This is a genomic window from Sphingobacterium sp. HMA12 (assembly GCF_002933815.1).
GTDB lineage: Bacteria > Bacteroidota > Bacteroidia > Sphingobacteriales > Sphingobacteriaceae > Sphingobacterium.
On record NZ_BEYR01000007.1, the window covers coordinates 1 to 57671 of the forward strand.

Genomic DNA, 57671 nt, shown 5'->3' on the forward strand with positions numbered 1-57671 from the left:
AAAGGAGCTGCACTCTTTTTTCGTGCTTATCAGTATTTGCAGGGAATGTGGATATTTGCCAAGTCCTGGGATCCACAGACCTCCGATACTGATCTAGGAATTGTGTTGCGGCAGACTTCAGACCAGTCGGTACCTTCGAAACGCAGTACGGTATCAGCCTGTTATCGCCAGATCATCGGGGATTTAGTGACAGCGGCAGGAATACTGCCTGAACTCGCTGAATCACCTATGCGTCCTTCAAAAATAGCCTGCTACGGAGCATTGAGTAGAGCCTATCTCTCTATTGGAAAGTATGATAGTGCGTTCTACTACGTAGATAAAGCCTTAGCAATTAAGAATGACTTAATAGATTACAACGATTTTTCTTCCACAGATCTGTTAAAACCTTATCCTTTAACTCGTTTAAACAAGGAAACCGTTTTTTATGCTCAGCTGACAACATCCTACCCTAATCTACATCCCAGTTATGGTCTGGTGGATACCACGCTGTATGCCAGCTATGGGGATAATGATATTCGCAAAGCACTGTTCTTTAAAGCTAGAAATGGATTCCATAGTTTTAAGGGCAATTATACTTCCGCTTTCAACCTATTCGGCGGAATAGCCGTCGATGAGCTATTTTTAATACGGGCGGAAACTAATATCCGACTGGGAAATGTCGATCGTGGTTTGGATGATCTCAATACCTTACTGATGAAACGAATAAAAAAGGAAGAATTCACTTCATACGTCGGACTTAACCAGGAGGATGCGCTCAGGTTGATAAAGAAAGAAAGGCGGAAAGAGTTACTGATGCGCGGGCTGCGATGGATGGATATCAAACGCTATAATAAATATGATGGCGAAAACCTTAGGTTGCTGCGATATATAAATGGAACCAAGTATGAGTTGGAACCTAATTCTAATCGGTATGCTTTACTTTTGCCTAATGATATTATTCTTCTGACAGGAATGGAACAAAATCCCTTGTAAAATTTAATCGAATGCCCCGGAAGTGATCCCCGGGGCATTCTTGCAGTAGATTTATTTTTAGACTGCATTTCCAAGCCTATAGCTTATTGATTGGCGATATAGGTTGGCTGCTAGGGTCACTTGCCGCCGTATTTTTCGACGGAATGAATTGCGAACCAACTGCGTTCGCATTCAAGGTAATCCTGCTTGGATTTAAAGAACGAGAACCGGGGGTACCCGTAAGATCGGAAGCGTCGGCCTCCATGGCACAGGCTGCATTATTTCCAGACCCGCAGTCCTCATCATTTGTTTCTTCAGTCCAAAGTGATTGATTTTGCACATCTGAAGAAGAACTGGTGCTTCCGTGGAAATAAAGCGTCACAGGAGCTAAACTTTTTCCTGTATAAGCCTCAGCACCTTTAAATGCTGAGAATCCGATAATCATGGCTCCGCCTAATATCATGTAGCCATAATTGTTTAAAAATTTGGTTAGCATAATGCTACCCTCCTTTCTGTATTGCAAGCCAATAATTGATTAGTAAAGTTGTTGGCCTGCAAACTTTTGGTAAATAATTGTTGTCGGTACGGTTCTGTGTACCGATCGTATCTGTATGCCAGGCTGCCTACTATAGGCCTACTGACGGTGTCATATACTGGAGCATGGTCTATGCTGTCTGGCATATGCCACATATCTTTTGATTTTGTACCGCGGATATCCCGATAGCTGATGGCGCCGATTGCTATAAAGGCAATCAGAAATAATGCTATGCTCTTTTTACCTGTCATTACTCGCTCACTATATTTGGCAACTTTGGGAGGCAACAGTAATCCCGCTATAGAAAGCCCAAGAATCACGATATTTATCAATAGATGCGCAGTCCAGGAAATACGGCTCAGAAAGCTTGTGCACATACAGGGTTTTTGTGCATAAACATTGAATACGCCTAATCCAATATAGATCGTAAAAACGATGATCAATAGGGTGGAGGCTCTCCATCCCCAGGCACGCAGCCTTGCTAGTGGCATGGCCAGGAGTATCCCCACACCGATTTCCATAAGCGGAAGTGACCAAAAGAGTATTGGAGCCAGATCACTGATTACTGGCTGCTGCTCGAGGGCGATCCGAAACGCGCTCAGCTGCCAGATCTTGTCCATGCCTACATAGATCCAAAAGAGGATCATTATGCCCCTAAGGATTTTATACATTATGCTGCTTGTTTTATTCGCTTCCATAGCTTTAATTATTTGTACTGTGGTATTTATTATTTCTTTCCGCTGTTTTATTATTTCCGGTTGCGGTTTTATTATTTATGCTTAGTTTAGGCTAACTATTTGTATTTCCCTTCTAACTATTTATATTCCGGTCGTAATTATTTGATTTGACCAGTTTACTATTCATGTTGTGCTCATCTTAATTATTTGTATTGCCGTGTTTATTATTTTTGAATGGGCTTTTATTATTTCTGTGCTTCTTTAAAAACAGGGCGCCGTACCTGCCCCTTCATGAGGTACAGCGGCCTGCCTGAGCGTCAGCTGCTACTTTCTCGTACGCCTTAAATCAAAGGTAGCCCAGATAATAGCGCAGTGTAGGGGTGGTATTTGAGTCTTGTCAAGGTTGCAAACAGGCTTTAAATAAATTTCAGGAAAGGGAAGGGGTACTATGGGCGAAATGGTTGGAAATATGTTGGTAGGGGCGATCGGGTCTGGAAATAGTCTCGGCCACTATTTATGGCAGTGTTAGAAGGGACAATTGTAGGGGTACTCGGTGAATACCCCTACTTTTTATGATTTTTCTTTTTTTACCTTTTTAAATCGGGAAATAGCTCGCGTAGTTCAGCCTGCATATTGTTTAATGTCCGGAGAATACGCACAGCAGCAGCATATTCCACACTTTTATCCATTTTCGTCAGGGTATGTGGCGTCAGCAAGATACCTTCTTTGGTCTTGATGAGTTTTGAAAACTCCGCAGCGACCTCCTTTTTCTCAGACGAACGTGTAATATTGGCTTTTACGCACAAATGTAACCAGAGCTTGAGCTCCTTGCCATTGAAGTTGCTATGTATAAATTGCTCATCATCTTTTTCTAATGATGTCTGCTGAGACTGGGATAGCTCCGTCTGCATATATTCGCACATCAGCTTCAGGAGACTACTGCGGTTACTATCGTAGGCAAAGCCCCGTATGCAGGAAAAATGTTTTGGAAACCGCAATAAATCTTCCATAAAGATGGGATCGGTCTGATAAAACTCCTTCCAACGATTGAAAAATCCCATGTGGTTAAAATTGAAATTGATCATCAGGATCAGAAAACGGCAATGCCAGTTTTTTCTTTGCCGGTTATCTTTGGCCAATTGCCTTAGTGCATCCAGCAACTGTATCAAATAGTCTTGATGACGGTATTGGATATAAGGGATCTTGCCCTCCTCAAATAGGCTGTCTATGGCTGAATGAATTTCATGAAGGTAGACCAGCGGAATATTTTTTTTAGCCAACTGTTCAACAAGAGCAGGAAGACGACTGTAGACATACGTACTGATCTTGTCTTTATAGTGCCCGGGTAAGGTTGTAGCGGGATCGATATCATTTTTAAATAAAAACTCAACACGCTCCAGCAGTTCCTCCATTGCAATTAGTGCACTCCGGTCTTCAATATCCTTCTCCGTACAGAATGCTGTCAGTTTTTGGTGTAGCCGGAGCAATTGTATATGATATAAACGTACCGTATTACTGGTGCTCTCGACTTTGCTGGCCTCTCTGTGGGCTTGCAGTGCTAAAGGAAAATTGTCCGAACAGGCTACTGATATACTATATAGCCGTGAGGGTATCTCCATCTGATCGACACGATACAGTGTCTCAATCATCAGGGTGAGCTGATATAGACTTACAATCATTTGTACCTCCTTTTGATATCTTTGTGGTACCAAGGCCAACCATATACACCGGGATGGAGCTGGAGATTGAGCTTATCGCCTTCTTTTGCTTTTTCATAAAGTTTAGGATGTACGTCCATCGGTAGCTGATATTGTCGCCCTTCGTAAGAAAAAGAAAGTAGGAGCTCATGGATATCACAGCACAGAGGACATTTCTGAACGACAACAGCCGTAATCTGTACATTCTTGGCGTCCGCTGTATGCTGGCAATTATTGAGGATCAGAACCATGCGGATATACCAGGTACAGGCAATAAGCATAATGGGAAACTGGACGGTATATAGCTTTAAGATATTCACGTGCTTGAACAGAAGAACATTAGCTGCGGCACAACACAGTAGCGCGGCAGGAAGGGCATGTATAAAAGCTGGTCCAAAGGGCTGTGAGCTGAGCAGTAGCTCATAGGGCATACGGTCAAATAGTGCAATGCTACTGATCTGGATACAGATAAAGAAAACAAAGAATAACTGGAGTACCACGCTTTGATTACGGATCTCTAAAAAAGGTATAAATAGTACAAGGACACCTATGCTATATACTCTTAATGGGAATGTTGGTGCAATGAATAGACCATATAGGGTAACGAGGACTGCTACACAGATCAGGATGTAATTGCGGGTGAACCGTTGTATCGTTGGCTTTGGGGTTTCCATACGCATGGCTTTTAATATCAGTAAATTGCTGTATGCTAAAATTACCTATAAAGGGGCTTATTCTGCCTGAAGATCATCTTTATTTCAACAAGCACATGTTTTCTACATTAAAGGATGTCTTTTTGCAACGAAGGATATTATCTGCACAATAAAGTACTCAATTTTCCTGTTTTAGCGTATTTTATTGACTTGCAAAAACCAGGTATGGGGGTAGTATTTCTACTTTTGTGGACTGATTATTAAAATATTGACTAAATTTATAATATAAATTCCTATTTGAAAGAAATTTTTGCTGGATTAAAATCTAACCTATTTTTTAGCTATGAGATCGGTAAGGGTTTTTGTCCTATATATATAAACGGAGATTATGGAAAGGATCCAACAGGTCAAGTATTCAAAAGATACGGAGGTGCATGTGCATTATCCGGATTTTATATGGGTATGCATTGCCTCGGTTCTTTTCGGGGGGATTTGTTGGTATATTGGCCACATCGCTGCGCTGTCGGACTGGTTTGATGATAGTCCCTTGATCTTGAGTTATCTATTTTATGTGATGATCATTGCTGTTGCGCTCTTTTATACGCGCAGGGTGATCAAGCTATTGGACAAGCGGAAAAGCTGGCTGCATAATTTTGGTGATCGTTTGGGGGCACAGTTCTTCTTTTGCGTTTTGTTGCCTACGATATTTTTATTTGCAATCATAAGACCCGTTGCCCCGCCCAAAAGCGAGTGGATATGGCTACCGCTCCTGGTGATCTTGGGCGGGATGTTGTTTTTTAATATGGGCTATGCGATCTTTTTTTATTCGTCTGTGTATCGCAAAAGGGAGACTTATGTCAGGGAACTGGAAAATCGAGTGGAGCATCTGGAACAAAAATTTTCAGAGGATAAAGAGCCGCAATCGGCACATTTGTCCGACAATCAGCTGGATGAAGAAGAGCCTTCCAAAACAGATGAGCACGAAAAAGAAGGGGATATGACCGAAGAAATTGATCTCGTACTGTTGAAAGGAATGGATACGCTTGAAGAAGAATTTTTGCTAAACAACAGATATCTCACAAAAAAGATTATGTACAATGAGCTAGGTATATTTTTATTCGAGAAGACCAATAATACGCCGATCGTCAAATTATTTTTGAATAGCGATATGAATGCGGGAATAGGCTGTGAGCAACGTAGTCTGAACGAGATTGTGCGCGATACACACGGCTTTGTACAGAAAATAGACCGGCATCACGCGATCCCCTTGGATATGATTAAGGCCTGTTATCAATTGAAGGGCGGCCGGCTTCGGATTATTTTGCATGTACCGTTTGGAGATACAGACAGTTTTGTGGTTTCGTCGACCATCTCGCGTAGGATAAAAGACTGGGTAATGCTTCAGGTACCTATTGAAAAGGATAATAGTACAAATCAATAATATAATATTGGCTATGGAAAATCTAAAAGGTAACACTTGGAAATGCCGTGCCACGGGTAAAGTAGCATTTCCGTCGTTGATCGAAGCAAAATGGAGGATAATCAATTTTAAATTCATGACACGCATCAGGAATAAAGACGGCAAACGTGTCAAACATCGCATGGGCAAACCGGCTTGCAAAAGGGCTTACTATTGTAAATTTTGTAAGGGTTACCACATCACCAAATGGGATAAAGGTCATTTCAAAAACTACAAAAATGTAGTGGTGACTTGGGATATTTCAGCTGTAGCCAATGATTGGAACTATTTATTGGAATAGTGTGAAAGTTTTCTGCTCGTGTCACCTGCAAATGAAAAAAGCAATGTTTGCTAGTCAACTAAGGAAATACTCCTCGAATTTTAATAAATTAGATTTATGAGATATTTAGTAGTCCTATTGTTAGGCTTGTTCACCTGTTATTCGGCCGTTGCTCAAAATCAAGCAAAGGACAATCCAGCTGGTAACAGTGAAAAAACTTATGTACTGGTTACAAATAAGATCAATGGTGATTTTAATTACAAACTATTGGATGATTTTGAGCAGGCTTTCTCTGGCTTGATCAAGGAAAATAATAGTAGAGAGTTAATATTTAACCCGATAAATGGCAAATATCATTATTACAAATTTATTGCTACCTACAAGGCTAAAGGCTTTTCGCCAGATCCAGCCAATGTCAAGCCGGAGCAAACCTTTCATAATATCTTAATCATTAAAACAGATGACCAGCAAAAGATAATTGACGGGTATCATTTTGTACTGGAATGGGGCGAAAAACCAGTATCCTATCCATTATTTAGGATCAAAGCTACAGGCATAACATTGCAGGATGGCTTATCATTGAAGCCGTTGAATCTAAAAAGAGTGATGGACGATACGGATTTTGATAGCGATGGAAAAATAAAATTATCAGGAAGGTAAAGTTTTAAAAAAAGACAAGAATAATTTAAAAAGATCGTATGGAACTGGATAGCCTTTACATCAAGATTCAAATAGAAAAAGCGAGATTGAACGAGTTTTTTGCTGCACAGCCAATTTCCCCTAACTATGATGATAATTGGTCACAATGGTGGGAGAGTCGGCAGATGTACAGTAAAACAGCTTTGGAAATTATTCCAGGTTATTCACAAGCACGCAATCGTGAAGTATTCGATAACTTGCTTAAGGACAGGTTTTATGGTGCTAAGGAGCATTATGATGAGGAAAAACAACACTGGACATTCGCCGCGCTGAATTTCAGTGAAAACTATCATGAAATATTACCGATGCTGGCTCTTTTAAAACAACTGGAGGGCTATGCTTTGGATGGTTTTGCCTTGATTTTTGACTGGATGTGGGGTGGTGATACGGTCATGGCTTATGTCGACTTTAAGGAGGGATATGCCTTGCTCGAAACGGTTACCGAACCCTATGAGATTGAACTCAGACGATTTGAAGAAGCTACGCAAAACTTGCAGGCGCTTGCCGAAGAGCTGGGATCGATGTAGCAAACTCGTATTATACGCAGTTTGTTATTTAGTGCCGATGGTATTTTATGAAAAGAAAAAAGACAATTATGGTTATCCATAAGTTAATAACAGCTAAGTTGTTCCTTAAAGGAGGCAATTGACCGAATATCAGCTAACTGTCTTTAACTTACCGATTATTATCTTCTGCGATGATTTCGTGTATCTCATAACATATTTTTTGTATTGATTTTGTAAAATAGCTCTATTAATATACTTCATCTATTGCAGCCTGTGCCTGAAAGATAATCCTGCCGCCTTTGGGTACATAGAAATCTTCGAATATTTTTCGGCTGACCGACTTAGGTTCAAAATCCAATGCAAAGAATAGAATCAGAAATCGGTCAATGGTAACGGCCGAGAGGCAATTTGTAGCTTTAGCGGCTCTTGCACAGTCTTCTTCTTTGAGATCTAGATCTTCCTTGGAAGGAAGTTCATAGACGACGACAGTGGCTTCCTGAGATTGATCTTTTGGGTTGAGGTAGCTTTTGGAATACCGAATTCTGACCTTCTCCAGTCCGGCATCACCCAAAAATCCGTCGTTGGCCAGATTTTCTGTATTCATGGCCCCTTCTAGCTCTTTGGTTAAATATCTGAATTTAACCTTGTCAAAAAACAGTTGGGAAAGCATTACAGTATCCCGTTTTTCCTGAGTCTCCAGATTTTTTCGCGTAGTTTCCTGACAGGCCAACTGTGGTAAAAGGAACAATAGACTCATCCCTAGGAGTAAATAGCTTATACCTTTGCTCATAATGACGAATGTTGATGAATACAATTGAATAACAGTACCGTTTAATAAGTAGACAAAATACAAAATTATCCGAGAGCTGCACTACTTTTTACCAATGTAATGTCGCAGCCGGTCCATCTTAAAATTTTGAAATTTAACTATAGTAACCAGCCTATAGTAAAAAACATCATTTTTTCATCGCTCAAGACGCAAGTGAATTCCCTTCAAATAGTTAACATCCCATAAATCATAACCGGAGAATTTGTAATTTGTCAATTTTAACGTAAGTTTGGTTTCAGGTTCTGACTAACGAATGTATTGCCACACAGATTTATCGGATAAAGAATTGATAGCCCTTGTTTTAAAAAAAGATGAACAAGCGTTTGGCCTCCTTTATGAACGATATTTCCCGCTTTTATTTATCTATGCAAATAAAATTATATCTGATGAAGAGGTGGTCAAGGATATTCTTCAGGATGTATTTGTTTCACTTTGGTCAAAAACGCGACTAGAAATAAACACGAGCTTTTCTTCTTACATCTATGCGGCCGTACGTTTCCAGTTATTCGACTATATCGACAAGCAAAAGGTTAGACAGGGCTATGCGGATTCGCTACAGCATTTTTTAGATCGGGGAGAATACGCGACCGACAACTACCTCCTCGAAAAAGAACTGCAACAACAGATCGAAAAAGAAATCATGAATCTGCCGCCCAAGATGCGCGAGATATTTATCCTGAGCCGTCAGGAAGAAAAAAGCTATGAAGAAATTGCGAGACAAAGCAATGTTTCCCTAAACACAGTACGTAAACAGGTCAGTAACGCATTGAAAATCATGCGTTCTAAATTTACATCATTATTTTTTACTTTTTTTTAAATTCCATCTACTACTTTTTTCCGCTTTAACCTACATATAACAAAGAAACGTATTAAACCTTTGTTAACATGAAGACCAAAAACGCAAAAGAAATTCTTGAACGTTACCGCCAGGGCGCCTGTTCCGAAGAGGAGAAATCTTGGGTAGAAAGCTGGCATCTTCAACAACTCAAAGAAAGCCAATATACAGCAGATCCGGAGGATATAAAGCGTATTCAGGGAGAGGTAAAAAATAGAATAGACTCCGATATCCACTATCACATCAAGAGGATAAGAAGGAAGAGTCAGATTTTGAAAATAAGCGCAGTTGCAGCGTCCTTAGTTTTAGTGCTAGGTATCAGCTACTTATCTAGGAGACAGTCCAATACGACAGCTATCGTGCATGATACGTTGCAACAGGCTGATATCCAGCCGGGGGGCAACAAAGCTGTTTTACTGAGCAGTGACGGAAGTACCATCCAGTTAAGTGAGCATAGTAATACCATCCTCGTAGGCGCAAACATCCGTTATGCTGATGGTCCGGACTTACGCCAGAATTTGGATACCACTTCAATATCCGCAGCCCCCATATTTCATACACTCCAAACCCCGAGGACCGGAGCATACAATATCGTACTTGCAGACGGAACGAAGGTATGGCTTAATGCCTATTCCTCCTTAAAATTTCCATCCAGATTTGACAGCAAAGAACGCGTGGTCGAATTACTTGGTGAAGCTTACTTTGAAGTGGCCCACAATAAAAAGCAACCCTTTAAAGTACGCAGCAAGGAGCAAACCGTAGAAGTACTGGGTACACATTTCAACATATCCGCTTACGCATCCGAACCCACGGTAACCACGCTATTAGAAGGCGCTGTCAAAGTAAATAGGATGGCCAATAACAGTTCGGTCTTGCTCAAACCCGGTCAACAGAGTACAATTAAGGAAGATACAAAACAGATACAGCTAGCCCATATCAATACCGAGCATGCTGTAGCCTGGAAGAACGGCTACTTTAATTTCGATAACGAAACCCTGCCCAGTATCCTAAATAAGATAGAGCGCTGGTACGATGTTGAATTCACGTATGAAAAGACGCCTTCCGCGAAGACCTATATTGGTGCCGTATCCCGATCGCGCAACCTGTCCGCTGTACTACGTGCACTGGAGGCTGCGGCTGATGTTAAATTCAAGCGTACAGGACGAAAGATTGTCGTCATATCCTAACCAGATAAAGTAAATACTAACCTTAATAAAGCAGAAATCATGAAACAGCCACCCTAATAAAAACTAAAATTGGGTCATAAAAAAACCGAATGTGCAGCGAACACATCCGGTAGATTTTTGGGCCCCAATTATTAATTCCAACAAACTAACAATAGCATCTAACCCAAATTACTCAAATGTATGAATTTTTACCTTGAAAAATGGAGGGGGACGCCTGTCTATATCCTCCGCAAAACGCTCGTCGTGATGAAACTAATCATTGTGCTACTGACATTCGGCCTTTGCCAGGTATATGCCAGTGGCTTTGCTCAAAAAATAACACTAAAAGAAAAAAATGCTTCTTTAGAGCTTATTATCAATAAAATCCGTAAACAAAGCGGCTATGATTTTATTGGCGATGCACAACTAATCAAAAAAGTCAATGGGCTCAACCTAACCGTAAAAGATGCTCCGCTAGTTGACGTCCTAAACCAGATCTTTAAAAATACCAATATTATGTATCGTATAGATACGGATATTATCGCATTAAAACCAAAGACGGAGACTGCAGCCACTATGCAGCAGTTGGTCATCCGAGGGCGGGTCGTTAATGAACATTTGGAAAATCTATCCGGTGCTTCCATACGCGTGATTCAGAGTGATATAACGACTACAACAGGCAAAGACGGCACGTTCAGCCTACAAGTACCCGATCGGGATGCCATGATTTTGGTATCCTACGTCGGTTATGAGCCCCTCACCCTCAAAGCCAAAGAATCCATGGGGCTGATCCAGCTGACCCCAAGTTTATCGACACTGGAAGGTGTTGATATCACAGTCAGTACAGGCTATCAGACGATGTCCAAAGAACGGGCTACAGGATCATTCAGCCAAGTCGGACAATCGGTATTGAGCAAACGCCCTACATCCAATCTTTCCAGTGCGTTACAAGGTACGGTAGCCGGTATGCAGGCCAAGGAAAATGAAGACGGCAGTGTAGACTTTCTGATCCGGGGCAATAGCACTCTCTATGCCGATAGTAAACCCCTGATCGTGGTCGATGGCTTCCCGATATCGAGTAGCAACTTCTCGGATATCAACCCCAACGATGTCGAATCCGTCACTGTACTTAAAGACGCGGCTGCGGCATCCATCTGGGGTGCACGTGCCGCCAATGGTGTGATTGTTATTGTCACCAAAAAAGCAAAAACCGACAACAGACTCATGATCCAAGGAAGTGCATTTTCCAGAATATCGCGAAGACCGGATCTAAACTACATCCTTACCCAAGCCAATTCGGCCGATCAGGTTGCCTACGAACGTAAGGCTTATGAAAACAACTGGGCTTTCTACCCTTATGCGAATTCGTTTGGAGATATTACCAACTCGTTGACGCTAGCGCAAGAAGCATTATATGCCAATCAATATGGCACAATGTCTACAGCCGACATGAATGCTGAGCTAGACAGATTGAGCAAAATCGACAACCGGGGGCAGCTCCGGGACTTGCTAACGCAAAGAGCTGTACTCAATCAATACAATGTCAATTTGCAGGCCGGAAACGAGCGTATACGCAACTACACTTCGGTTCTCTATGAAAACAGTAAAGGTTCTTTTCAGAAAAACGGTTATGACCGTTTCAACCTGAATTTCAACAATGATTTCAACATTACCTCTTTCTTAAAGTTCAACTTGGGCGCCAACCTGCAGTACAAAAAACAACAATACGGCGGTGCTACCATTGCCGAAATAGAGCAACTATCACCTTATGAACTTCTATTGAACCCAGACGGTAGCTACGGGGTCAATCTAAAAGACTATAACCGCGAGCAGCTCGGACTTATCCCGACCGAAAAATTCACCTATTCGGATTGGTCGTACAATCTACTACGCGAAGTACGTGGCCGCGATTTTACTGACGAACGCATCAATGCCCGTGTACAGACCGGACTTAATCTAAAGATTATTCCGGGCCTTACTTTCGATACCAAGTTTCAATATGAGCGTAACAAGATCGATCGCGAGCGTATCTATGATGAGAGTACCTTCTACGTACGTAGTCTGATCAATAGTAAAACAGAGTACGACGATGACACCAAGACCGTAGGTAAGGCTTACATCCCTAAAGGCGGAATCCTGAGACGTGGAATGATACAGTACGAAGATGGTTTCAACGCTGAGGAATTAGGTCAGGAGGACATACAGAGTTTTGTCTTTAGGAATCAATTGAATTTTGACCGGGTTTTCGGTTCTGATCATCATATCTCGGCTATCGCGGGTATGGAAGTGTCACAGTACCTGACCAAAGGCACTATAAACCCTACTGTATACGGTTACTATGGTGATAAGCTTCAGGCAACTACACCGCCTTACGGTTATGGTAGCGCAGTAGACCAGTTTACCGATTTTGAAGGTTCGCCAACGACCATTCCAGGGGGCAATACAACATTCAGATGGCAGAAAAACAAGTTCATCTCCCTTTATGGAAATGGGGCCTATACCTATCTTAGCCGTTATACCGTATCTGGAAGTATCCGGAGCGATGCGTCCAATTTCATTACAGACGATCCCAAACTACGCTGGTCACCGTTGTGGTCTGTAGGTGCCAAGTGGAATCTCGCCAAAGAAAACTTTATGGCCGCGCAGGACTATGTAGACCGCCTAGAGATGCGCCTGACCTATGGTAAAAACGGCAACATGGAAAATTCTACTTCGACAGCGACCTTGCTCAATGTCGGTGGGAGCTTAAATCCCTCTACAGGAACCATTACCGCCACCATTGCTGACAATGGAAACCCAAGACTGCGCTGGGAAAAAACGGCTTCGACCAACTTTGGAATCGACTTCTCTTTTTTCAAGAGCAAGTTTTTCGGTTCAGTGGATCTATACCACAAAAAGGGCTCGGGCATTATTGGACAGATTGCCCTGCCTGCAGCAACCGGAACCAAATCGCAGAAATTTAACAATGCCGAGATCACAAACAAAGGATTTGAGCTCGCTTTGGGTACCAATTTAGCGATAGCCAAGAATATTCAGTACAGTACAAATTTCAACTACGCTTACAATGCCAACAATATTGATGCGCTGTACAATCCGTCGCTCTACACCTATCAGTTGATCAATAGGACTTTCGTCGAGGGTCGCCCCGTAGGTGCGCTATATGCTTTCGACTACATTGGTATGATCGACGGTGTACCGCATGTAGCCGGACCAAACAATAGCCAGCAGACATTTAATGATGTCTCTATTTACAATAGAGGTTTAGGGCTTCCCTTCCTCCATTATATGGGTACCGACGTACCGCCACATACACTGGGCTGGACCAATACTGTACAGGTAGGCAACTTTAACATCATGTTTATCCTATTGGGCAAGATGGGGGGAGTATACCGCAACCCTACGTTCAACTACGCTGCACTTGTAGGGTCCGACAAGACTTTCGTCAACAAGTATGTTAATGAAGTGCTTGCTGGAAATCCTAATATCCCAGGATTTGCACTGCCTGATGAGACCAACCTATACCTCTGGGACCGCTACAGTGAGGCATTGAGCAGCCAGGTGGAGAAATCATCTTATATTGAATTTAAAGAGCTTAGCTTAGGATATAAACTGTCCAACCGCTGGACAGAAGCCATCCGCTTGAACAATGTCAACCTTTTCGTACAGGCCCGTGACCTTGGCTTGATCTGGCGCGCTAATACTAAAAATTACAACCCCGATTGGTTACCGGGCACGATGCGTCCTACACAGAGTTATACATTCGGTATCAATTTTCAATTTTAACAACAGACAGACATGAGAGTGTTCACATATATAGGACTTGCCGCTGCGATACTAATGACGGCAAGCTGCAAAAAATACTTATCCGAAGAACCTAAAAAACAGGCTAGTATCAAAACCGTAGATCAGTTGGAGGCCTTGGTAGATAATGCTACTGTATTTTCAAGAGAGGAGAATTACACAGCCACCTACGCTACTGATGACACCGAGATCAGCAGGGAGCTATACAAAAATAATGTTACGGCTTTCACTGTCAACAATCTCCAGCGTTATGTATCCTCTCCAGAGGGCATTGAAAACCTTGCTACGGACGAGTTGTGGACCGGAGAATACAAAAAGATCTTCACAGCAAATGTCATTTTGAAAAACATAGACCTGGTGAGCGGTGATGAGGCCAGTCGCAGACGTGTAAAAGCAGATGCCCATTTTATACGGGCGATGTCGTATTGGATCCTGGTCAACAATTATTGTGCGCCATACGTTGCGGCCAATATGAATAGCTTGGGACTTCCCTTAAAGCGTAGCGTAGATTACGAAGAATCGCTAAAACGTGCTACACTTAAGGAAACTTATGACTTTATTCTGGCCGATATCGAAGAAGCGAAGAAAGTAGCCGAAGCCGATGTCGATCCAAGAAAGACCTGGCGTGTGAGCCAAAAAGCCATTTCAGCTTTTATGAGCCGCTATTATCTATTCACTGGCGACTATGATAAGAGTTTGGCCGAATCAAACAATGCGCTAGCGTCCGGCACCGTAAGCTTAGTAGACTATAACAGCCTACTACCGGGCAGAAGCGTCTCCTACAGCAATCCGGCTGCAACGCTCCGCTACAGTGAGTTAAACGACTGGAACGCCGCGAAATACCTCTATTGGAACGAGCTTTATTACAGCCGCTATCAATACACAGGTGCACAATGGTATATTCCGAGCAGTGCATTGGTAGCCCTATACGATCAGACCAACGACCTCCGTTACAAGCACCTGATGATCCCTAATGGCGGCCGACGTTTCAGTGTCGTTACACCAGCTGCCTATAGGTACACCATGTTTACAGATGGCAGCACTTTAGTTTCGGGTCCTACAAGAGCGGAGATGCTTCTTAACAAGGCCGAGGTACTGGCGCGTAAGGGCGATGTTCAGAATGCCTTATCGGCGGTCAATACCTTGCGTCAAAAACGCATGTCGACCTACAGTGCACTGACAGCTGCCAATAAAGATGAAGCGATTAAACAAGTACTGGCTGAGCGACGCCGAGAGCTTCCCTTTGTCATGCGGTGGTACGATATCCGCCGATTTAGTGTCAACGACTATGCTGCGGATAATATCACTGTAAAAAGAGATTTCTATCAAGTCAGTACCACAGGTGTCAACCTCTCTACACCGAAAACCTACACCTTGGAAAGTAAGCATTTGGTCGTACCTATCAATGGCGTAGAGATAGATGCCAGCAAAGGACAGCTACAGCAGAATCCTTACTAAAAAACGAAATATAGATCATAAATCATATCATGAAAATTAGAAATATATTGGCCATAACAGGCCTGCTGGTAGCCAGCAGCTTGCATAGCTTCGGCCAGAGCAAAACCTTTACGGTAACCTCCCAGATCGCTGACTTTAAGGACAGCACCTACAACATGACCATCTGGAATGGCGTGACCGATGTCTATTTCAAAAAAGGCAGCACTAAAAACGGGCAGATATTCTTTCAGGACACGACCTCTATGCCATTAATCATAAGGCTCACCCTTCCGACCGAAGCACTTTATAAGCGTGTCGACCGAGGTTATATCCCTGTCAAAAGCCAATCCATCTGGTTTGTAGCCATGCCGGGTGGCAAGATATTACTCAAAGGAAAGCTATCCGACTTTGCCGAAGTATATCCTAGTGGGGATAAAGAAAACAGTATCATCAGTAAGCTCAATAAGGGCTATCACCCGCTGTTGAATAAATCGGCTAATATCGACCTGCAACTGGCAAAAGACACTTCAGATGCGGTGCAAAACAAACGTCTTGCAGCTGAGCAGGAACAGATCGATGCCCAAGCAGCTAAATACGTGAACGACTTTCTAAAGAAGAATGTTTCGTCTGTAGCCGGCCTGTATTACCTTGAAGATATGCTGGTCAGGGAGATTGTAACGATCGAGACCGTGGAGGCACTGTTACCTACGGTAGATAAGGCCTACCAAAGCTCGCCTTTCTATACCTCGTTAAAGAATCGTGTAGCGGGCAGCAAATACGATGTAGGCAAGTCCATATTCCAGATCAACAGTAGCAATACCTATGACGGTAAGGCATTCGACTCAAACAGCTGGAAAGGCAAATTTTACCTCATCGATTTTTGGGGCTCATGGTGTGGGCCATGTATGGCCGATGTGCCTGATCTGAAAAAACTGAGAGACAGCTATCCCGATCAGCTGCGTGTACTTGGCATCGCGTCCGATAAAAATGAAAGCTGGCGCAAAGCCATTGAGCAGCACGAGCTCAACTGGGTGCAAATATTGAACGACAAAGGTAACAACAATTTTGTCCTGCGTCTGAATATCACCGGATTTCCGACAAAGATTCTCGTGGATCCCAATGGCAAGATCGTCTACCGAAGTACGGGCGGCGGCGAAACCTCCTTTGACAAAATGAGCGAAATCATCAAAAACTGGAAATAAATCCAATAACACAAACGCCTGAAGCTAAAAACCTCAGGCGTTTACTTGTTCCGTTTAGTCTCTAGGTCTGCCGAATCGCTGCATCCGTATTATTGTACACAAAAATCCCCGACGGTTGGACTGTCGGGGATTTTGATTAGTTGCGCTTTGGCTGGATTTTATAAACGTATATCGGTATACTTGGATCTTTGACAGTCGGTAAGGTCAATGTTAAGGCACCTTTCCCCTGCGTCCATTTCACCTTAGACTGGTCTCCGAGAAGGCTGATCGAACTGATCGCAAGTTTGTTTTTAGCGAGCTCGGGAACATTTATCCTTGCCGTTGAGGGGCTCCGTACAAAGAGGTAGACAACATTACCCTTTTGGGTAAAGCGATAGTCTGACACAATTTCTTTCGGGGTTGCGTCGTTGACGGCATCCTTCATACCTGCTTTTTCCTTTTCGGATTCTTTCTTTTCTGTTTGCGCTGCAGCAACTTCTTTATTCCCGGCCCAGACGCTGCTACCATATAGGGCTTCACCGTTGACCTTCATCCAGGCGCCGATAGCACGTAGGTTTTCCTGGCTTTCTACGGGCCAGGTACCATCGCCTTTGGGGCCGACATTGAGCAGGAGGTTACCTCCCTTGCTCACCACCTCAATGAGATTGCGCACCAGCAGTTCGGGGCTTTTCCATTTGTGATCGTGCCGGTTGTAGCCCCAATTTTCGCTCATCGTAATACAGGCTTCCCAATTCTTTCGTGCCGTTGAAACCAAGGTTTGCTCAACGACGGCATAATCACCGAGACCGTTGCCGATCCGGCTGTTGATAATGCACTGGGGTTGGATGGAATGGATCAGATCACGGATCTCCTGGCTCTGTTTTTTGGTAATCAGTTCGGGGGTGTCAAACCAGATAATGCCAATGGGGCCGTACTGGGTCAGCAGCTCACGAAGCTGCGGTTTGACCTTGTTTTCAACATACTTGTTCAGGTCTTTGGCGTCTTCATCTGGGTAGTCCCAGGTATTGCTGCGGCCGGCTTTGGTCGGCCAGTTGGTCGGTACATCGGGGTTCTCCCAATCGCGGCCCAGGGAATAATAGAAGCAGAGCTTTAACCCGTATTTCTTGCAGGCCGCCGCGAGCGCCAGCATCGGATCTTTGGCCCAGGGGGTTCTCCTCACGATATTATAGTCACTGACGGCCGAATTGTACATCGAAAAGCCATCGTGATGCTTGGCGGTGATTACGATATACTTCATCCCGGCATCATGGGCCATCTGCACCCAGCGGTCGGCATCAAAGGCGGTCGGGTTAAACTGATCGGCGATCTTCGCATAGGTTTTGACCGGGATCCGTTCATAGAGCATAAAATGTTCACCGCCCTTGGTCGGGTGTCCGTCCCAGTCGCCTGCGGTCTGGGAATACAGTCCCCAGTGCAGAAAAAGCCCAAATTTGTCCTCGGTAAACCAGGTGGCGGGCTGGCCCATGGCCTGCCTACCCAGTAAAATAAGTACCGCTATCAGGAGCTTCCCAATGTGCGGTGATATCTGTATTTTTCTCATCATTGATTTCATTGCTATTACCACTTTGGATTCTGGCCCAACACTGGATTCTTGGATAGAACATTGATCGGCAAAGGCATCAGATAATGCTTGTCCTCGTCAAATACGCGATTGACAAAATCCGACCCGGCATAGACATCAATATAGTGTTTGCCGGCCACTTCAAAAGTTTTGACACTGCTCGCGACTTTGGCATAGCGGGTGCTGTTGCGATCGCTATCTTCAAACCGCATGCCCAATACTTTTTTTGCGAGATAGGATCCTTTTTTCCAGCGCATCAGATCCTGATACCGTGTCTGCTCATAGCTGAGCTCGATCCTGCGTTCGCGGCGAATCTCCACCAGATTGGCCGAAATACCCTCACCGGCATACTTTGGATCCATCGGCGGATTGAGCTGTAACCTGGGGACACCGGCTCTGTCCCGCAACTGGTTAATGGAGCCGTCTAGATCGGACTGGGATAAAGTGCCCAGCTCGGCCTTGGCCTCGGCATAGTTCAACAGAATTTCCGCATAGCGGAAAATAGGTGCATCGGTATCGGAATTGGTCGCCAGCTGCCGTTGGTCATAATCAAAATATTTGATCAGATGATATCCTGTGGCACTGATTAGGCCACCCATACCCAATAGCCTTGGATAGCCCACATTTGACCGGAGTATGGCCTGCTCTTCGCGGGGGTCGAGGACAATCTGGGCAAGGCGTGGATCGCGGTTGTCAAAGACATTTTCGATACTCGAGTCGTTATAGGTATTGCTGAGGCTGATGGGTTTGGCCGTCCCATCGGGTTCAATGCAGAGAAAATCGTCTACAAAATCGCGTGTAGGTCCGGCATTTTGTGTCTGCACATAACCGCTCATATTGTGGGTCATTATGCCCTTGACATAATTGCGGGCCATGATGATCTCAGGATTGCTTGCCAGCTCGGAATTGATAAAGAGGGAGCGGTAATCTGATTTTGGCTTGCCCGTGTTATAGATCTTATACACATTGCTGGCCATCAGCTTCTCAGAGGCATCGAGCGACTCGCGCAGGTAGTTTTCGGCATCGCCCAGTCCATGGTACTTCCGGTAGGTTCCTTCATAAAGTGCCAGTCTCGACTTGAGTGCCAATGCGGTATACTTGGTAATACGGCCCGCACCATTGGTCCAGCTTGTCGGAAGATATTCGATAGCCAGGTTGATATCGCGGAGTACCGAATCCATCACCTGCTTGCGCGGCATGCGCTTGTCGAATAGTTGCGGTGAGTCTGTATTCAGGGGCGTAGATACGTAGGGCACATCGCCAAAGTTTTGCACTTTGTCCAGATAGAACCAGGCCCTGAAGAATAGGGCTTCGCCGGCATATTGGTTTTTAATGGACTCCGCGATAGGTACGTTCTGGTAGTTGGCCAGCAGTACATTGCAGACACGTAGGAAGGACCAAAGCCAGCCGCCCTGAGTCGCGTCATTTGGCACCGTATGCTGACCGGCCGCCCGTCTGATAAATGTTTCGTGCTCCGACGCCTGCGAACCATGGTTGTCCGTTTGGGCTTCGATCGGCACCACCGCATGCGTTGCGCTCCCGAAGGCGGTATTAGTAAAACCAAGGAAGAACATATAATTGCCATTATCTCCTGCCTCGTTATAGATCCCATTGGTATAGGCTTTCAGCTCATCTTCGGAATTCCAGTATAGGCCATCATTTAAATCTGTCGTCGGCAATCGATCCAAAAAACTGTTGTTGCAGGATTGGAAAGCGACCGCTAAAGAGAAAAGAATAGGAATAGAATATTTTTTCATTGCTGTAGGATTAATACGTTAAAGTGATACCAAATGAATAAGTCCGTGAGAACGGATAGATCATCGTTCCATTGCCTGCCGCGGCTTCGGGATCATAGCTTCCTTTGATCGGTGAGAAGAAAAATAGATTCTCCCCACTGAGGAATACCTGTGCGTTGGATAGTTTTAATTTACGCAGGATGTTGGGCTGAAAAGAATAGCCTAGCGTCACATTTTTCAGGCGTAGGTAAGACGCGTCCTGAAGGTATTTGGTCTGGGTCTGCTGGTTTTTTGCGCTACGTGCCACTGCACGAGGGAAATAGGCATCGGTATTGGTCGGAGACCAGGTATCGTCAATCCACCATTGCTGGGTAGCGAAATACTGTGTTGCCACAGGCCAGAACGCTTGCCCCGTAGGCCAGAAATCACGTTTGCCGACACCTTGAACAAAAAGGTTTAAGGAGAAGTTTGCATAATTTACGCCGCCATTAAACCCATAGGTATACCGCGGTGTGGTATTTCCGATGATCGAGCGGTCGCCCGGATTATCAACGGTGTTGTCGCCCTGGGAAATCTCGTTCCGCCCATCTTTCTTGACATTATCGCGTTCCATATATTTGATGTCACCCGCGGCCCAATTGCTGCCCAGGCGGGATTGGTCGGCATGATTAGCCACATCGTCGGCATCAACAAAAAATCCTTCGGTGGTATAGCCCCAGATCTCGCCTATTTTCTGGCCTACATAATAGTTGGTCAGCGAGCGGGTAGGGTTGTCAAACTTGGTAATCTTGGCCTGTGAATCCCCGAGGTTAAAACCTATGGAATAGGATAGTTTTTCATTCACTTTTTCTTTCCAGTTCAGCGCCAGTTCCCAACCATTGGTGCGGAGTTCGGCCTTATTTTCTACTGGCGAAGTGGCTCCCAATAGCTCTGGATAAACGACACTGGTGAGCATGTCGGAGGTGGTACGGCGGTACCAGTCGAAAGAGGCGTCAAGTTTGTTCTTGAAAAAAGCGAGATCGACCCCGAGATTGAAGGTGGCTACTTTTTCCCATGTTAGACTATTGGAAACCAGGGTCGGTGGATTGACAATAACCTGGGTCTGGCTACCAAAAATATAGTTTTTGGAGATGCCTGCTGACATAAAAGGTACAAACGGGTAATAGCGGGTATTGCCCGACCAGTTGCTCGAGGTCAGGAGCTGATTGCCCAATTCACCATAAGAACCTCTCAGTTTGAAATTGTCCAAGACACTGCGTGACCAGTCCATAAAGTTTTCCTCAGAGACCCGCCATCCTGCTGATACCGAAGGCAGGAATACAAAGCGGTTGTCCTTCGGAAAACGGGAGGTCCCATCATACCTTCCGTTGACTTCGAGCAGGTATTTGTCGGCATAGATATAATTTAACCTGAAAAAACCGCCACGTAATGCCCATTCATAACCGGTCTCCTCCACGCGCTGCTCGCCGGAGCCTAAGGTCAGCGTGGGCTGTTCCTGATTTAAGATCCCCAAGCGTGTCCCCTTATTGGAGCTATATTTGGTCAGCTCCTGATTGTAACCAACCATTCCTTTGATGTAATGTTTGTCAAGGGTTTTCTCGTATTGGGTGTAGGCATTGAAGGAGTAGTAATCCCTGCGGTTGTTTAGGACGCTATAGAAGTTATTCGTCGAATTCCCTTCGGTCAAGATAAAATTTGACCGGACCATATCCACTTTTTTGCGGTGCTCGGTATTTTTATCAAGATTGAGATTGTAGTTGAAATCGATATGTCCTGTCCAGCCGGGCATAAATTTGAGATCAGCATTCAGTGATGTCCAGATATCTTCATTCATGGAATGATTTCTGCCTCCTTTTTCCAACAGAGGGATGGGATTTTGGTCATCGAAATACATGCCATTGAATTTGTCATACTCTGGATAGCGTGGATCACCGTTCCACTGGTAGGGACGCACGGGGCTGGTAAAGACAAATTGATGCCAGATCGAATTGCCATAGTTGTATGGTTGGTTGTTGTCGGTATGGTTGTAGAGGGCACGAAGGCCTAACTTTAGCCAATCTGTCGTCTGGTTCTCGACGCTGAGCCGTGTATTGAGCCGTTTGAACTCATCACTGTTGATTTTCAGCAATCCTGTTTGATTATTGTAGCCTACGGAGCTGAAGAATTTCGTTTTTTCGGTGCCACCCGCTAGGGAAATATTGTGCCGTTGGGAAAATGCAAAATCTTTCATCAGCATCTTTTGCCAGTCATTATAGCCATAGAAACGGTAGTTGCCGCCGACCACTTCATACGAAGGGTTATTGACCGGATCTGCTGTCCAGGCTTTCATACCTGCCACCATGGCCTCATCGTACATGGGTGCCAGACCGGCATTTAACATGGCCTGATTGATGTACTCGGCATGTTCATAATTTGTCTTAACGATCTCCGGAAAAATACTGGGTTGTGAAAAGCCAAAGTTGTTGTTGTAGGACACTGTGGTCTTGTCAACATTTGAGGCACTTTTGGTCGTGATCAGGATGACACCGAAAGCACCCCGAACACCATAGATTGCGGCTGATGATGCATCTTTGAGCACTGTGACATTGGCAATGTCATTGGGATTGACCAGGTTCATATTCATCTCCACACCATCCACCAGTACGAGTGGGCCACCGCCATTGATGGAGGTGGTACCCCGGATGTTAATGCCCGGATTACCGGCCGGATCACCGCTTGATGGTGTTATGGTCAGATTGGGTATCGTACCCTGTAAACCTTGGGCGACATTATTAATAGGCCTATTCTTCAATACATCGCCGCTGACATTGTCTACGGCTCCCGTCAGATTGACACGTTTTTGCGTGCCATAACCCACGACAACAGCTTCTTCCAATGCGCTGTCATTTTCTTCCAGTGACACGGTCACACTACTTTGGTTAGCAGTATTGAATTTGACAGTCTGTGATTTAAAGGATAAGTGGGAGATTGTCAGCGTGCCTTCTGCTACTGAAGACGTAAGCGTAAAGTTCCCTTTGTTATCGGATGAGGTTCTGATATTGCTCCCGTTTATACTGATCGTAGCATTGTCGATAGGGCTTCCATCCTTTGCGGCAACCAATCGACCTTTGATCGTGTACTGCTGTTGCGCCTGTATAGTTTTTTTTGAGGCACTTGGGAGTACGACAATATGTTTTTTGTGGATTTCAAACTCAAGGGGGAATTCGTCCGACAGTTCTTTGAGGACATTTTCAAGCTTTTGGTTGTTGACATGGAGGCTGACCATCTTTAGCCCATTAAAGAGGCTTTCATCATAAAAGAAATGATACCCGGTCTGCTTCTTTATTTCCATAAAAACGGTTTTTAGCTCCCCTTTATTGACATGCATGGTGACCTGCTGCGCTTCGGTCTTGCCGTAGACACCATAGGTAAAGAGTAAACCCAGAAATAAGGTTGCTTTGATTTTTTTCGAAATTAGGGGCGAAAAACGTGGGTCGGTCGATCTTTGCCCGAATAAGTAATTTTTAAAATAATTCATATTTTCAGCAATAGGGTTGGTTTTTTTTTGGTTTTAATTCAGGTGCTCAGGCACCTTTGGTTAGCCCATATTTACGCGCTAGCGGTAAGTTTGGTCAGGTAAATCTTTAAATCATTGCATGGTCCTCCTTTAATAATTGGTTATGCTGTTAATTTTTATTCTTTACGGTGACGGTTTTATTGTCGATCATAAATTCAACTCCGGCACCACGTTTTAGTAATTCCAGGGCCTCGGCTAGGTTTACACTTCGGCTGATACTTCCACCAAAGGTTTTCTTGGTGATCGGACCCTGATAGATCACTTTGATGGCATACCATCGCGCCAGCTGGTCCATAATATCCTGAATCTGGTCTTGTTCGAAATAAAAGTAGCCATGTTGCCAGGCGGTTTCTTTTTCAATATTGGCCGTGGAAACGCGCATTTCGCTGCCATCGAATTCAACTTTTTGCCCCGGTACGATTTGTGTTGTTGTCTTGTTGGTATTGGTCAACTGGATACTGCCATTGATCAGTGTGACATTGGAGGCGACACTGCTGTAGGCCTGGAGATTGAAAGCTGTACCCAATACTTTGATATCGCCGTGTACGGTACTGACAATGAATGGACGATTTTTTTCGTGCGCCACTTCAAAATAAGCCTCACCGCGTAGCTCAACTTTGCGGATTGATTTGCCGAAGGCTAGTGGGTAGCTCAGTTCTGAAGCTGAATTGACCCAGACTTTGGTGCCATCGGGCAACACCATTCGATAGAATCCGGAGGCAGGTACGGTCAGCGTATTTTTTAGACTAGCGAGTTCTGCCTGCTCGCCATTTGACTTATAGTGCAGTTGACCATCTCTAATCTGGAGCTGTTCACCATGTTGTTCCTTCAGGGTGGCTTGTTCTTGCGATAATTCAATAGTTTTACCGTTGGAAAGTGTAAGTGTAGCTTTCTGTCCTCCTGGTAGGACGTCATTTTTATACTGATCAATCTGTTCGACAACAATATGTTTATCCGGATGTGTCGTACGGAGCATTAATGCCGCACCAATAATCAGGAGTAAGCTGGCGGTTAGGCCCGCATAGATGCTGATGTTTCGTATGCGTCGATTGCGGAGTGATCGGATTGCTGGTTCGGCAGGTGAGTAATTTAAGATGTTGGCTCGTGCCTGATCAAGATCCAGGTTATTCCAAAATTGGGCATCGCTGGATTTGACACCCTTGCTGGTGTATCGCTCCCATTGATCGCGCAGGGTAGGATCATCTTCAAAGATCTCTTGGAGAGACTGTACGTCAGTTTGACTTAGTGTCCCACTAAAGTGCTTGATTAAGTAATCTACGAGTATAAATTGGTGATCCTTCATGTTCTTCAACCGGCTATTTGATTAAAAGAGCCACAAAGGCTGCAAAAGGATGGAAGGAAAAGTGAAAAAAAATATAAAACAGTGTTATTCAATGAGTAAAAGAAGTAAAAGCGATAGCGTCTGGGGATCCAGACGCGTGCGTAGAAGCTGTATCGCTCTTTTTTTCTGACTTTTGACGGTGTTGATGGAAATGGCCAGGTTGGTGGCAATTTCATCATTGGAAAATTTTTCAAAAATGGCCATATGAAGCACCTGCTTACAGCCTTGCGGCAATTGGTTGATCGCTTCCATTAGCTGGCTGATAACTTCTGCCTGGATCATGGCATCCATGATCGTTTGTTCTTCGATCATGTCTTTATCGAGCTGATCGAAGTACTTACTTTTAACTTTTTCACTTCGGATGTGCTTGAGGCAGTTGTTGCGGATAGCGATGAAAAGATAGCCCTTGCGTGCACCTTCATGTTCGGGCAAAGTATTACGCCCCTCACAAAGTCCAGCGAAAAAGCTCTGGACAATATCTTCGGCTAGCGCTTCATCATTCAGTACATTGTTGGCAAAGAGGCAAAGCTGTCTATAGTACTGTTGAAAAAGCAATTCAATATCATAAGGTAAGAAGGTCTGCAAATTTTCCAAGTGGTTTAATATGTATTAAGCATTTGACAAAACTGGAGCTCTTGGAGCATCCCATAAATATAGGAAAATATGCTTAAGTTTTGGAGCAGGTGCAGGCTGCGGTTAGTTTATTTCTTCGAAAACGATTGAGTACCGGCTGCTGTTCAGCTGTCGACAGGCGCTGTGGTTTATTTGGCACCGCTCAAATAGCATGGCGTATCCGATATCATTTGTTAAAATGACGGAAACGATCCAAACGGGTCTTGCTTCTTTTTAGAATTATTGCTCATTTTTCGGTAGCAAAAATGAGAATGTCGAGCCGCTACTGAGTTCACTTTCCACCTCAATTTTTGAGTGGTGATATTTGAGGATTTCGGCGACGATATAGAGACCGATGCCAAAACCTGAAATGCTTGCAACAGTATCGTTTTCGACGCGATAAAAGCGTTCAAATAATTTTTTCTGATCGGGTTTGCTTATCCCCACGCCCTCGTCACTTACATAGATCTTTAAATGATCATCAAAATGCGCACAGCCGATCGTTACTTTGCCGCCTCCAGGCGAATATTTAATGGCATTACTGACCAGATTGTTCAGCACCTGGCCAATTTTATCCCGATCCGCAAAAACCACATGCGAAGGGGCACAGACAATTTCGATGTGGTGTCGTTCGGTCATAAAAGTAGCTTCTTCCTTGATCTCTTGCATGAGGCTGTCAAGTTGCACCATTTCTTTCCGGAGCTGTATTTTACGTTCTTCGATACGGGCCAAGCTGAGGAAATCGCGAATCATTGCCGACATACGCCCCGCATGACCTTCAATTTTCTGGGCCATTTTAGTCGCCAAATCATTTCCGCTTTGGCGACTCATTCGTTGCGTGACCTGCGCGCAGAGTAAAATCGATGTAAGCGGTGTTTTTAATTCATGGCTGACCATGGAGATAAAGTCATTTTTCTTCTGCTCCTCTTGTACCTTGTCTGTAATATCACGCGCAATCTTTGATATTCCGGTGATTTGTCCGGCAGTATTTTTTATTGGGGAAATCGTAAGCGATACGTCGATCAGCTTGCCGCCCTTTGTCTTCCGTTTGGTTTCAAGATGTCGGATAGATTCGCCTGATCTCAAGTGCTCTAAAATGAAATCTTCCTCGTGCCAGCGATCTTCGGGAATAATTTTTTTTATCGACTGGCCGATCATTTCTTGAGCCGAAAAGCCAAATACCTGTTCCGCAGCATCATTCCAGCTTGTGATAATGCCTTCTAATGTTTTGCCGACAATAGCGTCATAAGAAGAATTGACGATGGCTACTAGCTGGGCATTATTTACCTCGGCTTCTTTACTTTCGGTAACATCCAGGATGGAACCGATGATCCTATGGAGTGTTGCGGTGCCTTCAAAATGTGCTGTCCCCCGAACTTCGATCCACGAAGGCACGGTCTGTCCAGGTTTTAGTACCCGACAGGTAAAACTGAAATTTTCATCTGCCCTGGCGTTTTGTAAATTACGGAGCACCTGATCCACAATAGGGCGATCCTCAGGGAAAATATGACCCAAAATTGCATAAATGCTATTTTCATCGTAAGTAAGCCCAAGCATCCGCTTCGCTTCGGGTGAAAAGTCTATTTTTCCTGTTTCAAGAATCCAATCCCAGGTGCCCAGATCAGTTGCGGCTATGGCCATACGTAACCGCTCTTCACTCTTTTTGAGAAGAAGTACTATTTTATTCTTTCGTCCTTCTTCAGCCAATCTTCTTTCCTCTTCTTCGACCAACTTGGTGACGTCTTTAGTGAAACATCTGGAATAGATAAATTTGCCATCGGCCATTAAGGCATTTGAACTGATATGAACATGCTTGATCGATCCATCCTTGCACTTCAGCCGGGCTGGAAAATCACGCAGGGTTTCATTATTTAATAGCCGCGTTAGTATTTCCTGTATTACGGGTTGATCGGCATGGAAATCCTGGATTGGAAATCCGATGTACTCCTCTTTACCATAACCTAGTAAATCTAGTTCGGCCTGATTGGCCCATATGATTATACCATTTCCATCAACACGGTGAAGGGGCAGTGAACCATTTTCAATAAAGTCGGACAGTTCGGCGATTTTTAGCTTTAGCGCATCTATTTCATTTTCCATTATGACAAAATCTTCATGTGTTGCAAATCCATGGTTAAGTTAAAGGATTTCCCACTAGAATAAAGATAAGGATAATTAAGAAAATTTGAGCGTTTAACTACTTCGCTTCGATCTTATACACATAGATCGGTATCTCATCCCCTTGTCCTGAGGGTAAAACAAGATTTAAATTATCTCTGCCCTGTGTCCATTTCACCTTCGAAGGGTTGCCAAGTAGGCTGATCGAACTGATGGCAAGTTTGTTTTTAGCAAGCTCGGGAACATCTATCGTCGCTGTTGAGTCATTCATGCCGTCATAATATACATCTGTTTTGGTCAGGATATCCTGAACCTCTTCGTACTGTTTTTTTGTTAATCCTGTTTCGTTCAGGAAGAACAGTCCACTCCATTTTATCTTTTTGACGGAAGCCAAAAAGGGTTCCCATTGTAGGGGATTATTGGTAAAGGGGACATAGACGAGCTTGGGATTTGTAGCCAGTAATTCGGGAAAAGATGTAAACTGGTTGTAGGAAAAACTTGCGTGTTCCAATTTTTTTAGTGTCGCGATGGAGTTGGGCAGCGAAGAAAGTCCTGCATTTTGTATCCCCAGTTCTTTCAGTTCAGGCAGTTGCTGAAACAGGTCAGGCAGTTCCATCAGTTTCGTTTCACTTTTGTAATTGCCCGATAGATATAACACGGACAGTTTGCTCAGGCTAAAGATTTCTTTTGGAAAGGCCGTAAACAAGTGGCTGTTCAGTCCGAGTTGCTGTAGATTTTTGAGCTGTGCAAATGATGCCGGCAGTGCTGTCAAGGGGTTGTTGCAATCGAAACCTTCAAGTGCTGTAAGATTGGAAATACTGGCCGGAAGTGTTTTTAACTTATTCTGACTTAAGGTCAGCTTTTTCAACCGATGATTGGGCGTTTTGATTTCCGGAAAAACATCTAATGCGAAATTTTCGATTGTCAAAACTTCCAATTGTATGCCCTCGTTTAGGATCTTTTGCAGAAGGCTACTCGCCATTGTTTTTCCCGAGACCACGGTACTAAAAGATAATTCTTTCAGCTTCGATAAATCTGAACCTGCTAATTCTTCCAGATCCTTAAAGCGTATTTCTTTTCCACCGGTTGTGCTGGCCATAATACGGCTGACACTGCCGACGGGCATTGGTGCTATCAGACCTACAGGTGCTGTACCTTGCTCTCCCTCATGCGCGGGCAGTACTTCCGGAGTGACCTCTACCTTTGGTGGTTCGGCGATAGCCTCCACTTTTGGTGGCGGGATCTGCTTTTTCTTCTTTTTCTGTGCGGCGGCGGTTAACGTGAGTAGCGAAAGACTGAATACGATAATATATTTTTTCATGTTTGATCGGCGTTATATACATGCAAATGTGCGTATTAAGAGGTAATATTTTTGTACCGATTTATATCTGTCCCGTCTGATTTACGATTCGTTCTGTTTGAGGTGACATTTGCGCTTGGGAATTCGATGGACAGTTTTATGAACTCCCGAAGAGATGGATTTGGGGTAACTGCACGTTTTTGCGGGCGATTTGTAGTTGATACATTACAAGGTCGAAATTTTATCGTATAATTCTGATTAAGAGTGGTCTGTCCTTCTTTAAAGAAACGGAAAACCCCTACTTTTGAATCATCTATCTATGGTATAATTAAATACATGTCTTATGGTTACGGGTATTCTACTTATTTTATTCATTTTTTTAGGAGCTTTTTTTTGGAGAAAAAAACAGTTAGCGCAACGGTTTAACGAAAATGTGGAGATCGCTATTGATTATATGGTGCAGGAGCGTCCGGGGCAATATAGTGGCGATCGAAATGCAAAAAGTGGCGTCTTTATTTTCAATGCCGGGCATGCTTCCGATACGTTGAAAAATGTGGTCATAAAAACAGTGAAACCTTTGCATGCTGCGCTCGATGTCAATCTTGAACGGATTCTGCTAATCTCATTTGAAAGAGCGGCTACGCCGAAAAAGGTGTCCGTCCGTTTTAAGGTGGTGAAGAAAAGGGCCAAGATCGATGATCTGAAAGGGGTTCAGATTCGTATATCCGGCGTGCTCAACTTTAAGCAGGGGAGCCCAAAAAAATTCACAGCAGTTTTGCCTATTGCTGGCCTATATCAGGATATGGCACAACCTGTTGATCTACATCATACGGAGTTATTGGGAGACATCGCGAACCTCAATCTTTCGATATAAATATAAAAATCGCCGCATAACCTAAAAATCTGTAGGGCATGACGGAATAGAGCATCAATCGGAGAATCGAAAGATATTCTACAGAACAAATTGAGCTGATGCATGTAGACGAGGCATTCCGACTTTTGTCAGAATGCCTCGTCCTGCGTTAGTGCTAGAGGTGCACCTGAAATCCCTCTTGTCTTAGAGCACCCTAACGTCTGGCAAATCAACCTGATTGCATAAACTTCTCTTAATGTGATTATTGGAATTTTAATCGACTAATTTTAAATACTTTGTAATAATTGAGTGTAATCTTTGAAACTTCTGTATAAAAATTGCTTGCAACCTTTTTAAAGTTTAATTACATTTGTTTTAAGGATGCAAGGAAGATTTCATCAATATTTGTTCAGCGTATTATGTGCAATACTTGTCAGTTTGGGCTGGTATTACGCATCAACGTCAAATGAACCTGCATCGGCCAACCGGCATGCTGTCGAGCATTTCAATAACCAGGTAAAAAGTGAAGGCCTGGATGTAAAAGTCATCCGCAAAGGTAAACATCGCCGCCACGAGAAACTCAGGGCTTATGTTGCAGAGAAGGATGGTGAAAACGATGATACAGGAAGTGATGCTGATACGTCTAATTTATTTGCACTTTCCAAAAATGATTTCGGGAACCTAAATGCTTATGTCCATCCCGATTTTCACAATACCTGCACAGCGATCTCGCTTGCCAATACACAAAACCTTAGTCCACAAAAAAACGCCCTTTATATCCATTACAGTGTCTTCAGGCTGTGATTTTTAACTAATTTTTTTAAAAAAGAATATCAAAATGGCTTTCATTTATTTTGGGAGCTGGTCACACTATTGTTCAAATTTTTCAAAAATTATTTTAAAAACTATTATCATGGTCATGAAAAGCTTCATGTATATCAGCCTGTGTTTTATTGTGCTATCAACGAGCTGTCAGTCAGAAAAAAAAGAGAAGAAGGAAACTGCAGTTTTCAACGTGACAACGCCCCTGGTGAAAGACACGATCGTTAATAAAGATTATGTCGCCCAGATCCGTTCGATCAACCATATCGAACTGCGTGCGCAGGAAAAAGGTTACATCCAGTCCATATTTGTGGATGAAGGACAGTTCGTACAAAAAGGACAGCCCCTCTTTAAAATTATGCCCAACCTTTATGAGTCCGATGTCAATCGCGCAAAAGCAGAGGTCAAGTATGCCGAAATCGAATATCAAAATACCAAAAATCTCTCCGAAAAAGATATCGTAGCACCCCAGGAGACCGAGATGGCCAAAGCAAAATATGAAAAAGCCAAGGCCGAGCTGGCAGCGATGAATACGCACCTCAAATTTACAGATATCGCAGCCCCATTCTCGGGTATCGTCGGTAAACTCCATGTGCGCAAGGGAAGCTTGGTGGATGAGGGGGAATTGATCACCGAACTCTCCGATAACAGCAAAATGTGGGTGTACTTTAATGTGCCGGAAGTGGAATACCTCAACCAGATGGAAGCCAGGAAGGACAACAGCCCTATGCATGTCCGCCTGAACATGGCCAATGGAAAGGAATTTGGCCAGGAAGGTATTGTTGAAACGATCGAATCGGACTTCAATAACGAGACGGGAAATATTGCCTATCGGGCCACATTCCCCAATCCTAAGGGTTTATTGCGCTTTGGGGAGACGGGCAATATCGTCATTACCTCGCCTTATGCGAACGCGATGTTGATCCCGCAGAAAGCGACATTTGAGGAACTTGAAAAAAAATATGTATACGTCATCACAAAAGATAATAAAGTAAAAGCAAGAGAAATAAAGGTTGCTGCTGAACTGCCTCATATCTATGTTGTCTCTTCGGGCCTGAACAAGGACGAAAAGATTCTGCTGAACGGTCTTCGCATGGTACAGGAGAATCAGACCATTGAATCAAAGTACCAGACCCCGGAGAAAGTCATGTCAAACCTGGATTTATATGCAGAGTAATTAAAAAGCAGCACTATGTTTAAAAAAGTAATTCATCGACCGGTATTTGCTATTGTCATATCGGTTGTCATCCTATTTATCGGAGGACTGGCGATCAAGCAGCTTCCTACCGAACAATTTCCAAAGATCGCACCGACCACGGTAGCGGTTTCCATCGCCTATCCGGGTGCCAGTGCGGATGTACTTGTCAAATCGTCGCTGATTACCTTAGAAAATGCCATCAACGGAGTGCAGGGTATGCGTTACATCGCCACGGACGCAACCAGTGCTGGTGAGGCCACCGTCAATGTAATTTTTGATCCGGGAACGGATCCCAACGATGCGGTGGTACTGGTCAAAACCAGGGTGGATCAAGTGATGCCTCTCCTGCCCGAACTGGTGCAAAAGGAGGGCGTGATCGTCAATCCCATCCAGCCCAGTATGTTGATGTACGTAAACTTGTATAGCACCAGCAAAAGCATGGATGAGAAGTTCCTGTACAACTATGCAACGGTCAATATCATTCCCGAAATAAACCGGATCCACGGGATCGCCAAATCCCAGATCCTGGGTAGCCGCCGTTATGCGATGCGGATCTGGTTAAACCCCGACCGCATGCGGGCCTATAACTTATCGGTGGATGAGGTAATGAAAGCGATCGGGGAACAGAGTATTATCGGCCGGCCAGGTCGATTGGGTCAAAGCTCGGGTATCGCTGCCCAATCGCTGGAGTATGTATTGACCTATAAAGGACAGTACAATCAACCCGAAGAGTACGAAAATATTATTGTTCGCGCGAATGCCGAAGGGGAGAATATCAAACTCAAAGATGTCGGCAAAGTCGAACTGGGCAGTGAATTTTTTGATATTTACTCCAATCTGGACGGACATCCTTCGGCTTCCATTGTATTGAAACAGAATTATGGTAGCAATGCCAATGATGTCATCAAAGATGTGAAAGCGAAGCTGGCGGAGATGAAGGGAAATTTCCCCCCGGGCATAGACTATAAGATCAGCTATGACGTATCGCAGTTTTTGGATGCCTCGATCGAACAGGTGATGCATACCCTGCGTGACGCCTTTATCCTGGTAGCCATTGTGGTGTTTATTTTCCTTGGCGACTGGCGCTCCACCCTGATCCCAATCATTGCGGTACCGGTTTCGTTAATAGGTACATTCTTTGTCATCCAGTGGTTTGGCATGTCGATCAACTTGGTCACCCTATTTGCACTCGTTCTGGCGATCGGAATCGTTGTGGACAATGCCATTGTTGTGATTGAGGCCGTGCATGCCAAGATGGAGGAGAGTGCAATCTCCCCTTATAACGCCGTTAAGGAAGTGATGGCTGAAATCGCAGGTGCGATCATCGCCATTACAGCGGTCATGGTGGCGGTATTTATCCCAATTTCTTTTATGACCGGTCCCGTCGGGACCTTCTACCGTCAGTTTTCAATTACCATGGCGAGTTCGATTGTGATATCGGCTGTCGTGGCATTGACACTCACACCCGTGCTCGCAGCCATGCTATTGAAAAATAATCATGGAAAACCCAAAAAATCCAATCTATTTACCAAAGCGCTCGTTGCCTTTAACCGCACCTTCGATCGGGTGACCGGCTCTTATGCTTCTTTTCTCCGAAAAATCGCCAGCCGTAGAATCATCACCTGGGGAATATTGGTCGCGTTTTGTGTGGGGACTTTCCTGATCAATAAAACGCTTCCGGGTGGTTTTATCCCGAGTGAGGATCAGGGAACGATCTATGCCATCATTCAGACGCCACCGGGATCGACACTCGAACAGACCAATAAGCTTTCCCGCGAGTTGCAGAAGATCTGTCAGGGTGTGGACGGTGTGGAGTCGGTCTCTTCCCTGGCCGGTTATGAGATCATGACCGAAGGCCGGGGCTCGAATGCCGGAACTTGTCTGATCAACCTGAAGACCTGGAGCGAACGGGAGCATTCGGTGAAAGAGATCATGGAGGAACTGGAAGAAAAGTCAAAAAATCTGGGTGCGACCGTGGAGTTTTTCGAACCACCGGCTGTTCCGGGTTTTGGATCCTCAGGTGGTTTTTCCATGCGCTTGCTTGATTTAAACCGAACGACAGATTACCAGGATTTCGATAAAGTAAACAAAGCTTTTATTGCCAATCTCAAAAAACGCAAGGAGCTGACAGGTGTCTTCACCTTCTTTGCCGCCAATTACCCACAATATGAATTGGTGTTTGACAATAATGCCGCCATGCAGAAAGGGGTTTCCATCGGTAAGGCCATGGACAACCTCAATATCCTTATCGGTAGTACCTACGAACAGGGCTTTATCCGTTTTGGCCAATTTTTCAAAGTGTATGTGCAGTCATCACCTGAATTCAGAAGGCTGCCTTCGGATATCATGAACCTCTATGTCAAAAATGATCATGAACAGATGGTTCCCTATTCGGCCTTTATGACCTTGAAAAAAACACAGGGTCCTAATGAGATCACGCGTTACAATATGTACAACTCGGCTGCGATCCGCGGGCTGCCGGCCAATGGTTATACCACGGCCGATGCCATTCAGGCAATCAACGAAACAGCCCTTGCTTCCTTGCCGCATGGCTACAAAGTGGCCTGGGAGGGATTGTCCTATGATGAGGCACAGCGCGGGAATGAGGCGATCTATGTCTTTTTGGTCGTATTGGTCTTTGTATACCTGGTGTTGGCCGCCCAATACGAAAGTTTTATCATTCCGTTTGCGGTATTGCTGTCGCTGCCTGTCGGGGTATTTGGCTCATTCTTCCTGTTGAAAGCCATGGGACTGGAAAACGATATCTATGCGCAAGTCGGACTGATTATGATCATCGGTTTATTGGGTAAAAATGCCGTGCTGATCGTCGAATTTGCCGTCAAGCGCCGTCAGGCCGGCGATACGATACTGGAAGCAGCCATAGAGGGGTCAAGAGCGCGGTTCAGGCCGATCCTGATGACTTCCTTTGCTTTTATCGCCGGACTCGTGCCGCTGGTCTTTGCAAGTGGGGCCGGAGCCATCGGGAACCATACCATCGGTGCTTCGGCCTTGGGCGGTATGCTCGTCGGAACAATTTTTGGCGTTATCGTCATTCCCGGACTCTACTACATTTTTGCAAAATTGGCCGACGGAAGAAAAATGATCCAGGCCGAAGACGATTCACCTTTAAGCGAAGACATGATACACTATGAATAAGAACAGAATATATCAATATACCGGTTTCGCCCTTTTCTTGCTTGGTTTTGTAGCCTGCAAACCGCTGGAAATACAGCAGCGTGCCGAAAACAGAACAGTGCCGGAGAAATATGGCGTCACTGAAAACGACTCCGTCAATACCGGAAAAATCAAATGGAACAGTTATTTCAATGATCCGCATCTACAGGAGTTGATCGGTCTGGCGCTGGCCAACAATCAGGAACTCCACATTATGCTGCAGGAAATCGAGATGGCCAAAAACGAGGTCAGCGCAAAAAAAGGAGAATATCTGCCTACCGTAGGGGTGAAAGTTGGTGCCGGTGTGGATAAGGTAAGCCGTTACACCAATATCGGCGCGATGGAGAAAAATACGGAAATAGAACCGGGACGGGAAATGCCCGAGCCGCTGTTTGATTTTGGCGTCGGTGTACAGGCCGCATGGGAAACAGATATCTGGGGCAAACTGCACAATGCGACCAAAGCGCAACTGCAACGCTATTTTGCCAGTGTGGAAGGAAAAAACTTTATGGTCACGCATCTGATCTCTGAAATTGCGGATGCCTATTATGAGCTCCTGGCCCTGGATAACGAGCTATTGGTAGTCAATGAGAATGTAAAGATCCAAAATGACGCACTCACGGTGGTCAATGACCTGAAAAAGAATGCCCGGTCCAATAAACTCGCCATCAAAAGATTTGAGGCGCAGATCTTAAAAACACAGGGCATGCAGTATGATATCCAGCAGCAGATAACGGAAACGGAAAATAGGATCAACTACCTGGTGGGACGGTTTCCGCAGCCGGTACAACGGAATCACGAAGTTTTTGACAAGCTTGTCCCGCAGACTGTCTATACGGGCATCCCTGCCGACCTGCTGGAAAATAGGCCGGATATCAAGCAGGCGGAGTATGAACTGGCGGCTTCCAAACTGGATATCAAATCGGCTAAAGCACGTTTTTATCCTTCCCTGGATATTGCTGCCGGTGTGGGCTTTCAGGCTTTTGATCCGACTTATCTCATCAAACCGGAATCTTTTCTGACTTCGCTCGTCGGCGAGCTGACTGCTCCCCTGATCAACAAAAGAGCGATCAAAGCGGCATATTACAATGCCAACGCAAGGCAGGTGCAGGCGGTCTATCATTATGAGCAAACGATACTGGGTGCTTACATCGAAGTCGCCAACCAGCTTTCCAAAATTAAAAACCTCGAAAATGGGCTGGCGATCAAGACTAAGGAGGTCGATGCACTCAGAGAATCCATAGATATTTCCAACGACCTGTTTAAATATGCCAGGGCGGATTATATGGAAGTCTTGTTGACACAGCGTGATGCATTGGAATCCAAATTTGAACTGGTGGAAAAAAAAGCCAGTCAGCTCAAAGCCAGCGTAGCGATCTACAGATCCCTGGGCGGTGGCTGGGAGCGGCAGGAATAAATTGTTAATGTTTGTTTTTTACTCGTTGGGGACTTATCAGCTGATAAGTCCCTTTTTTGATGGTTCGCCCTAGTCATCGAGACCGATGAAACTACCATCGGCATTAAATTTTAAATCCAGATCATTGGACAAATCTATCTGGTAACCATAGGCTTCTTTGTCGATACCTTCGATAAATAAAGGCGCTGGGATTTTTTACACCTTGTCGGGATTATTTTTGAAATCTTATTTGTCCTTATCAAACTATTTTCGCCCTGTACTGTCTTCTAATAAAAAAGGTTATGGAAAAATCTTGTTTTAAAAAGATCGCGCGCTATGGCTTAGGTGCATTTTTGGTGGTCGCGGGAATTGGTCACCTGACTTTTGCGCGGAAAGAATTTCAGGCGCAGGTGCCGGATTGGGTGCCAATCCCTAAAGACGATACGGTGGTCTATTCCGGTTTTGCTGAAATTGCCCTGGGAACGGCGCTGCTATTGGCCAGGGGTAAACAGCGTGCTACCGCGGGTAAAATTGCAGCGGCTTTTTTTGTTGCGGTGTTTCCGGGCAATATTGCGCAATATACTGAACATCGGGATGGTTTCGGACTGGACAGCGATGGGAAGCGCCTTGCCCGTTTATTTTTCCAGCCAGTATTGGTTGCCTGGGCATTAAAGAGTACGAGCAAACGAAAATAGGTTATAGAATCAGGTATGGAAAACGTAGAAGTATGGATGCGGGGACCGATTGCAGGGATTCCCGATCTTTTGCAGCCGGTGGCTCATGCGCTGCTGCAAGCAGAAGAGGATATTGTAAAATATACCGCGCAGCTGTCATCTGAGCAACTCTGGGCGCGTCCCTGTGGAAATGCCAGCATTGGATTTCACTTGCTGCATATTCGCGGTGTGATCGACCGCATGTTTACTTATGCTGCGGATAAATCGCTCTCCGCCGAACAATTCGATTACCTCCAACAGGAGGGGATCGTAGATGCGGAGCTCAGTGTAGCTACTTTAGTCGAAAACTTACATCTGCAGATTGAGGAGGCCCTGCAGCGCTTATCGGCAATTGATCCTAAGACCTTAACCGAAGAACGTTTTCTGGGAAGAAAGCGTATATCAACAACCCTGATCGGTCTCTTATTTCATGCGGCTGAACATGCGCAGCGCCATGTCGGCCAACTGCTGGTCACAGCCCGCTGTCTGCAATAGATGGCAGATCGGCGCTATTGCCAAAGGTGTTCCTCTCCAATAGCAGACAATTCACGACAACGGACAGTCAAGGGATTAATTTGTAATTTCGTATACTTGTAAAATTCCATCAGGAAATACTTGATTTTTATAACCCCGTATAAAAATAAACTCCGTTTATGCAGATACTTTTGGTAGAAGATGATCGTCGTATCAGTAGCTTTGTGGTGAAAGGGCTGGAAGAATTGGGCCACCAGGTCATTTTGGCGGAATCCGCTGAGGCAGCGCGGGAATGGGTCAATGCCGAATCCCTGGATATCGTGGTATTGGATATTATGCTGCCGGGAATCGATGGGATTCAGTTTACAAAAATGCTGCGCTACCGCAAAAACCATATTCCAATTCTGATCTTAAGCGCACTGGGTGAAATCGATGATAAAGTCGAAGCCCTGGAAAGTGGTGCCGATGATTACCTGGTCAAACCTTTTTCGTTTAAGGAACTGGTCAGCCGCATCAAAGCCCTGGTACGGAGGGATAGTTATAAAAATACGGACAATGATACCTGCATTGAAATTCGTGACCTCAAAGTGGATCTGGATCGTTATGAAGTCTATAAAGGCGGTGCAAATGTGGATCTCTCTCCCAAAGAATTTAAGCTGTTTAAGTATCTGATCGAAAACCGCAATAAGACGCTTTCGCGTACGGCTATCTTGCAGGCGGTCTGGGGAATTGATTTTGACAATAACACCAATGTCGTGGATGTGTACGTCTCTTATCTGCGGGGAAAGGTGGATGACGGCAGCGATACATCCATTATAAGGACGGTCAAAGGGGTTGGTTACATGCTTAAAACCGACTGACCATGAACCTCAAGATCAGACTGACACTTTTTTCTTCTTTGGTCTTTACGATTATTTTCGGACTTGCCACGGTGGTTATCTACTGGATATTTTATAATTCATCGGAACGCCATCTGATCAGTTCACTGGAAAAGAACGCAAAGATCGCCGGGATCTACTACCTGGAAGCGGATGAACAGAGCCCCTTAAAACATCTGGAGTCCAAAAATCAATACGAAAGTCTAGTCAAACGGGCCATGGTAGCGGTCTACAATGCCGAAGGCCGGGTGAGCTATGGTGGCCTGAAATACGATAATCAAATCAATAGAAGCCTGCTGACGCGGCTGAAATCACAGAAAACAGTTTATTTTAAAACGGAGGATAGCTTTTATTTCGGCTTGTATTATCCAGATAATCAGGGTGATTTTTTTGTATTTGTCAAGGAATCTAATACGGATTTTAATCAGCAGCTGAACCGCCTGCTTTTTATTCTCGTGCTTGTTTTTCTGGTTGCCCTGATTAGCATCGTCCTGCTGTCGCTCTGGCTGAGCAAATATGCATATCTGCCTATTCGGAACGTCATTCAGGAAATCCAGCATAAGGATCTAAATACCATTCAGGAGCCGCTGACGGTCATCAGGACGAAGGATGAACTGCAGGACCTGATCGAAAGCTACAATGCGCTCCTGCGACGGATCAGTGAAAACATGATCATCCGAAAGAATTTTGTGAGCTATGTCTCCCATGAGTTCCGTACACCCCTTGCCGGTATTTTGGGATCCATGGAGGTTTTTGGGACAAAAGCCCGCAGTCAGGAAGAGTATCAGGAGCTGGCAGCAACAATCACCGAACACGTCAATTTTTTGAACCAGCTTATCGGAAATTTTCTGTTACTGACGGAAGACCAGGCCCTGAAGCGCTCCATGGAGGTCTTCCGCATCGATGAGGTGGTATGGGATCTGGTGCCTAAATTTGCCAGAACATTTACTGTACCCTTGAAAATCGAGCTCGAAGTGGATGAACCGCATTATTTTAATTTTCGGGGCAATCGCATGCTCCTGGCATTGTCGATCTCCAATCTGATCGAAAATGCGCTTAAATATGCCAATGGTCGGGAAGTGCTGGTGCGCATGACGACGGCCGATGAGCGTTTGTCCCTGCAGATCATTGATCAGGGTATCGGAATTCCGCAGGCGGAGCTGGAAGCGGTGAAGCAGACCTTTTACCGGGCGACAAATGTCGGCAAAGTCAAGGGCAGTGGCATCGGTCTTTCTTTTGCGCAGATCGTTTTTAAGGACCAAGGCGTGGACTTTGATATTCGTTCCGACGACCAGGGAACAAGGGTATCGCTGCTGTTTCCAAAATTCTAACCATTCTCTAATCTCTTCTAATCAAACTTTAATTTATCTTAAATTTGCCTGTAATCCCTGTCGCTTAGTTTTGTGGAAATACAAAATAGAGTGAGAAAGATACGCATTGCAATAGTTATTCTTCTTGGCCTGAATAGCAGGCTATCTGCACAGGAAATGCCCGAAAACCGTTTGCAAAAATCGGAAATCGAACAAGTCTTCTTAACACACAACCTGTCCCTGATGGCGCAGCGTTTTCAGCTAAAACAAGCTGAGGCAGCAATCCTGCAGGCCAAGCTATGGCCCAACCCCAAAATCTCCATCGGTGAGGTCAACCTCTGGAAAAACTCTTCCAGCGAGGAGCTTCCGCCTTTGATCGGGAACTATGGGCGGTACCAACAGGTGGAAATGGAACTGGAACAGACGATTGAACTGGCGGGCAAAAGAAAAAAACGGGTACAGCTGCAACTTCTCGAAAAGGAGAATGCACAACTGCAGTTTGAGGAATTGCTCCGCAATTTGAAATATGACCTCCGTAGTCAATGCTTGGAGCTGCAGGTGCTGCAGGAAAAGGAGCGTCTTTACGCCAATCAGGTTGGAATCTTCCATAAACTGGCGCAGTCTTACCAGAACCAGTGGAAGGAAGGCAACGTCAGCGAAATGGACTACCTGCGCATCCAGAGCGAGTCCATTGCTTTTGGAAATAAGCTGAATGAAATCCAGCAGGAGAAAATGGCAAAGATGAACGATGTCGCACGCTATCTGGGAGCGAAAGGAAAGGCGCTTTCCATTGCGGATACCATCGGCAACCCAGCCTTTATTGCGAATAGACAAAACGAATGGAAAATCATGGCCCTGGATAATCGCAGCGACTATAAAATCATCCACAATGAATTTAAGAAAAGTCAGGCGCAGCTGGAAATAGAGAAAGCCGAACGTGTACCAAACCTCGATGTTTCGGTGAATTATGATCGGGGCGGCAATATTATGCGTGATTTTATCGGTCTGGGCCTGTCTATGGATCTACCCCTATTTAATAGAAACCAGGGGAATATCAAGATCGCTAAGCTGGAACTGGAAAAAAATAAGGTTGAAATCGAGCAGTTCCGCATCGATATCGAACGGGAGATAGATTTTCTTTCGGCACGTCTAAGCAACCTGGAATCTAGCCTGAAGGCTATGGATAATGGATTTGACGGTAGACTGGAGGTCGCCCTGGAACGCTACGTCCGAAATTTTCAGGAGCGCAGGCTGACGATCGTTGAGTTTATAGATTTTATCAATAATTATATGGAAAACAAAGAATCAATATTGGAACGAAGGGCAAAATATCTTCAGTATAGCGAAGAACTGACCTATTTAGTCGGAAAGGATATCGTCCAATGAAAGGGAATGTTTTAATGCCGATCACGCTTTTATCCATTTGTCTCCTGTTGGGCTGTCAGTCAAAGCAACAGGAGGAACAGCACGTTGTTGGGACAAAAGGCTTTTGCCTTAGTGATGATTTCAAACACCATATTAAAATTGATTCAATCCAAAAGCGGGAGGTGTCTGAACAGATTGCCTTAAATGGCGCAATCCAATACAACCAGGATGAACTTGCGGCGTTGAAGAGCCCGATTCAGGGCATGGTCCAGTCCGTTGCTGTAAAAATGGGTGATTATGTGGAGAGAGGGCAGGTGCTGGTGGCACTCAAAGGGACTTCGGTCAATGATCTGGGAAAGGAACTCCGCGAGCTGGAAAACGGCAGGCGCCTGGCGGAAAGTAAGGTGAATAGTTTACGCAGCATGCTGAAAGACGGGATGGCTTCCCAACGTGAGCTGGAGGAAATGGAGAGCGAGCTGAAATCGGTACAGATCGGTATCCGGAACGTAAAGGCAAATATGAAGCTGTTGAATGGATCGGCCGAAAACGGTATTTTTTATATCCGTGCGCCCAAGGCGGGGTACATCATTGACAAAAAGGTGAGTCCGGGCATGACGGTAGGCGATGATACGGATCTATTGACTATCAGCAACCTGAATGAGGTCTGGGTGACTGTCAATATTTATGCGAATAACTTACCCTTTGTCAAAAATGGGGCTCATGTCCGGATCACAACGCTGGCTTATAAAGGCGAATATTTTGAAGGTTATATCGATCAGGTGGCCAACTTTTTTGATCCCGAAGAACGGGTGGTCAAAGCGCGTGTTAAGCTGCTCAATAAGGATCTGAGGCTCAAACCGGGCATGAGCGTGGATGTATTGGTCGAGAAGGGATCCGCAGGACAGAAACAACCCCTGCTGGCGATTCCCAAAGATGCGGTGATCTTGCATAACAATCAGAATTATGTCGTGATCTACAAAAGCGACTGCGATCTATCCGTGAAAGCTGTCGATATCGTATCGGAAAACGAATCCTATGCTTTCGTCGAAACGGGGCTGGAAGAGGGGGACCACGTATTGACAGAAAATGAACTGATTGTGTTTGATGAATTGATGAACAGATAGGATGAAGAAAGTTGTACAAAATATCGTTTCATTTTCACTGAAACATTCCCTGGTGGTGCTGTTTTTTACGCTGGCTTTATTGTTCGGCGGAATATACGCTTACCTGCATACGCCGATCGAAGCATTTCCGGATGTGACCAATACCCGTGTCCGGATCATCACGCAATGGCCGGGACGCAGTGCCGAAGAAATCGAGAAATTCGTCACGCTGCCCGTCACCAAGGAGATGAACACCATCCCGAAAAAGACGGATGTACGGTCCATCTCCCTGTTTGGGCTCTCTGTCGTCACGGTCCAGTTTGAGGATGGTGTGGAAGACTTCTATGCGCAGCAATATGCCGGTAACAAGATGCGTTCCATTGAATTGCCGGAAGGAGCAGAAAGCTCCATTGAACCGCCTTCGGGGGCCACAGGAGAAATCTTCCGCTATGTGGTCAAAAGCAACCTGCCGATCAAAGAGGTATCCGCCATTCAGGACTGGGTGATCGAACGGGAGCTTGTTGGTGTGCCGGGCGTAGCGGATGTCGTGAGCTTTGGCGGTGAAGAAAAGATCTATGAAATAAAGATCAATCCAACGGAACTGGCCAACTATAACCTTTCGCCCTTGGATGTATATGAAGCGGTATCGCGCTCAAATATCAATGTGGGCGGGGATGTGATACAAAAAGGAAATCAGGCCTATGTCGTGCGCGGTGTGGGACTGCTGGACAAAATAGATGATATCGGCAATATTTTGATCAAAGTGGTAGGGAATACGCCCATTCTGGTCAAACATGTGGCTGAAATAGAACTGGGGGCCAAACCGCGGCTGGGACAGGTGGGGCTCAATCAGGAGGATGATCTGGTACAGGGCATTGTCATTATGCTCCGCGGCGAAAATCCATCGGCGGTAGTGACACGCCTGAAAGAAAAAATTGAGGAACTGAACGGCCGTATCTTACCGGAAAATGTCAAGATTGAACCGGTGATTGACCGCACAAAATTGGTGAATAATACCGTGCATACGGTGTCGAAAAACCTGATTGAGGGTGTTATCCTGGTTTCGATCATTGTCTTTATCTTTTTGAACAACTGGAAGACGACCTTTATCGTGGCCTCGGTGATTCCATTGGCCTTCCTGTTTGCGATCATTCTATTGAAAATACAGGGGTTGCCGGCGAACCTGATTTCGATGGGAGCACTGGACTTTGGCCTATTGCTCGAGGGGACACTGGTGATCGTGGAGACTGTTTTTGTCTCCCTGGAAAAGGAGGCGCACCGGCTGGGGACGGCCCGTTTCAACAAGGTCTCCAAACTGGGGATCATTAAAAAAAGTGCAGGTTCGGTAGCGGGGTATATCTTTTTTGCCTTATTGATCCTGATTGTTGCGCTGACACCGATTTTTTCTTTTCAAAAGGTGGAAGGGAAGATGTTTTCACCGTTGGCCTTTACCCTCGGCTATGCCCTGCTGGGCTCCCTGGTCCTAAGCCTGACTTATGTGCCTGCCATGTGTAAATATCTGCTGAAGACGAACATCAAAGAGGATGAAAATAAAATAACTAAGGTCAGCCGTAATGTCATTTTTAAAGGTTTCAAGAAGGCTTTTGATCATCCGAAATGGACTTTGACGCTTTTTGGACTGGCGCTGGTTGTCTGTATTGTGCGCTTTAGCTATTACGGTTCGGAATTCCTGCCCAAGCTCAATGAAGGGGCCATTTATGTCCGGGCGACATTGCCCAATAGCGTCAACCTGGAGGAGTCCGTCAAGTTGACAAAAACAATGAAAACCAAATTGATCAAGCAGTTTGATGAGATTGATTTTATTATGACGCAGACAGGTAGACCCAATGACGGAACGGATCCGACAGGTTTTTTTAATATCGAATTTAATATTGAACTGAAACCGGAAGGGGAGTGGAAGCGGAAAATATCGAAAGAGAAACTGATCGGGCAGATGCGCGACAGCCTGCAGACTTTCCCGGGAATCAATTTTGGCTTTAGCCAGCCGATTCAGGACAATGTGGAGGAATATGTGGCCGGCGTAAAAAGTCCGCTGGTGATCAAGATTTTTGGTGAGAACCTCGAGGATCTGGAGAACAAAGCCAATAAGTTTGCTGAATCGCTCAAGAAAGTAGCGGGCATTACGGATGTGAATGTATTTAAAAATATTGGCCTGCCTGAACTGCGGATTCAGCTGCACGACTCCAAGATGGCGAAGTATGGGGTATCTACCAGAGATGTGCAATCGGTCATCGAGATGACCATCGGGGGGCAGTCCGTGACACATTTTTACGACAATGAGCGCATCTTTGATGTCCGGCTGCGCTTTCAGAAACAGTATCGGGACAGCCCCGAAAAGATCGGTAACATCATTATTCCGACGATGAATGACCAAAAGGTTCCACTGCGCGAAATCGCAACCATAGACTATCATACGGGGCCGGCCTTTATCTACCGCGACGGGAATTCCCGTTACATCGGTGTCGGATTTAATATCGAGGGCCGGGATCTGGGCAGTACCATTGCGGATGCAAAAAAACAGATCGCGGATGACATTAAATTGCCCAAGTCCTACAAGGTTGTCTGGGCCGGTGAGTTTGAAAGCAAGGAAAGGGCTACCAAACAGTTAATGAATGTGGTACCGGTTTCCCTGCTATTGATTTTGCTCTTGCTCTACGCCAATTTTGGCAATCTAAAAGATACGCTGATCTCCTCCCTGACGCTTGCTTTTGCATTTATCGGTGGTTTTGTATCCCTGTGGATGACAGGGACGACATTCGGGATCTCGGCAGGTATCGGCTTTATTATCCTTTTTGGTGTGGCCACAATCGACGGGATCGTTTTAATCGGTGTCATGAAAGAAAATCTCTTAAATAAAATGGGGCTCAAGCCCGCTATTTACGAAGCGGTAAAAAGCCGGATCAGGCCGATCTTAATGATTGCACTGATGGGGGCAATGGGCTTACTGCCGGCGGCACTATCCAATGGGATGGGATCTGAAATCCAAAAACCCCTGGCCATTATGATTGTCGGCGGTTTGATTATCTGTATGATTCTTTCGTTTTCGATCTTGCCGATTGTCTTCTACTACGCGTACAAAAGAGAAAATAAAGATTAAGCGCCCATTTTTTATTCATTATATACTTGATAAAGGCTGCCTGCTCATAAAGCAGTGCAGCCTTTGTTGTTTATAAACACCCGGAAAAATAATGATGAAGACTAATAGTTTTGAAGCGATGAGGGTATCGTTCACGTTCAGCAAAGCTTTTTCTAACGATATCATGAATATATCGACAAGACTTGTATATTTACTTTCAAATTAATCTACCTGAATTCAGAAGCATTGAATATGTTGGATATTGATATAGATCTTAAACTTTTGTCTCGATTACAGCAATCGGATCAAAAAGCGTTTGACAGAATCTACATAAAATATAGTTCAATACTCTATAGAACATGTATTCAACGTTTGGCAGACTCAGAAATCTGTAATGATATTATCCATGATATATTCCTCTCACTTTGGGAAAACAGGGACAAATCAGATATAAAAAATTTAAAAGCTTATCTCTTTCAGGCATTGCGATTCAAAATTATCGATTATATCGAAAAGAAAAGCAAGACGGAGTCTGTATTGCAAGGCTATCTGTATCAATTACAAAAGGATTATATTGGTACGGACGATACCATCCGTACCAAACTTTTGCAGGACCTGATACAAGAGGAAGTAGATAAATTTCCGAATAAAATGCGCTTAGTCTATCTGATGAGCCGTCATGAGAATCTTAGTTATGCGGAAATTGCACAAAAGTTAGGTATTTCCGAACTGACAGTGCGTGCACATATCAAGCATGCACTCAAGAGGTTACGGATTAAGTTGAGTTTTTTTATATTTTTCCTTACCCTCTACCTGCTCCATTAGCGACTCATATAGATAGAAGGACAATTACCTCCTAATCAATTTATGAAGCGTGAAAAGAAGTTAAGCCGCATATTGTTAAGAAAATATCTCGACGGCCGTTGTACGAAGCGGGAAAAAGATCTCGTGGAACGTTGGTACGCTGACATGGACAATAGAATAGCAGCTCAGGATGAGATGCAAATCGCAGGTAATCTGGCTTTGGTAAGAGAAAGACTGTCTACCAAAATACATTCCAAAGCAGTCTTGGTATGGTACTATCGTCCGCGTCTAGTAGCAGCCTCCATACTGGCGATATTTTTACTTTCAATAGGATTTTTCTATCTTCAACAGAGTAACGATAATCAAAACAAACCGCTCTTTTTGGATCAGGAAAAGGCCTATATTATTACCGGAGATGGTGATAGCTTAAGCCTCACGGGGCTGAGTATAGGTCAAAAAATAAACTTAAATGGAATACAGATCGAAAAGGCTGATGACGGCGAAGTCTATTACAAAACTACGGGTAATGCTGTTCCGCAGAACATCAAAATTAATACTCCTGCAGCCGGACAATTTAAATTTATACTTCCCGATGGATCAAAAATTTATTTGAATGCGAGCTCCAGCCTCATGTTCAAAGGCGATTTCTTAACTGGAGATCGTATAGTGAGACTAAATGGCGAGGCCTATTTTGAGGTTAGTAGCCAGTCCGATGAAAAAAGACAAAGAAAGCCGTTTATCGTATTTAGCAAGGGGCAAAAAATCAAAGTATTGGGTACCCATTTCAATATCTGCTCCTATGACAACGATTCTTTTACTAATACGACATTAATTGAAGGGGCAGTGGAGGTCCGGGCGCTGAATGGTCAACAAACTTCTTTAATCTTAAAACCCGGTCAGAAAGTTACCTTGGATAACGCATCGGGAGTTATGACGCCCGTAGCTACTAGGAAAGAAGCAGTTGTGGACTGGACATCCGGTTATTACAAGTTCGAAAATGAAAAATTGCCCTTACTCCTAAAACGGATATCGAGATGGTATGATGTTGATGTTGTAGTAGATTCGACTTTGTCCGAAATGACTTTCGGTGGAAGGATTTCGCGCAAAGATGATTTATTAAAAGCGATAGAAATCCTCGAGATGACTGGAGAAATTACAATTGAGATAAAAGCAGGATCACACAAAAAGAAATTGATTATTAATCCCAAAACAGAAAAGTAAAAAATTATGAAAAGAGCTCCCTAACTGGTTAAGGGCTTTACAATAAGCCGGAGGTGTTCGAGCACCTCCGACAATAAAATAAAGCTTCCTGTAATTTCTGGAAAAAGTATTCACATTCGAAACCCTATTATGAACAAAAGTATAAAAAATCATTTGTCCAAGAGCGTTTTGTGCCATGATATTTCATTCGTGATGGCATATTTTAAGAAGCTATATGTTTTTTGGATAAAACAGACATCTATAAAAAGCATTCTCATGAAAATGCAATTAGTCTCCCTATTTCTCTGTTTCTGTCTGGTACAGGTTGTCGCCAAAACAAATGGTCAAACGGTTAGCATTTCCGGTAAGAACCTGAAATTGACGCAGGTATTTGAAAAACTAAGTGAACAGAGTAATTTCGATATACTCTACAATAGTAAGGATATTGAATCTACGCGTAGCATCACGATTGATATGCAAAATGTCAGCGTGAATGCCGTATTGGAGTATTGCTTAAAGGGGCAACCATTTCAATATCAAATCAAAAATCGCAGTATCGTCATACAGTCGACACGAAAGAACGATAATTTTCAGCGATCAATTTCTGGACGTGTTCTGGATGAAAATAAAAAGCCGCTGGTCGGTGCCGGTATCTATATCGTAGAAAGTAAGCTTCGTACCACTACTGATGGAGCAGGTTTTTTTCGCCTGGATAATGTCCCCAATACATTATATAAACTACAGGTTTCCTTTGTGGGCATGCATAGCATAATCGTCAATATAAAATCTAATATGGGGGATATTATCTTACAAAATAATAATGCGGAACTTGAAGAAGTATTAGTCAATACAGGCTATCAAACACTTCCTAAGGAACGATCCTCTGGTGCATTCGACATTATTTCCGGAAAAAGAATTGAGAACAAGATCCAGACCAATGTCCTGGAACGACTTGAGGGCATGGCTCCGGGACTGATGCTGATCAATGGCAAAGATACTGGTGGAGATGCGCTGACGATCCGCGGCGTATCGACCTTATTTGGTACAGCCAGGCCCCTTATCGTTGTTGACAATTTTCCAATAGAAGGTGATATCAATAGCATAAATCCGAATGATGTAGCGAGCATTTCGGTACTGAAGGATGCTGCGGCGGCATCAATTTGGGGAGCCCGGGCTGCAAATGGTGTAATTGTGATTACAACCAAGAAGGGGATGGCGGGGGAAGCTCAATTTCAATACACGAACAGTTTCCAATTTGAGCCTAAACCTAATATCGGCTATTTAAACCGTCTGGGGGCGGCGGATGATATTACTATTGAATCTAAACTCATTCCTCGCACGGCACAATTTGAACAGAGCATTCGTCGTAGAGGAAGGGAGATTTCTAAATATACGCAGTTTTTGATGGACTCCCTGACGGGAAGAATCACTACAGATCAATTTCGAAACCAAGTTACTAGTCTGGCTCAGCTGGATAATACACAGCAGATTAAAGACCTTTTGATGCAGAACCCCTTTCTGCAAAATCACAGTCTGGCCTTAAATGGAGCAACGGATAGGTTCCAATACTACGGATCCATAAATTTTACAGACCGTAGAGGTTATAATCTCAAAGAATGGAACAAAAATTATAGCATCTTCTTAAAAACAAGCATCGATCTCACACAAAAACTTCGCTTGGGGATAAATAGCAACTTTACTTTTGGTAATGGATCTCAATCTCCGGTACCAGCATTGAATATCTTCAGGCTAAAACCCTATGACCTGTTAGCGGATAAAACAGGGCAACCATTAGCGATGAATAGAGCCGCAGGAAGTGCGGGACAATCTTCTTCCAATGTCTATACCATTGAACAGCGAAGAGCATGGGGATTGGAAGATGAATCCTATTACCCTTTGTTGGAGCTGGATAGAACAGAAATTACAAACAGGAATAATAATAGCCGTATCCAGGCGGAATTGAATTATAAACTGGATGCCGGTATTGGCTTTAATGTGAGCTATCAGTTGGAAAAAGGAAATGCCTATTTGAGACAATATGCACATGCTGATCAGGCGGATCTCGTCAAAACGATAAATGATTATGTTACGCCCGTACTAGGGAGCAACAATGAGGTTCGGGTGAATGCTGATGGTACGTTATTTACACCTACCTTTAATATTCCCCAAGGGGGGCGGCTGGATGAAAACAGGACTGATTACGATAGTCATGTCATCCGTGGCTGGGCTGATTTAAACAAATCGTTTGGGATACATCAGGTGAATGCCATATTGGGACTGGAAAACCAACAGGTGCAAATGACAGGTAGTAAGTTGACAAAATATGGCTACGACGACAATAGCCTCAATTTTGTACAGTTAGACTATCAGCGTTTACAGGAAGTTACGCCAATTCTTCAGGCCCTAAATGGGGTGCGCACATCCTTTCCTTCGAGTGATGCATTAAGTTATTTGGAGAACAGGTTTGTCTCCGCTTTTGCGAATGCTTCTTATACCTATAAAAACAAATATACGTATACTGGAAGTCTCCGTATTGACCAGACGAATCTATTCGGAACGGATAAAAAATACCGTTATGCACCGATGTGGTCTTCAGGGCTAAGCTGGAATATCGGTCAGGAAGATTTTGTTAAATCCATTCCTGCAATCAATGAACTGTTATTGCGGGCAACTTACGGTATCAATGGTAATATTCCGAAAAATTCTGGCCCCTTTATGATTGCACAGGCTGATGTCCATTTTATAACGTTATTGCCGAGTTTGCAGATTACCATGCCACAAAATGACGCCTTGCGGTGGGAAAAAACCGCTGTGACTAACTTCGGGCTAGATTTGGCGATGTATCAGCACCGTATTCGCCTAAAGGCAGACTACTATCTGCGTCGGAGTAGTGATCTCTTGGGGGATGAACAGATTAACCCCACTTACGGGTTCGAAACAGCCCAGCTTAATACAGCAAGCATGAACAATGATGGATTTGAAATACAGTTGACCACTCAAAATATTAAAAAGCCAAATTTTGGATGGACGACGACATTCATGTTTGCGCAGAATAGAAATAAAATTACAAAAGTTCATCTAAGCAGTAATTACCCGAATCCGCGGGCCATTGCAGCCGGCACACCATATTTTGAAGGTAAACCTTATGGAGCGCTGTATAGCGTTCGATATGGTGGATTGACATCGGATCGAGGCCAGCTACAGATTCTTAATGAAAAAGGTGAAGTCGAGCCGGATCGTCTAACAGATGATATCACATTGGCTTATTACTCTGGAAATAGAAGGCCTGTAAGTAATGGAGCTTTTAGTAACAATATTCGGTTTAAAAACTTTGAACTGAACATGATGTTTGTTTTTTACCTGGGACATGTTATGCGTCAGAATATGCCAGCTGCTTATTATGGCATCGAATCAAAAGATGGCCGACTGGCCAATGCCTGGGAAAAAACTGGAGATGAACAGTATACCACTATCCCAAATGTTATTTTAGATGATTCCAATTTTTATACGTATACCTATTATGGTGACTTTTTAGATGTGAATGTGTTTAATGCAGGCTATGCCAAGCTGAGAGAACTCATTTTGACTTATAATATGCCGATGACCTTGTTAGGAAAACAACGGTATATCAAGGCGCTTCAAATTAATCTTCAGGGGCGCAATCTTTGGACGATCAGAAAGAACAGCGAGGGAATTGATCCGGAAGCATTTTCAGGAGGAACCCGTACATTGCCTATTTCCCCAACGTATGCTTTCGGGGTAAATCTGAAATTCTAAAAGGACCAAATAGAAATTGAAATAAGTAATTTTTTTCCATGAAAAAGTATATACACATCATTATATCAACTGTCGTTCTGAGTCTTCTTAGCTCCTGTGAAAAGTATCTTGATATTACCCCCAAGGGATATGTGATACCACAAACGGTAGAGGATTATGAGCGGATTCTGAACGATATATCTCTAACAAAAATGTTGTCTGACGGCATTGAAAAACTTTCTGACGATTATTACGATCCTTCTTTAGTTGAGGGGACAGATGTCATGGCAGTAGATTATCGCCTGTATTTCTGGTTAGCGAGTCCGTATTCTACACCTTCCGATTTCCAGTATTATTCTTATTGGAATCAATTATATAATAAGATTTATCAGTACAATGCGGTCATCAATGGTATTGATCAGGCTTCTGGTGCAACCGATCAGCGCAGGAAAATTGCTAAAGGAAGAGCACTGGTCGGTCGCGGTATCTGTTATTATTATCTGAACAATATTTATGGACAGATCCCCAAATCTTCCGGAGATCACTCAGCACTCGGTGTTCCTTTGGTCGTCAGCAATAAACTAACAGATCCTTTGCCTCCACGGAGCAGTACTCTTGCTACCTTTGATTTTATTGTAAAGGATTTACAGGAAGGAATTAAATTGATTCCAGTGAGCTCATTGAGCAATTATCAAATAAATCAAATAGGAGCATATGGTTGGCTGGCCAGAACTTACCTTATGATGAAATCTTATGAAAAAGCTGGTGAAACGGCGGAGACAGCGTTAAAATTGAATAGTACATTATTGGATTATAACACACAGTATGAAGTCCGAGAACCAACAAATGCACCTAGTTTTTACGTTCCAAAGGCAGGTGCTCCAATCATGACCCCTCAGCTCAATCCGGAAAATTTGCACATTATATTTTACGGTTATACGCGGGGCATGGCATTTCAACAGCTGGCGACACAGACGATACAGGCCTTTGATCCACACGATCTCAGACGGATGAATATTGTGCCTACCTACAGTGCTGATGGTAGTATTGCAAATTGGGATGGCCGTTTTAGCTATATGGGAGCGCTGAGCTATGAATATAGTGCCGGCCCTACCACGGCTGAAATGTACCTTATCTTGGCCGAATCAATGGCTCGCCTTCAAAAATTTAGTGAAGCAATTGACCAGATAAATACGCTCCGAAAAAATAGGATAGCGCAAAAATATTATCAGCCACTACGGCATAGTACAGCGAATTCAACAATGACATATATCTTCAGGGAAAGACGAACGGAACTACTCTTCAAGAGTGTACGCTGGTTTGACATGCGTCGTCTCCAGAATGATCCCGAATTTAGCTTTACTGCCATTCACGAACTGGCAAATGGCAAAATTATTAAATTGGAACCCAATAGTCCGCGATATACAATGTCTATTCCGGATCGGGCCGTCAATAATCAAATCACTCAAAATCCATAACAACAATGAAAACTTGCAAATATATATTGATGGTTGCTTTAATAATAAGCGTCATAACCTTTTCTCTTGCCCAAAGCAAAAGCGTATTGTTAACGATTAACGCACCCAATAGTTCAGATCTCACAGTAACAGTGACTTCACCAGTGGCAGGTTATTATTTTGAAGGCAATAAAACTTATTATACACTGGATCAGAAAACGTTCAAAGGTGAATATCAGATCCCTTTAGACAAACAGCAAATTATCGTTGTTAACAACAATTTTCGGGAGGCTAAAATTATTGCCCGTCCCGGCCAGCATATTGAAATACAATTCTTGGAAAATGATAGTTTAGCGATTAAAGGGGATAATAGCCAAGGACAGCTATTGTATAATCGCATCTCAAAAGAAGATACACGCTCACGCTTTCAAGAATTAGATCGGTATTCAACAGTAAGGGAACGCCTTCGAATGATGGATAGTATGCAGAAGGCCGATTATTTGAAAATAGAGAAACTGTCGGAAGTCAAGAAGATCGAACCAGATTTTATTCGGTGTTTGAAGGCTGAATCCGAGATGTATTATAAACTTTTGTGGTCTACCGATCTTTTTTTTACGTGTAGACCTCTTATTTATAGTGGTGAATCCGCTGAAGTTAGCCAACAATTTGTAATTGCCTGGAAGGAGCTTTATAGTGGAATAACAACAGACTGGGCAAAATCTCCATTTTTTCCTTTATTAATGTCCCGCTACAGTAGCCTACTTTCTATCGACGGGGGAGGTGAAAAACACAGCGCAACACCTTATGCAATTCAGCAGATTGAAAGGTTAAGACCGGTATTAAAAGGGAAGCTTCTAGAATTTGGCTGGGCGAATAGCATTGTTATGGGATTGGGAAATAACGAGAATGAAAAAATATGGATGGCAAATTTTTCGGAATTTGAGCAGTCTTTTCCGAAAAGTCCTATAATCTCCATTCTAAAACCGGAGATAAAGAAAGTGGAAGATTATCACGCTAAATTGCTTATTGATACTCCCGGGGTAATTTTTTTGGAAAATACAGGCAAATATTCCAATTTGAAAGAACTGATGAAAGGCATTAAAGGGAAATTTTACTATGTAGACCTCTGGGCTACTTGGTGTGGGCCATGTAAACAGGAACTACAATATAGTATACGCTTGCATAACGAGCTCGAAAAAATAGGCTATACCCCGCTCTATCTTTCTATTGATAATGAAAAAGCTGATGAAAAATGGAGGGAGATGGTGAAGGGGTTTCCGCTCAAAGGACTAAATATGCGTGCAGGGGAAACGTTACACAAAGCGTTGGATAAAGAGCTTCCCCAGTTCGTAGGAATTCCCCGCTATCTGATTGTAGATGATCAGGGAGAAATTGTCAATTGGGATGCCAAACGGCCTAGCGATGGGAGAGAACTTCTCGAACAACTCATGTCTTATCGTAAATCAAAATAGTCATTGCTAGTATAGGCTGTTTACATGACCGCTTAATGCCATGGATAATTTTTATTTAGGCTAACATGATGAAGCATCCTAGATCTATCGTCTAGGATGCTTGTATTATTTATTACTGTAACTTTATCTCCTGTAGTATCTATTTGCCACCTAAAGCAGTTCCTTTATGTAACCCATCTACATCATAGCTGTCAGCTCCTTATTTCCCTCCGCATAAAAATGTAATAAGACCAGGCAAAGCAGATCATTATGGCGGCGGTGAGTCCACTGATCTGGGGCCAAACCATCAGAAAACTTTCCCGAAAGGAGAGCGGTGAAGGGATGGCGCCTACCATCTGTTCCATGGCGATAGGGCCCAGGCTGCGGACGGATGGCATCAGTAAGGTGGTGGTTGCATCGGTATACAGTTGACTTGGTGATAAGCGAAGCAGATTTAAGATCAGCTCATTATAGCCAATGTATTCCTGCTCCGAAATATAATTGGGATTGGGTAAAAATGGACGAATGGCCAAATTCACCAGGATAGGAAAGAAGACGGTAAAAAACAACCAAATGCCGATTGCGGTAAGTGCTGAAGTGGCCGGCTGACGAAAGCGGATCGACAACAGGATGGACAGGCTCAGCCAGAAGGCAACATACAACACACTGATCAAGGTGAAACCGAAAATGCGGAGCAATTCTTGGGGTTCTATCCGCACACCGGTACCCATGAGTCCGCCACCGATCATCAACAGGACGAGCGCGACAAATAATGTGCCCACAACAGCTAGAGGTGCTAAAAATTTGGCGAACAGGAGATTGTCGCGGTAAATTGGTTGTGCCAGCAAACGGGTGAGTGTCCCATGGTTATATTCTGCATTGACGGCGTCAAAACCAAGGGCTATGCCCAATAATGGTGCTAGAAAGTTTAAAAAAACATGAAAGGGTGGAATGGAATTATCCGTTGTGGTCAGGAGCTTTAAATATAAAAATGACTGATCGGGGTCGCGCATATTGCTGACAGCGTCTTTGAGTCCCATAGATGAAACATACAGGGATGCTCCGAAGGTCAGTACGATGAGCAAGATCAGTATAATAAAACGCCAGCTGCGGATATGTGCCGCGATTTCTTTGCGGACCAGCACCTGCATCGGAACGGATGGTCGGTTATTGATATCTTTTGAAGAAACCGTTGGATTTTTCATAGACAGTATGTGTTGTTATGCTGTTCTCAAAATATGTATTATAAATATCGTCGAGCTGGTAGTCATTGCGGTTTACGGAAACAATGTCAGCATCATTGTTGACCAGGATGCGTACGGCCGCCGCAGTGGCATCATTGTCGGTTATCAACTCGATCGAATGCCCCGTAATAGCAAGCTTGCGAATGCCCGGCAGCACATGGAGTGCTTGTTCAATTTTTGCGCTATCGCCCGGGGGCTGTTCAAGAGTAATGACTGTGTTGACTCCTTGCTGCTGCTGTAGGCTCTGGGCCAGGCTTTCAATAGATCCTTCAACCAGTAACTTACCGCCAACGAAAATGCCTACCCGATCGCATACACGCTGTACCTGGTGGAGGTGGTGTGAAGAAAGTAGTACGGTAAGGTTGTGCTCTCGGCTGAGCCTTTTGATGAGCTCGAGGAATTCATCAACGCCCTTAGGATCAATGCCCAGCGTAGGCTCGTCAAGGATGGCAACCTCGGGAGCCTTGATCAGCACTTCGGCTAGGCCTAGGCGTTGTTTCATCCCGCGGGAAAATGCACCCGCTTTTTTATGCATTTCCCGTTCGAGTCCTACAACATGCAACATGTCTTTAGCGGCAGCTTGCGCATAGGATTCAGTCAGTCCATTTAATTCGGCAATGAAGCATAGGTTTTCCAAGGCTGTCATATCCGGGTAGAAACCTACATTGTCAGGAAGGTAGCCAACTTTGCGTTTCACTGCGATAGGATTGCGCGTGGCATTATGGCCACAGACATAGGCTGTGCCGGCTGTAGGTTCGGTCAGGCCCAGCATCATGAGAATACTGGTTGTCTTTCCGGCGCCATTGGGGCCGAGTAGGCCAAAGATTTCTCCGGGATAAATATGCAGGTCCAACTTGTCTACGGCGGTTACTTTACCGTAGTTTTTGGTCAGGCCTGTCAATTGAATGATAGGATCCTTCATAATGATAATCTTTTTTTCGCGCCCTTATCTGCGGCCGTATTTGCGGATGAGATAATACACCAAACCTATTGCCAATACAATGACCAGTATGCCGATCCAGCCAGAAAGCAAAGAAGTCTTGACGATCATACGGAATGAAATGTCGGCGTTGCTGTTGGATGACTTGATCTCGAATTTGGCCGCATAGTCACCAGCGATAGTCTTGTCGGGAACTTTTAAGTTGACCTTGATGTCAATAGATTTGCCTGCTTCGAGCTGTTTGATATTCGAGGGATCGAAGCTCGCCTCCCATCTGCTGGGTAGTTGGGAACTAAGTTCCAATGCATTGAGCGGAAGAGTGCCTGTGTTTTTGACCTTAAGCAGAATTTCCTTGCTGCTGCCGGATACGACTTCGTCGCTGAGTCTCCCACTGGGTGTGGTCAGCTCAAGTGCATAGGAGCCTTTGACGACTGCCTCCAGCTCAAGTTGTAGCGTATCGGTTGGGGATATGGCCCGTACTGGAATTTTATATTTATCAGGTTTAGCGGTAATGGGACAACTGATTTCAATACTTATTTCCTGTACTTTATTGGGTTGCATCTGCAGGGAGGTCACTTGTGACCCTTCCACGCGATAGCTAATCTGCCATCCATCGGGGAGCTCTGCATTCAAGTTGTAGTTGACCAATTGAGCAGAACCATTGGTCAGGGTCGTCGTATAACGAAAAGGTTCATTGCTAGGGGCCTCGATATTGATCAATCTTGCTTCAAAACTGGATTTGAGCGGTTTCACGGTTTGCCCCGATAGATAGAGGCTGTTTGCCAGCACAATAAGTGCGATAAAAAATGGCCTGAAAGAAAAACGTCGGTCTGTGTTTGTAATTAGTAATTCTGTTAACATGATCCAATAACTAAAATTTATATTTAAATAGAATATTAGCTTTAAAAAATGTCGGTTTGGGTATCAGGTACCTTTTGTAAAAACCGCTCCCAAATTAAAAATCAATTTGATAAAAATCAAGGGTGAAAGAAAAAAAACGATTGTAAAAATAATGTGCTTAAATGATCTGTAAGGTGATCATTTATACTGAATGCCTGAGTTGACTGCCGTTAGTCGAAATTTACAGACCTGAAGGTCTTCTTAATGATAATCTTGGTGTTTTCTGCCAATTCATCCAGTGTACAGTGTATTGATCTTAATTGTGTTTTTGAAGCCGCTGTATCATTGAGCAGAAGATTGATACGCAATCGTCGGATATCCGAGGCCTCATGGTCACCACGTAATTCATCAAATAATTCATGAATAATCTTTTCGCAGCTGTTCTGGTCGAAACTGGCGATAGTGATGTATCGTCCCTGGCAGTACATCTGTAGTTCAATATAATAATTTGATGTTTTCATAATCCTTATATTAAAGACTGAAAAATAGGTTAGCCTCCAGGGGAGGCTAACCAAGTTAAAGTTGCTATTTGGATCTTTAGGATATTTCGATCAGCCGTGGTTCTTTCTGTTTGGCCTCTTCTT

Annotated in this window: 44 protein-coding genes (1 of these 44 running past the window's edge); 27 read left to right on the plus strand and 17 right to left on the minus strand. The window is 44.2% G+C overall.

Going from position 1 to position 57671, the window contains the following annotated elements; genetic code table 11:
- A partial coding sequence (locus tag HMAT_RS24185; protein ID WP_104385412.1) for a RagB/SusD family nutrient uptake outer membrane protein occupies positions 1-972 on the plus strand: 972 nt, incomplete at its 5' end.
- 76 nt (positions 973-1048) lie between these two features.
- Here the strand turns inward: HMAT_RS24185 and HMAT_RS24190 are convergent.
- The 4 genes from HMAT_RS24190 to HMAT_RS24205 form a co-directional block, all read right to left on the minus strand.
- Positions 1049-1447, minus strand: coding sequence for a hypothetical protein (locus HMAT_RS24190; RefSeq protein WP_104384052.1), 399 nt, complete (start codon positions 1445-1447; stop codon positions 1049-1051).
- The gene (locus tag HMAT_RS24195; protein WP_158656106.1) at positions 1441-2157 is read right to left on the minus strand and encodes a MauE/DoxX family redox-associated membrane protein; all 717 of its coding nucleotides are present in this window, start codon (positions 2155-2157) and stop codon (positions 1441-1443) included. Before HMAT_RS24195 ends, HMAT_RS24190 begins: the two co-directional genes overlap by 7 nt.
- Before the next feature lie 593 nt (positions 2158-2750).
- Positions 2751-3842: a hypothetical protein gene (locus HMAT_RS24200; RefSeq protein ID WP_158656108.1), complete on the minus strand. Its 1092-nt coding sequence runs from the start codon at positions 3840-3842 to the stop codon at positions 2751-2753.
- A complete protein-coding gene (locus tag HMAT_RS24205; protein WP_158656110.1) occupies positions 3839-4534 on the minus strand; it encodes a hypothetical protein in 696 nt (231 codons plus the stop codon). The genes HMAT_RS24200 and HMAT_RS24205 overlap by 4 nt, the downstream gene beginning before the upstream one ends.
- A 367-nt stretch (positions 4535-4901) precedes the next feature.
- Here HMAT_RS24205 and HMAT_RS24210 point away from each other — a divergent pair, with 367 nt between their 5' ends.
- The 4 genes from HMAT_RS24210 to HMAT_RS24225 all read left to right on the plus strand — a co-directional run bounded on the left by HMAT_RS24210 (position 4902) and on the right by HMAT_RS24225 (position 7478).
- Positions 4902-5954: a hypothetical protein gene (locus HMAT_RS24210; protein ID WP_104385416.1), complete on the plus strand. Its 1053-nt coding sequence runs from the start codon at positions 4902-4904 to the stop codon at positions 5952-5954.
- A 13-nt stretch (positions 5955-5967) separates the two neighbouring features.
- Positions 5968-6273, plus strand: coding sequence for a hypothetical protein (locus tag HMAT_RS24215; protein WP_104385417.1), 306 nt, complete (start codon positions 5968-5970; stop codon positions 6271-6273).
- Positions 6274-6369: 96 nt separating this feature from the next.
- The gene (locus HMAT_RS24220; RefSeq protein ID WP_104385418.1) at positions 6370-6912 is read left to right on the plus strand and encodes a hypothetical protein; all 543 of its coding nucleotides are present in this window, start codon (positions 6370-6372) and stop codon (positions 6910-6912) included.
- Between the two features lie 38 nt (positions 6913-6950).
- Positions 6951-7478 (plus strand): hypothetical protein, encoded by a 528-nt coding sequence (locus HMAT_RS24225; protein WP_104385419.1) that lies wholly within the window; start codon positions 6951-6953, stop codon positions 7476-7478.
- Between the two features lie 226 nt (positions 7479-7704).
- Here the strand turns inward: HMAT_RS24225 and HMAT_RS24230 are convergent, their stop codons facing one another.
- A complete protein-coding gene (locus HMAT_RS24230) occupies positions 7705-8247 on the minus strand; it encodes a hypothetical protein (RefSeq protein WP_104385420.1) in 543 nt (180 codons plus the stop codon).
- Positions 8248-8539: 292 nt separating this feature from the next.
- On the opposite strand from HMAT_RS24230, the gene HMAT_RS24235 reads away from it, so the two are divergent.
- The 5 genes from HMAT_RS24235 to HMAT_RS24255 all read left to right on the plus strand — a co-directional run bounded on the left by HMAT_RS24235 (position 8540) and on the right by HMAT_RS24255 (position 16727).
- Positions 8540-9103: an RNA polymerase sigma-70 factor gene (locus HMAT_RS24235; RefSeq protein ID WP_104385421.1), complete on the plus strand. Its 564-nt coding sequence runs from the start codon at positions 8540-8542 to the stop codon at positions 9101-9103.
- Between the two features lie 68 nt (positions 9104-9171).
- Complete coding sequence (locus HMAT_RS24240; RefSeq protein WP_104385422.1) at positions 9172-10308, plus strand: FecR family protein; 1137 nt, start codon at positions 9172-9174, stop codon at positions 10306-10308.
- Between the two features lie 180 nt (positions 10309-10488).
- A complete protein-coding gene (locus tag HMAT_RS24245) occupies positions 10489-14070 on the plus strand; it encodes a SusC/RagA family TonB-linked outer membrane protein (protein ID WP_104385423.1) in 3582 nt (1193 codons plus the stop codon).
- A 12-nt stretch (positions 14071-14082) separates the two neighbouring features.
- Positions 14083-15546: a RagB/SusD family nutrient uptake outer membrane protein gene (locus HMAT_RS24250; protein ID WP_104385424.1), complete on the plus strand. Its 1464-nt coding sequence runs from the start codon at positions 14083-14085 to the stop codon at positions 15544-15546.
- 29 nt (positions 15547-15575) lie between these two features.
- Positions 15576-16727 (plus strand): TlpA disulfide reductase family protein, encoded by a 1152-nt coding sequence (locus HMAT_RS24255; protein ID WP_104385425.1) that lies wholly within the window; start codon positions 15576-15578, stop codon positions 16725-16727.
- A gap of 136 nt (positions 16728-16863) precedes the next feature.
- Here the strand turns inward: HMAT_RS24255 and HMAT_RS24260 are convergent, their stop codons facing one another.
- The 7 genes from HMAT_RS24260 to HMAT_RS24290 form a co-directional block, all read right to left on the minus strand.
- Positions 16864-18279: an alpha-L-fucosidase gene (locus HMAT_RS24260; protein ID WP_371412061.1), complete on the minus strand. Its 1416-nt coding sequence runs from the start codon at positions 18277-18279 to the stop codon at positions 16864-16866.
- A 5-nt stretch (positions 18280-18284) separates the two neighbouring features.
- Positions 18285-20045 (minus strand): RagB/SusD family nutrient uptake outer membrane protein, encoded by a 1761-nt coding sequence (locus HMAT_RS24265; RefSeq protein ID WP_104385427.1) that lies wholly within the window; start codon positions 20043-20045, stop codon positions 18285-18287.
- 10 nt (positions 20046-20055) lie between these two features.
- Positions 20056-23541, minus strand: a complete 3486-nt coding sequence (locus tag HMAT_RS24270) for a TonB-dependent receptor (protein WP_104385428.1) — start codon at positions 23539-23541, stop codon at positions 20056-20058.
- A 148-nt stretch (positions 23542-23689) separates the two neighbouring features.
- On the minus strand, positions 23690-24883 hold the full coding sequence (locus HMAT_RS24275) for a FecR family protein (protein ID WP_104385429.1): 1194 nt from the start codon (positions 24881-24883) through the stop codon (positions 23690-23692).
- A gap of 84 nt (positions 24884-24967) precedes the next feature.
- Positions 24968-25516: an RNA polymerase sigma-70 factor gene (locus HMAT_RS24280; protein ID WP_158656112.1), complete on the minus strand. Its 549-nt coding sequence runs from the start codon at positions 25514-25516 to the stop codon at positions 24968-24970.
- A 258-nt stretch (positions 25517-25774) separates the two neighbouring features.
- The gene (locus HMAT_RS24285; protein ID WP_104385431.1) at positions 25775-27634 is read right to left on the minus strand and encodes a PAS domain S-box protein; all 1860 of its coding nucleotides are present in this window, start codon (positions 27632-27634) and stop codon (positions 25775-25777) included.
- A gap of 97 nt (positions 27635-27731) precedes the next feature.
- Positions 27732-28973, minus strand: a complete 1242-nt coding sequence (locus HMAT_RS24290; protein WP_104385432.1) for a leucine-rich repeat domain-containing protein — start codon at positions 28971-28973, stop codon at positions 27732-27734.
- 322 nt (positions 28974-29295) lie between these two features.
- On the opposite strand from HMAT_RS24290, the gene HMAT_RS24295 reads away from it, so the two are divergent.
- The 17 genes from HMAT_RS24295 to HMAT_RS24375 all read left to right on the plus strand — a co-directional run bounded on the left by HMAT_RS24295 (position 29296) and on the right by HMAT_RS24375 (position 54024).
- Complete coding sequence (locus HMAT_RS24295; protein WP_104385433.1) at positions 29296-29826, plus strand: hypothetical protein; 531 nt, start codon at positions 29296-29298, stop codon at positions 29824-29826.
- Between the two features lie 360 nt (positions 29827-30186).
- Positions 30187-30609 (plus strand): hypothetical protein, encoded by a 423-nt coding sequence (locus tag HMAT_RS24300; protein WP_104385434.1) that lies wholly within the window; start codon positions 30187-30189, stop codon positions 30607-30609.
- Positions 30610-30724: 115 nt separating this feature from the next.
- Positions 30725-31804, plus strand: a complete 1080-nt coding sequence (locus HMAT_RS24305; RefSeq protein WP_233789566.1) for an efflux RND transporter periplasmic adaptor subunit — start codon at positions 30725-30727, stop codon at positions 31802-31804.
- 15 nt (positions 31805-31819) lie between these two features.
- Positions 31820-34981: an efflux RND transporter permease subunit gene (locus HMAT_RS24310; RefSeq protein WP_104385435.1), complete on the plus strand. Its 3162-nt coding sequence runs from the start codon at positions 31820-31822 to the stop codon at positions 34979-34981.
- Positions 34974-36416 (plus strand): TolC family protein, encoded by a 1443-nt coding sequence (locus HMAT_RS24315; RefSeq protein ID WP_104385436.1) that lies wholly within the window; start codon positions 34974-34976, stop codon positions 36414-36416. Before HMAT_RS24310 ends, HMAT_RS24315 begins: the two co-directional genes overlap by 8 nt.
- 281 nt (positions 36417-36697) lie before the next feature.
- The gene (locus HMAT_RS24320; RefSeq protein WP_104385437.1) at positions 36698-37090 is read left to right on the plus strand and encodes a hypothetical protein; all 393 of its coding nucleotides are present in this window, start codon (positions 36698-36700) and stop codon (positions 37088-37090) included.
- Positions 37091-37105: 15 nt separating this feature from the next.
- Positions 37106-37603: a DinB family protein gene (locus HMAT_RS24325; RefSeq protein WP_104385438.1), complete on the plus strand. Its 498-nt coding sequence runs from the start codon at positions 37106-37108 to the stop codon at positions 37601-37603.
- Positions 37604-37761: 158 nt separating this feature from the next.
- Positions 37762-38442, plus strand: coding sequence for a response regulator transcription factor (locus HMAT_RS24330; protein WP_104385439.1), 681 nt, complete (start codon positions 37762-37764; stop codon positions 38440-38442).
- Between the two features lie 2 nt (positions 38443-38444).
- On the plus strand, positions 38445-39791 hold the full coding sequence (locus tag HMAT_RS24335) for a sensor histidine kinase KdpD (protein ID WP_104385440.1): 1347 nt from the start codon (positions 38445-38447) through the stop codon (positions 39789-39791).
- Positions 39792-39881: 90 nt separating this feature from the next.
- Entirely contained in the window at positions 39882-41156 is a 1275-nt protein-coding gene (locus HMAT_RS24340) for a TolC family protein (RefSeq protein ID WP_158656113.1), read from the plus strand.
- Positions 41153-42259, plus strand: coding sequence for an efflux RND transporter periplasmic adaptor subunit (locus HMAT_RS24345; RefSeq protein ID WP_104385442.1), 1107 nt, complete (start codon positions 41153-41155; stop codon positions 42257-42259). The genes HMAT_RS24340 and HMAT_RS24345 overlap by 4 nt, the downstream gene beginning before the upstream one ends.
- 1 nt (position 42260) lies before the next feature.
- Positions 42261-45356 (plus strand): efflux RND transporter permease subunit, encoded by a 3096-nt coding sequence (locus HMAT_RS24350; RefSeq protein WP_104385443.1) that lies wholly within the window; start codon positions 42261-42263, stop codon positions 45354-45356.
- Between the two features lie 231 nt (positions 45357-45587).
- Positions 45588-46160 carry an RNA polymerase sigma factor gene (locus tag HMAT_RS24355; RefSeq protein WP_104385444.1) on the plus strand — a complete coding sequence of 191 codons (573 nt, stop codon included), beginning with the start codon at positions 45588-45590 and terminating at the stop codon, positions 46158-46160.
- Positions 46161-46202: 42 nt separating this feature from the next.
- Entirely contained in the window at positions 46203-47360 is a 1158-nt protein-coding gene (locus HMAT_RS24360) for a FecR family protein (protein ID WP_104385445.1), read from the plus strand.
- A 255-nt stretch (positions 47361-47615) separates the two neighbouring features.
- Entirely contained in the window at positions 47616-51116 is a 3501-nt protein-coding gene (locus tag HMAT_RS24365) for a SusC/RagA family TonB-linked outer membrane protein (protein WP_158656115.1), read from the plus strand.
- A 38-nt stretch (positions 51117-51154) separates the two neighbouring features.
- Complete coding sequence (locus HMAT_RS24370) at positions 51155-52573, plus strand: RagB/SusD family nutrient uptake outer membrane protein (protein WP_104385447.1); 1419 nt, start codon at positions 51155-51157, stop codon at positions 52571-52573.
- A 5-nt stretch (positions 52574-52578) separates the two neighbouring features.
- Positions 52579-54024: a TlpA disulfide reductase family protein gene (locus tag HMAT_RS24375; protein ID WP_104385448.1), complete on the plus strand. Its 1446-nt coding sequence runs from the start codon at positions 52579-52581 to the stop codon at positions 54022-54024.
- Between the two features lie 191 nt (positions 54025-54215).
- On the opposite strand, the gene HMAT_RS24380 is transcribed toward HMAT_RS24375, so the two are convergent.
- From HMAT_RS24380 to HMAT_RS24400, 5 genes are all read right to left on the minus strand, one after another.
- A complete protein-coding gene (locus tag HMAT_RS24380; protein ID WP_104385449.1) occupies positions 54216-55208 on the minus strand; it encodes an ABC transporter permease in 993 nt (330 codons plus the stop codon).
- On the minus strand, positions 55171-56169 hold the full coding sequence (locus HMAT_RS24385; protein WP_104385450.1) for an ABC transporter ATP-binding protein: 999 nt from the start codon (positions 56167-56169) through the stop codon (positions 55171-55173). The genes HMAT_RS24380 and HMAT_RS24385 overlap by 38 nt, the downstream gene beginning before the upstream one ends.
- A gap of 24 nt (positions 56170-56193) precedes the next feature.
- Positions 56194-57048 (minus strand): NEW3 domain-containing protein, encoded by an 855-nt coding sequence (locus tag HMAT_RS24390; RefSeq protein ID WP_104385451.1) that lies wholly within the window; start codon positions 57046-57048, stop codon positions 56194-56196.
- A gap of 209 nt (positions 57049-57257) precedes the next feature.
- The gene (locus HMAT_RS24395) at positions 57258-57548 is read right to left on the minus strand and encodes a hypothetical protein (protein ID WP_104385452.1); all 291 of its coding nucleotides are present in this window, start codon (positions 57546-57548) and stop codon (positions 57258-57260) included.
- 76 nt (positions 57549-57624) lie between these two features.
- On the minus strand, positions 57625-57671 hold the final stretch of the coding sequence (locus tag HMAT_RS24400; RefSeq protein ID WP_104385453.1) for an Hsp20/alpha crystallin family protein. The gene runs 400 nt beyond the window's last position; only the last 47 of its 447 coding nucleotides appear in the window; its start codon lies off the right edge, out of view; it ends in the stop codon at positions 57625-57627.

Coding starts and splice junctions, on each gene's coding strand:
- HMAT_RS24210 (WP_104385416.1), top strand. CDS start 4,902: ATGGAAAGGATCCAACAGGTCAAGTATTCAAAAGATACGGAGGTGCAT.
- HMAT_RS24380 (WP_104385449.1), bottom strand. CDS start 55,208: ATGAAAAATCCAACGGTTTCTTCAAAAGATATCAATAACCGACCATCC.
- HMAT_RS24230 (WP_104385420.1), bottom strand. CDS start 8,247: ATGAGCAAAGGTATAAGCTATTTACTCCTAGGGATGAGTCTATTGTTC.
- HMAT_RS24300 (WP_104385434.1), top strand. CDS start 30,187: ATGCAAGGAAGATTTCATCAATATTTGTTCAGCGTATTATGTGCAATA.
- HMAT_RS24255 (WP_104385425.1), top strand. CDS start 15,576: ATGAAAATTAGAAATATATTGGCCATAACAGGCCTGCTGGTAGCCAGC.
- HMAT_RS24315 (WP_104385436.1), top strand. CDS start 34,974: ATGAATAAGAACAGAATATATCAATATACCGGTTTCGCCCTTTTCTTG.
- HMAT_RS24355 (WP_104385444.1), top strand. CDS start 45,588: ATGTTGGATATTGATATAGATCTTAAACTTTTGTCTCGATTACAGCAA.
- HMAT_RS24385 (WP_104385450.1), bottom strand. CDS start 56,169: ATGAAGGATCCTATCATTCAATTGACAGGCCTGACCAAAAACTACGGT.
- HMAT_RS24350 (WP_104385443.1), top strand. CDS start 42,261: ATGAAGAAAGTTGTACAAAATATCGTTTCATTTTCACTGAAACATTCC.
- HMAT_RS24275 (WP_104385429.1), bottom strand. CDS start 24,883: ATGAAGGATCACCAATTTATACTCGTAGATTACTTAATCAAGCACTTT.
- HMAT_RS24295 (WP_104385433.1), top strand. CDS start 29,296: ATGGTTACGGGTATTCTACTTATTTTATTCATTTTTTTAGGAGCTTTT.
- HMAT_RS24220 (WP_104385418.1), top strand. CDS start 6,370: ATGAGATATTTAGTAGTCCTATTGTTAGGCTTGTTCACCTGTTATTCG.
- HMAT_RS24270 (WP_104385428.1), bottom strand. CDS start 23,541: ATGAATTATTTTAAAAATTACTTATTCGGGCAAAGATCGACCGACCCA.
- HMAT_RS24310 (WP_104385435.1), top strand. CDS start 31,820: ATGTTTAAAAAAGTAATTCATCGACCGGTATTTGCTATTGTCATATCG.
- HMAT_RS24190 (WP_104384052.1), bottom strand. CDS start 1,447: ATGCTAACCAAATTTTTAAACAATTATGGCTACATGATATTAGGCGGA.
- HMAT_RS24365 (WP_158656115.1), top strand. CDS start 47,616: ATGAAAATGCAATTAGTCTCCCTATTTCTCTGTTTCTGTCTGGTACAG.
- HMAT_RS24375 (WP_104385448.1), top strand. CDS start 52,579: ATGAAAACTTGCAAATATATATTGATGGTTGCTTTAATAATAAGCGTC.
- HMAT_RS24370 (WP_104385447.1), top strand. CDS start 51,155: ATGAAAAAGTATATACACATCATTATATCAACTGTCGTTCTGAGTCTT.
- HMAT_RS24240 (WP_104385422.1), top strand. CDS start 9,172: ATGAAGACCAAAAACGCAAAAGAAATTCTTGAACGTTACCGCCAGGGC.
- HMAT_RS24395 (WP_104385452.1), bottom strand. CDS start 57,548: ATGAAAACATCAAATTATTATATTGAACTACAGATGTACTGCCAGGGA.
- HMAT_RS24250 (WP_104385424.1), top strand. CDS start 14,083: ATGAGAGTGTTCACATATATAGGACTTGCCGCTGCGATACTAATGACG.
- HMAT_RS24285 (WP_104385431.1), bottom strand. CDS start 27,634: ATGGAAAATGAAATAGATGCGCTAAAGCTAAAAATCGCCGAACTGTCC.
- HMAT_RS24305 (WP_233789566.1), top strand. CDS start 30,725: ATGAAAAGCTTCATGTATATCAGCCTGTGTTTTATTGTGCTATCAACG.
- HMAT_RS24325 (WP_104385438.1), top strand. CDS start 37,106: ATGGAAAACGTAGAAGTATGGATGCGGGGACCGATTGCAGGGATTCCC.
- HMAT_RS24330 (WP_104385439.1), top strand. CDS start 37,762: ATGCAGATACTTTTGGTAGAAGATGATCGTCGTATCAGTAGCTTTGTG.
- HMAT_RS24215 (WP_104385417.1), top strand. CDS start 5,968: ATGGAAAATCTAAAAGGTAACACTTGGAAATGCCGTGCCACGGGTAAA.
- HMAT_RS24235 (WP_104385421.1), top strand. CDS start 8,540: ATGTATTGCCACACAGATTTATCGGATAAAGAATTGATAGCCCTTGTT.
- HMAT_RS24335 (WP_104385440.1), top strand. CDS start 38,445: ATGAACCTCAAGATCAGACTGACACTTTTTTCTTCTTTGGTCTTTACG.
- HMAT_RS24390 (WP_104385451.1), bottom strand. CDS start 57,048: ATGTTAACAGAATTACTAATTACAAACACAGACCGACGTTTTTCTTTC.
- HMAT_RS24200 (WP_158656108.1), bottom strand. CDS start 3,842: ATGATTGTAAGTCTATATCAGCTCACCCTGATGATTGAGACACTGTAT.
- HMAT_RS24360 (WP_104385445.1), top strand. CDS start 46,203: ATGAAGCGTGAAAAGAAGTTAAGCCGCATATTGTTAAGAAAATATCTC.
- HMAT_RS24320 (WP_104385437.1), top strand. CDS start 36,698: ATGGAAAAATCTTGTTTTAAAAAGATCGCGCGCTATGGCTTAGGTGCA.
- HMAT_RS24260 (WP_371412061.1), bottom strand. CDS start 18,279: ATGAAATCAATGATGAGAAAAATACAGATATCACCGCACATTGGGAAG.
- HMAT_RS24195 (WP_158656106.1), bottom strand. CDS start 2,157: ATGTATAAAATCCTTAGGGGCATAATGATCCTCTTTTGGATCTATGTA.
- HMAT_RS24205 (WP_158656110.1), bottom strand. CDS start 4,534: ATGGAAACCCCAAAGCCAACGATACAACGGTTCACCCGCAATTACATC.
- HMAT_RS24225 (WP_104385419.1), top strand. CDS start 6,951: ATGGAACTGGATAGCCTTTACATCAAGATTCAAATAGAAAAAGCGAGA.
- HMAT_RS24265 (WP_104385427.1), bottom strand. CDS start 20,045: ATGAAAAAATATTCTATTCCTATTCTTTTCTCTTTAGCGGTCGCTTTC.
- HMAT_RS24290 (WP_104385432.1), bottom strand. CDS start 28,973: ATGAAAAAATATATTATCGTATTCAGTCTTTCGCTACTCACGTTAACC.
- HMAT_RS24245 (WP_104385423.1), top strand. CDS start 10,489: ATGAATTTTTACCTTGAAAAATGGAGGGGGACGCCTGTCTATATCCTC.
- HMAT_RS24345 (WP_104385442.1), top strand. CDS start 41,153: ATGAAAGGGAATGTTTTAATGCCGATCACGCTTTTATCCATTTGTCTC.